Consider the following 57671-nt stretch of genomic DNA (forward strand, 5'->3'; position numbering starts at 1 on the left):
CGTCCTTGTCTCAAACCAGCGCCGACGAAGCCTATTTGGAACGGCAAAATGATCAAGGCATTGTCGCATATTGCATCGCACAGGGTTTTCTTGAGCCCGATTCCGAAGAGTTTTTCCACGTTGGAACAGTGGCAATTTTTGGCGAAGTTGAACCCTCGCCTGAAGCTGAGCTTCATGTCCAAAAGGGACGTGACGGCATTTCCTATCTTCAAGGCGATGAGCAGTCCCTCGAAGACCTTGCTGCCGCAAACGATGTCGATGTGAAAACGGTTTGCGAGCAATACAAATCGCACATAACGCTTGGCCGAATGATGGCGAAAAACAAAGCCGACAAATAACCGACATAGGAATAAAATTCGATGAAAAACCGTTACCTGGCACTTTTCTCGGCAGCCGCTGTGCCGCTCATGATGTTGGCATCGGTTGCTTCTGCGGATGAAGCGCAACAATTGTACAACAACTCGAGAAACCAGCTCGGCCTGATCAAATATTGCGTTGAGCAGGGCCATCTGAACGACGACACAGTCAAGGCTTACCAGAATATTGTAAGCGTTCTGCCCCGCCCTGCCAGCACGACGGAAGGTGACCAGTACGAAGCGGAGGGCGCAAAGGGAAACAGCTTTGACGGCAGCTCCAGCGTTTCCATGGAAGAAATCGCACAGGGAACAGGAATGACAGTTGCAGACCGCTGCGCCTCTTTTGAAGCGCTGACGAAGCAATAGTACTGCCTCGGCTGTAACGAAATGTGTAGAAGTTCTCGACTATAGGCAGCGGGGAGGGGGCTTTCTCTGACGCAATTTTGACGAGATATGGAAAGTGTACAGCATGGTGCAATTATCACCCCTGGATATAGTTTTTATCATTATTCCCATCGTCCTTGCCATACTTGTGACTTGCCTGGTGACTTTTCGGGTGCTGCGCAGGGAATATTATTGGGGTGTGATTGCGCTTGCGGCCATTGCCGTGGTTGCCTTGGTCCTGACTGCATAAGTCGGACCGGCAGTGTAATGTTAACCTTCAGCCCCATTCAGTTCGGCCTAAGATGCTGTTATTACGCTGCTTAAAGGCATGCAATTTATCACCGAGGCGGGGTATGACGCGACGGATCGTATGGGTGTATTCACGTCCAAGCTTCTCCATTCATTCGTGCACCCTTTTGTCGACAACAATGATCGCGCGGTACGACAGCATATCTTCAACCATGCGGAAGCTCAGTGGAAAGCGATGGTACAGCCAAATTGTCTCGGCGAGATCTCTGCGGGGAAAAGATGGCGGTAATAAAACGAGGCGTAAGCTTCAGTCATGCCTCGCTCTCTCAATTCACGATTGAGCCAATGTTCATGTAACAGTGCCTCGATTTTTTATCAAAAATAGTGACTAATCGATAATTCACGAAATAAGAATATTAACCCCATTGCTGCTATGCCACAGAAGGATCAAAGGTAGTAAACAGGGATTGAAGCCAGCTCATCCGTTATAATAGTTTGCGCCATTCTCTGGGAAAATTGTTAGCGTGCGTGTTTTCAAGTCACTGTCCTGCGCCATAGAGCTTCAACCCTGTATTCTCGACAAGAACATGAATGGTTCATCAGGCGGCTGAATTGTGGCGAACCAAGGCCTTCGAAAGGGGCAAGCTGGTACAGCGTCTGCTCAGTGGCTTATGATCGGGGACCAGTAAAGCTATCCATGCAACAATGCCACTGCACCCGACCCGCAAAGCTAAAACATCACCAAAATCAAATTGCCACACGGGTGTCATTCAGACATGACAGCACCGTAAAACGAAGATCCAGGGCACTACACTCTTGTAAGATATTGCCCATATGATCCGCGTTAATCAAGAGCGCCAACCAGAGGCTTTCTATCAATACCGAATATCCGCTGTCTGCCGCAGTTCTTCAACAGTCGCTGTGCCAAAACCGAAGAATTCCAGATAGGCCGGTATCTGCTCAAACAGCATGTCAGTGCCGACTTGATAACGACAGCCTCGGTCTCGCGCAGCCATAAGGAATGGGGTTATTTCTGTTTTCATAACGACTTCGCCTACAAATGTCGTAGGTGCTATGCGCGACACATCCATCGGTAGAGGATCGTCTGCGTTCATTCCAAGGGGAGAAGCATTTACTACAACATCGAAACCTGTTGGGTCGTTTGATCCAGTCCTAACGACCAGTGCAGGATAGGCTTCACATAGCCGGGCTGACAAAGCGTCCTGCAAAGCCGTGTTTTGATCGAACAAAGCTATTTCGGCAACACCGGCTGCGGCAAGCGATGCTGCGATAGCAGATCCTACGCCACCTGATCCAACCACTAGAACCCTGGTTCCGTCGAGCTTCTGCCCTTTGCGTAATACACCCCGGACAAAGCCTTCGCCGTCAAACATATCGGCTTCCAGCTTGCCGTCGTCGGCCAATCGTATAGCGTTCGCCGAACCTGCGACGCGTGCCGTCGTAGAAAGTCGATCCACCATAGCAATAGTTGGCACCTTATGCGGCATTGTAATCAATGCACCATGAATGTTTGACAGGCGAAAAACCAGCGGCAGGAAATTGGCATAGTCCTCGGCCTTGCAGCCCATCGGCACGACAACAGCGTTGATATCATGCTTAGAGAACCATGGATTGTAAATCATTGGCGCCTTAAAGGAATAAGTAGGATAGCCAAGATGAGCAATAAGCCGGGTATTTCCGTCAATCATAACAAGCCTGCTTTAATTTGTTATTGAAAGGGGGTAGCGCCAAGGTAGCTGGCGGCAGCAGTATGTTTAACTGTTGCCCCAACTGAAATGAGCTACACTGACAATAAGTTGAAGGCGCAAAACCTTTGTGGTTTTGCGCGGAGCGTATTTGCCAGTTCAGTGATGAGCCAAAATTTCCCCGAGAAAAGCACGTGTCCGCTCGTGCTGCGGATTGCTGAAAAATGCGTTGGGTTCACCCTCTTCGATGATCGCACCGTCTGCCATGAATATTACTCGGTCTGCTACCTGTCGCGCAAAGCCCATCTCATGGGTAACGCAGATCATCGTCATACCGTCTTGCGCCAAGCCAACCATGGTATCCAGCACCTCCTTGACCATTTCCGGATCAAGTGCTGAGGTCGGTTCATCAAACAGCATGGCTTTTGGCTCCATGCAAAGCGCGCGGGCGATGGCAACTCGCTGCTGCTGACCACCGGAAAGCTGCGCCGGGTATTTGTCGGCCTGATTGCCAATTTTAACCCGATCCAAGTATTTGCGTGCCGTTGCTTCAGCCGCTTCGGAAGATAACTTGCGAACACGCATCGGCGCGAGCATGCAATTCTCCAGAACGGTCTTGTGGGGAAAAAGGTTGAACTGCTGAAAGCACATTCCGACCTCTCGCCGAACCATATCAATCGCCTTTTGGCTATCACTCAGCGCAGTGCCATCCACCGTAATCGTACCAGACTTGATCGTTTCAAGATGGTTGATGCATCGGATCAGTGTCGATTTCCCGGAACCTGAGGGCCCACAAAGGACAATTTTCTCTCCGCGCCTCACATTCAGGTTAATGTTTTTCAGCGCATGGAAACCGCCATACCATTTTTCAACGTTTTCCATGCGGATCAGGATTTCATCCATCAGGCTATCTCCCGATTCAAAGAGTGATACGTCCACCATCGGCGGCGGAACGTTTGACGGCTTCAATTACGCGTAAAGTCTCCAGCCCGTCGCGTCCGGAAACCAAAGGTGCCTCTTCCCCTCTTATAACACGGGCGAACTGGCTAACTTGTCGTGCCAATGGATCCTCCGCCGGAATACCGGGGCGGGTTAGATCAAAGGGCGCATACCAGCTAGGTGTGCCTTGTGCCGTGCGTAGATCAAGTTCTGGCAGAGCGAGCGAACCGTGAGTGCCACCTATCAGATAGCAATGTTCATCCGAGCGTGGATAAGCTGGGTTTTCACCCGTTGTCATTTCCCAACTCCAAGGAGCAATAGTCGTATCGCACACGGATGCCGTCGCCAGAGCGCCGCTGGCGAACTCCAATAAGATTACCGCAGTTTCTTCCACTGCATTGCCACGAATGGCGTTGGATTCTCGTGCGGTGACGGCGCTAACTTCTCCTAGAAGGTAGCGAAGATTATCAACATCATGAATGAGGTTTAGGAATACCGGACCTGCACCTTTTTCGCGACGCCATGCAATGTCGAAATAATCATCCGGCTTAAAAAGCCAGAACATTGCATTCGCAACGACGGGCGTACCAATCGCGCCCGAGTCGATGATTTCTTTAGCCTTTTGCATCAACAGATTGTGACGGCGGTGGTGCCCTGTCAGCAATGCTGTCCCCTTCGCATCAGCCGCAGCTACCAGTTTTTCAGCATCTGCAACATTATCACAAAGCGGCTTTTCGACGAGCACTGGCAGACCGGCTGCAATGCAATCCAGCCCGTTCTGCATATGAACCTGGTTCGGGGTTGCGACGATCACGCCCTCGAGCTCCAAAGCCGCAGCCTCTGAGAGACTTCGTGCCCAGATGGCGTTATATTCTCGCGCTACGGCCTCACCAGCCGACGTTGGGTCGATGACACAGATTAGTTCAGCATCGGCGGATGCCTTAACATGCATAGCATGGCGCTTACCGATCAGTCCCGCACCCATAACGGCCATGCGAACCGGTCTGGTCATTTTGCAACCTCGGAAATCATATTAGCTACGCGGCGCAGCCCAAGTGCGTAACCCTCTGTCCCACAACCCGCAATGACGCCATCAGCACGCAATGAAATATAAGAGTGATGCCGGAAACTTTCACGCTTGTGGACATTTGAAATATGGACCTCAATAACCGGTCCTTCAAAGGTATTCAGCGCGTCAAGGATTGCAACCGATGTATGTGTAAAGGCAGCAGGGTTGATCACAATACCTGCACCATTTTCTCGCGCCTCATGAATCCAGTCGATGATCTGGCCTTCATAGTTGGATTGCAGAAACCGGATGGCAACACCCAGTTCTTTGGCCAGAGCCGCGCAATCAGCTTCGACATCTGCCAAGGTAACATGGCCATAGATATGAGGCTGGCGCTTGCCGAGCAGGTTCAGGTTGGGGCCGTTCAGAATATAGACGGTCTTGGTCATCACGCGTTTCTTTCATGAAATGATTGCATTTCGTGTGGCGGAACAGCAATGCTGTCCCGCCTGAATGCTTTAATTTTCAATTTTGTAGGGAATGCCTTCCATCGCCGCAGGATATTTCGGCGGATCCATATTCATCCACTTGTTGTAGATGGCCTTATATTCATCAGACTGCATGAATTCATCAAGGAAGGCATTAACCGTCTGGTTCCAATCTTTCTCACCCAGTCGTGTGCCCACGCCATTGTAATGTTCAACTAAGAGCAGTTGCACCTTGTAGCGACCTGGTGCTGCATCTTCGAGACGATTAATGTAAAACTGATTGGCACCAACGGCTTCGACCTGACCTGAGAGCAGTGCCTGAATTGTCGCCGCATCATCGTCAAAACGACGGATCTCCGTTCCTGATGGAGCTACTGCGGTCAGCGCCGTATCTTGTGATGCCGCGCGTGGCACACCAAAAACATGGCCTGATAAAGCTTCGGGTGTAGATAAGTCCATATCAACCGGCCCGACTACCGACATCTGATTGGCAGCGTATGGTTGTGAGTATTGGATCGACTTGGCGCGTTCGGCTGTCATGCCCATCGTGGCAAAAAGCGCATCAACCTTATCGGTTGTCAGAGCGGGAATACGGTTTGCCACTGCCAGTGGTACAAACTCGACCTTAACGCCCAGATAATCGGCAAATGCCTTTCCCATATCCGAGTCATAGCCATCAGCCGCGCCCGACGAGTTGATGCAACCCCACGGGCAGTTATCACCTTGGATGCCTATGCGGATTGTTCCGGCGGACTTGGTTTCTTCGACCGAACGCGCCTGAGCGTCTTGCACGAAGAGCGCTGCAAGTGCCATGCCTCCGGCCAACGCCAGATTACGGGATAGTCTGGATTTCAAATGAACAAACATGCGTTCCTCCTTAGTTGATTGTTATTATCCGACACAGTGCAGTTCCTCCGGCACTATGGCGGCTTTCAGGCTCAGCGCGGATCTTGCGCCAACCTCATTTCAAGGCGTCGGCCCCAAAGTGACAGCGGCCAGCACATCAGGAAATACAAGACCCCAATCAGGCCGAAGATAAACAACGGCTGGTATGTCTGGTTCGATACGATCTGCCCGGCGCGTGTTAGTTCAATAAAGCCCACGATAGCTGCCAGAGAGGTGCCTTTAAGCAGTTGCACAAGGAAGCCGACGGTGGCTGGCAATGAAATCTTCAATGCCTGCGGCAAGATGATGTCGAACATCCGTGAACGATAGTGCATGCCAAGTGCATAACATGCTTCTGATTGACCTTTCGGGATCGCCTGGATAGCGCCGCGCCAGATTTCACCCAGAAAAGCGCTGGCATGTGCGGTTAAAGCGATTGCCACTGCCAGCCAGGCGTTCACATTCACCCCAAGGAGCGGCAAGCCGAAGAACACTACGAATAGCTGCATGAGAAGCGGCGTACCCTGAAAAACTGCAATCCATGCGGCTGCGAACCAACGCAGTGCACGATTTTCAGCAACACGTCCCAAGGCGATGATAAGACCAAAAACTATACCTCCGACAAAACCAATGACTGTCAGTGATAAGGTCCATTTCAACCCCAGTGCCAGAAAAGTAATTTCGTTGATACCCAGATGCGGCATGAAGTTTCCCTTCCTTTCAGCGTGTGGGGTAGCTAAAGGCACGACGACCGATGAGAGCCAACAGCGCCATGATCATCCAGGACACCAGCAGATAGATAATCGTTACTGTAAAATAGACTTCGAAACTGCGGAAAGTGTCGCCATCAATGCGTTGAGCAACCTGAGTAAGCTCATAAGCAGAAACCGAAGTGCAAATTGACGTGGTCAGCGTTAGCAATATGAACTGGCTGCAAAGCGAGGGATAGATAGCACGTAGCGCAGGCAGCAAAATGATCGTGCGAAAGATTTCACCCTGATGCAGCCCCAAAGCGAGCCCCGCCTCGGTTTGTCCGCGCGGAATGCTCTCCACACCACCGCGGATAATTTCGATCGCGTAGGCGCCACCGTTCAAGCCAAGCGCTATGATCGCTGTGGTGGTCGGATTTAGGCGCACGCCGGCAAGTGGTAATGCGAAAAAAATGAAGAATATCTGCACCAAAAAAGGTGTATTACGGATGACCTCAACAAAGCACACAACGATCATTGAAGCTATGCGACTGCCTGAACGTCGAATGGCAACTCCAGCTACGCCTATGAAAATGGCAAGTAACATCCCGGCCAATGCAAGACCGAGCGTTGCAAGTGTCCCTTGCAAAAGCTCTGGCCAGCGCTCAAGGATCACGCTGAAATCTAGCGCGTTCATCAATTTCCTCCCAATAACCGTCTGCTCACATGGCGACGGTCTCTGCCCTCGCTTGATGGGGACTTGTTTGCTTCTGTTTTACGACGACCCACTCCTCAGGGGCCACCGCCTTTATAATACTTGCTCCTCAAATACCCATGACACGACGCGCACCACGCTCGAGCGCAGAAAGGTGGTCAGCCGGATTCTGGCCCTGCACCATTGGAACCTCGACAGAAATTCGTGGATTGTGGTTTAATGCCCAAACCATTTCGTTCAACGGCAGTTCTCCTTCACCGGGAACAAAACGACCTTCACGCGCTTCTTGTATTCTGGCTTTGTCATTGTCGGGTTCCCCACCACGAACATCACAAAGCTGCACATGCTGAACCAGCTCTCCCGGAAAAGTTGAAAGCATTTCGACCGTTCCGCCATTGCGAAAGAAATGGAGAGCATCAATCAAAACGCCTGCATTGGGCGCGCCCGAAGCTTTCGCAATATCCAAACTGTCTGTGGCACAACGCACCGGCCGCCAACCCATGTTTTCAATATCTACCGACATGCCAACATCGCCCGCGACAGAACAAAGCGCTGCAAAATTATCGATCAAGCGCGCACGATCACTGTCTTCACCACAAACGCTCAAACGTTTGGCTCCCAGTGCTGCCGCATCCTCCAACACCGGCAATACAGACAGCGGCTGAAAAAAGGCATCCAGAACGACGAATTCAATGTCGAATATTTCCAGTCCGGTGTCATCCAATCGCAGCCGCAACTCCCGAGCGCTATCGCTACCTTGCGGGACAGAATAGCAAGGAGCACCTGGAAAGGCCGGAAACAGCCGCAAACCGACCGATTGAAAACCGGCGCGTGCAGCAACGGACACAAATTCCACTGGCGGCAAATGGATTGCAGAAAAATGCGCTAAACCAAGGAGACGTTGTTCGGGGATCATATTTTCAGCCACTTATTCAATCCCGTGCTCAACTAAATAACGTTGCAGGTTGGTAGCGGTGCGGGACAAATGATCTCTCAATTTTTCGCAGGCAAAATCAGCATCACGTGCCACAGCTGCCTGGGCAATCTCGCTATGCTCCATCATAACATTTCGATCGCCGGAAGTTCGACGCAAAAAAGTTCGCCGATACCGGTCATGCAAATTGAGTAAGGACGAACAAAATCTTATCAGCATTGGCATGCCGCAGCCAGAAATCAGCGTTAAATGAAAATCGCGATGGACAGCCTCCCATGCTTCTAAGGTTTCAGGCCGGCTGGCATCCCGTTCAGTGCGATTGACGACGTGCAAGGCGCGGATCACATCGCTTTCCCATGCCAGGTCGCCACGAACCATCGCCTCTCGTAAAGCATATGTTTCGAACGTGTCACGTAACCGCGCCACCTCCTGAAAATCAGCGATAGAAACAGGCGCGACCCGATATCCGCGGTTGTCCTCAAATATAACCAGCCCGTCTGATGTTAGGCGGGCCAGAGCTTCGCGCAGTGGGCTGAGGCTTACCTGAAGCTGCGCTCTAACGTGATCCAAGTTGATTTTGGAACCTGCCGGCATCTGACCCGAAACAATTGCTTCACGCAATCGAGCAAGTATTTGGCTTGATATTGTATTCTTGACATCATCGCCAGAACCCGCAAGCGCACCGGAGCGATCAACCATCATTAAGTGAGATTCTTGCGGCATAGTTGTTCCAGATTATTTTCTATCGATAGTTTTTAAAATAAACGATTATTTATGTCAATACGAAACGGAGAATCCGTGGTCCATTGCTTATCTATCTGTTTATATTGGCTTAATTTCTTAGAAGTGGCGTTTTAATTCAAGTGGCTATGCAAACGTTGACAAATAATCGATTATTTGACAAAACCCTCCACGCATGAGGGAGGAAAATCATGACCATTCGAAATGAAGCGGATGTCACCACTGCCGTCATTAAGGTGATGGAACAGACAGCAGATCCGCGGCTTCGCGAAATCTTGTTATCTTTAATCAAGCATCTTCATGGGTTTGTCAGAGAAACAAAACTTAGCGAAGACGAGTTCCGTACGGCAACCGCTATCCTGAATGAAATTGGCGCCTTGGCCTCAGATAGTCACAACGAATTCGTACTGATGTCTGGCTCTCTTGGCGTTTCAACCTTGGTTTGCCTTCTCAACAATGGCGAAAATGGGCAAACCGAAACCTCACAATCCCTGCTTGGCCCTTTCTGGCGTCTCAACAGTCCCCGCGTTGAAAACGGCGGCATAATCATCCGCTCCGATACTCCCGGCACACCTCTCGTTGTAAACGGGCGTGTCGTAGACCAAAACGGCAAGCCGATTGCCGGAGCTGAAGTCGATGTATGGCATGCCTCGCCGATCGGTCTTTATGAAAATCAGGATCCTGATCAGGCCGATATGAACCTACGTGGAAAGTTTACGACAGATACGGATGGGCGGTTCTGGTTCACCACCGTTAAAATGGTTGGCTACCCGATCCCTGTGGACGGTGTTGTAGGGCGACTACTTAAAGCGCAGGGCCGCCACCCGTATCGCCCTGCACATCTGCATGCGCTGATCTTCCGTGAAGGATACAAAACCCTGATATCACAGGTTTTCGATCCGTCGTGCCCATGGATTGACAGCGACGTACAGTTTGGCGTCACTCAAGCTTTGACCGGTGATTTTATCAAGCACGATGAGCCAAATCCCGAATATCCAGAACTTGGCGCCCCGTGGCATTCGCTCGACTATACTTATGTCATGGAACCAGGTGAGGCAAAACTGCCACGCGCACCAATCAAATAAGGGGCTCACATGTTGACTGAAGAAGAACGTCTTATTGCTGCCAAAGCCATTCTTGCTGCTGAGAAATCACGCATACCGATGGTACAACCGTCCAAGCAGTGGCCAGAGATGGAGCTTGAAGATGCATATCGCATTCAGGACCTTTGGGCCGAAGCGCGTATCGCCGAAGGCGCCAAGGTGGTTGGCCACAAAATAGGCCTGACGTCGCGTGCAATGCAACTCGCCTCAAAGATGACCGAGCCGGATTACGGCCGAATTCTTGACGATGCTCTGTTCAATGATGGCGCTCAAATACCAACTTCTACCTTCATCAAACCTCGTCTTGAAGTCGAACTGGCTTTTATCATGGGCGAGGATCTGATGGGCGAAGGCACGCGTGTGCATGACGTCTTACGTGCGACCGAATTTGTCGTTCCTGCACTGGAAATAATCGATTATCGTACCGAAGTGCCACGCGCTATCACTGATACCATTGCTGATAATGCAGCTTTTGGGGCAATTGTTCTTGGCGGACGGCCCGTACGTCCAATGGATATCGACCTGCGTTGGGTGGGTGCAACTTTATCACAGAACGGCATTATCGAAGATACCGGTTTGTCGGCGGCAATTATGGGGCATCCTGCCGCTGGAGTTGCATGGTTGGTGAACAAGCTTGCAGCTGTCGGTACTGGTTTGAAAAAGGGTCACATTGTTCTAGGAGGCTCATTCACCCGCCCCGTGGACATCAAAAAAGGTGATGTCATTCAGGCCGATTACGGCAATCTTGGCGCCATTGGCGTCAGCTTTATTTAAGGATGACGCGGTGAAACTTCCTGTCAATCATTTCAAGCAAGCGATAAGTTCGGGTCGAAGTCAAGTCGGCCTGTGGTGCAGTCTGCCGGGTAGTTATGCGGCGGAATGCGTCGCGGGAGCAGGTTATGACTGGTTGCTGTTCGACACTGAGCACAGCCCGGGTGATCCATTAACTGTGTTAGCTCAACTTCAGGCTGTCGCACCTTATTCCACCTCGGCTGTCGTGAGACCTGCAGCGAATGACCCCGTCCTGATAAAACGCTTTCTGGACATTGGAGCGCAGACGCTGCTGATACCTATGGTCAACACCAGGGAGGAAGCCAAAGCTGCCGTGGCAGCAACCCGCTATCCACCACATGGCATTCGCGGCGTTTCTGCCCTGACCCGGGCGACACGCTTTGGACGGGTCGCGGACTATGTTGAGCAAGTCGAAGACGAGCTATGCCTACTGGTGCAAATAGAAACCCGCGAGGCACTCGATTGTATTGAAGAAATTGCAGATGTGGACGGAGTGGACGGTATTTTCATCGGCCCCGCTGACCTAGCCGCGAGTCTGGGCCATGTCGGAAAGCCCGGCCACCCGGAGGTCGTCGAGCGCGTTGAAAACGCTATCTCCCGCATTATTGCAGCTGGAAAACCGGCCGGTATTCTAACCTCCGATCCGTCTTTCGCGGCACGTTGTATCGAGCTTGGCACACTGTTCACCGCAGTCGGCATAGACGCAGGTATCCTTGCCCGCCAAAGTGAAGCTTTACTTAAAGGCTTCAAGTCATGATTCCGGCAGCGGTCTTGACCCAGCTCGCTCCCGTTGGCCATATTCGGTTTGCTGTCAATATGGCCAATGCCAGCATTGTTCGAGAGAACACACCCGGCGAATATATGGGTCCGGCTGCCGAACTGGCAGTACGGCTTTCCACGTTGCTGGGTTTAGAAGTGCGTATTATTCCTTTTGCATCCGGTGGTGCAATTCTCGCGCAAGAAGATGCATGGGATCTGGCTGTTCTAGCAATAGACAGCTCACGTACCCAAATCCGTTATGTTCATGAGATCATGCGTGTCAGCGCAACCTTTGCAGGGCGTGTCCAAGCAATGAGTTGCAGTGATGTGGACAAGGCGGGCATTCGCATTGCCACCGCTCGTGGGGCTGCCTATGAAACTCATTTAACTGGAACTTTGAAACACGCTGACATTATACCCTTCGATACCCCAGCTGCTGCACGTGACGCTATGCTGAATAGCAACTGCGATTTTGTGGCTGGCATACGATCTACATTGGAGAGTAGTCTTGCGGATCATATAGGGATACATCTTCTGGAAGATGATTTTCTCACCATATCGCAAGCACTTGCCATACGCGCTGAACACGAAGATGCAGCGATGTTTCTCGAAAATCTCCTTGCCGCCTCAAAATGATCGTTCAATTATTGAGTTCCTTTTTTCTTTAAAAACTCAGATCGAAATGCATGCCATGCGGCAGCGCTTTCTCGGTTGGATATCGCAAATATGCTGGTAATAATTGTGCGCATATGCTTGGAGTTCAAAAGCCACTTCGCCACGGGATTGAGCAAGGAATAAAGCTTCGCGATAGCGACAAAAAGCATATTTGAAAGGCGACCGCATGTTAACGCTCCGCCAGATAGAAGTGATCCGTGCGATCATGGTGACAGGCACAATCGCTGGCGCTGCAAAACTGCTCAATGTATCAGCGCCCGGTCTTAGCAGGCTGATGAAATATTCCGAAGACTCGCTCGGCATAAGGCTCTTTGATCGCCGCGGCGGACGATATGTGCCTACTCCACAAGCGAGAAACATCTTCGACCTTCTCGATACAGTTCACCGGAAAATCGAAGATCTGCAATCAGCCGTTACTGATCTGAGCAAGGGAAAGGCGCAGGAACTGTGCGTGGCATCGGTACCCAGCATTGCCAATGTCATGATACCACGCACTGTTGCGAAACTTCGTGAGCGCTATCCAGATCTTCATCTTGATCTCGACATTCTTAAGATTGAAGAAGCTGTCGATTATCTGCTCCTGGGGCGCGGAGAAATTGTTGCGATTTCATCGCGGTTCGATCACCCGCTTATTAATTTTGAGCTCCTTACAACGGGACGGCTTTTATGCATCGTGCCGGAAACCAGTCCTCTTGCATCACGCAGCAAGATAGCTCCTTTGGAAATGTCACAATATCCACTCATCGGAATTAACCCCAAAGACCCTTATGGGGCGATCATGGCTGCAATGTTCACCAATGCGGGTGTTGATTACAAAATGAACATTAAAGCGCGATTTGGATCGACAGTATGCAGCCTTGTTGCAGCTGGGCTGGGAATTGCAATAATTGATGAGTTTACGGTGGCGCATGCGGTTGTAAAGGGCCTAAAATGCATTCCAATTGATGCTGAAAGCAACTTTAATACCTATATCGCTTAGGCTCTGTCGCAAAAGGTTCATTTTTTCTGAGCTATTTTACGCTGCGAGGCATCATTGAGTGAGGAGAGCGGGGATGGCGATTGATTTCCAAGGAGCTCATTTCCCCAAAAGTGTGATGCTTTATGCCGTTTTCTTTTACGCCCGATATTCGGTTTCCTATCGTGACCTTGAGGAGATCATGGCTGAGCGGGGTGTCGACATGGACCATGCAACACTGAACCGCTGGGTGGTTCGTTACGCCCCCCAGATCGCGGCTGAAGCACAAAGACGTAAACGGCCAACGCTTGGCTCCTGGCGTGTTGACGAGACCTATATAAAGGTCAAAGGGAAATGGACCTATCTGTATCGGGCTGTTGATCGTGACGGTCAAACGCTCGATTTCATGCTCTCTGAACGGCGAAATCTCGGCGCTGCAAGGCGTTTTTGGAGAAAACCATTGCAAGCAATGGCGTTCCAAACAAAATAATCATTGATAAAAGTGGAGCCAATCCAGCGGGAGCGCAGGCTGTTAACAACATTCTGAAGATCACCGGTTCAAGCAAAATGATTGAAATTCTTCAGGTCAAATATCTCAATAATATTCTTGAACAAGATCATCGGTTCATCAAGCGGGTCACCAAACCGATGATGGGCTTCAAAGCGTTTCACAGCGCATCAGCAACAATCGTGGGCATTGAAGTCGCACATATGATCCGCAAGAAGCAATTTGCAAATGACAATCGCTCGCCATTCGAGCTCTTTGCAGAGCTCGCAGCATAATTGCGGCCAGAGATACGCCCGCCTTTAATCTGATCAAAATTTTGCGACACAGCCATGAACCACCATTCTTCTTTAGGCATTCTAAGTTGGAGACATCTCATTGATGCATCATGCATTGCATCATCATTTCTGCGCATATCTAATGATGATTACATAAACGAAGGATGCATCTTTGGCTTAGAAAGCGCATCAACTGCTGATTGTGCCGACCGCAAGTTTTTGCAATCATTAGCGCAGAAGACGAAGGCAAGCGGCTTTGCAGTTGTTCAGGTTCTATTTTCGAGGATGAAGTCGGATACAGCAGCTTCTAGCTCAAGTTGATTGTGAAGGCACACGCTATGCCTTTATCACAAGACAACTATTTGGAAGCACTGGTCAGCCGCAAGAAATTGCCGATTTGGCAGTTTATCTCGCCGGTGCATGCTACACTACCGGACAAGCACAAAATATCGAGTGTAGCCAAACGATCTGAACTATGCATTGGATGCTTCAGGACGCTATTTCTGTCGAAGAATGAGCAAATTATTCTAAAAAGTTTGGAATATTTTTGCAAGTTTGCGGATAGCGTCCTCAAGTTCCCTTGGTGTGTAGGCTGCAAACCCTAGTAGAAATCCAGCCTCACCTTCATCTTTAGCGTGAAGCGCTGACAACCCTAACAGCTCAACATCACTGCGGCGGGCGGCTTCCAAGAGCGCGCGTTCGGAAATGCTGCCTTTCAAAAGGCATGACATTTGTAGGCCACCCACAGGAACCCGGGGTTCGACAAAATCTGATAGATATTGGCGAACCAATCGGGTCAATATTTCGAGGCGCCGTGCATAGATGCCGCGCATATTGCGGATATAAGCTCCAAAATGTCCGCCTTCTATAAAGCGGGCAAGCGTGTATTGCGCTATGGAGGCTGTGTGACCGTCTAGCAGCGTACGGGCGGTGGTCATGGGTGCTACCAGTGATTGCGGCAAAACGATATAGCCTATGCGCAATCCGGGAAAGAGCGACTTTGTGAAGGTGCCTATGTAAATGGTTCTGTCGTGTAGATCGAGACCTTGCATGCATGCCGTCGGTTTGCCGGCATAATGAAATTCACTGTCGTAATCATCTTCGATTATCCAGCCGCGATGACGTTTAGCCCATTCTATCAAGACAAGTCGACGATCTAATGCCAAAGTCGTACCCGTCGGAAATTGATGTGATGGTGTAAGGAAGACCGCGCGCGCGGGGTTGGAGTCATTAAGAATAGGCTCGATTTTCAGTCCTTGCTGGTCCAGCTGTACTGGCACGCAATTCAGACCTGCCGCATCAAAGGCTTTGCGCGCTCCATAATATGCTGGATCTTCTATATAAACGCGTTCGCCGGGATCAAACAAAATGTTTGCACACAGAGCCAGGGCTTGTTGTGAAGATGTGAGTATCAGTACCCTTTCGGCTGTAGCGCATGCGCCGCGTTCAAGATTGATATAGTCTGCGATGGCTTGACGCAGCGGTTCAACGCCTTGCGGATCTCCATGTAAAAGCGTTTGGGTGCCAATCTCTTTGAGAACTTGCCTTTGCAAACGCTCCCAAAGCGCTAGCGGAAAGTTACGTGTATCTGGGATTCCGTGCGCGAATGGCCTTGGCGTTAATGTCTCACGTACCCCACCGCTTTTAAACATGGCATTGCCGCGCTTGCTCAATTCGGGAGACTGGCTTCTGGGCTTGATATTGCGCCTTGAACCCCGATGACGGGGAGAAAACTCTGTAATCTCCGCAACGAAACTGCCACTGCCGACACGGCGGTCGATGAACCCTTCTGCATGCAGCTGGGCATAAGCAGCTTCTACCGTATCGCGGGACACTCCAAGCGATTTCGAAAGCACTCGTGAGGCCGGAAGTGGTTTGCCTCGGCTAAGCACCCCATCGATAATCAATTGCCGAAGTGCACGTTGTATACGTGCGTGTAAGGGCATTGCTGAATGGGCCGGATGGTTGAGCCAGGCTTTCACCGATTCGAGCTGAGAGTTCTTGAACAAATGGATGGTGCCCCTTGCTGTAATTGGTGGGAGATAACCGGCCATTTGGCAGATAAATGTCGAACGTGTCTATAGCTTGAATATTCCTTCTCGGAGAATCCTGAACATGTCCAGCGCACCAGCGCACACAACCACTCGTATAAATGATATCATTCATCCCGTCGTTGCGGGTCTGATCTCGGTCATTGTGAATTATGGTGGAACATTTATTCTTGTATTTCAGGCAGCAAGAGTTGCCAATCTCAGCCCGGAACTGACAGCATCCTGGGTTTGGTCTATTTCAATTGGAGTGGGCCTTGCCGGCTTGCTGTTGAGTTGGCGTTATCGCGAGCCGATCATTACGGCATGGTCTACGCCTGCTGCAGCATTTCTCGTCACCGCGCTGGCCACGACATCCTATGCGGAAGCAATCGGGGCCTATATGATCTCCGCCATTGCTTTCGTGGTTCTTGGATTGACCGGCTGTTTTGAAAAAGTGATCCGATTGATACCGCCCGGCATAGCCTCGGGCCTGCTTGCAGGCATACTACTTCAATTTGGAATAGGCGCATTCAGCAGTGTGACTGTTGATCCTGTTCTGGTCGGCACGCTGATCATTGCCTATATTTTCCTCAAACGTGTTTCCGCCCGTTATGCAATCATTGGTATATTGATGATCGGTCTGGCTTTCTTGCTTATACAAGGACGTGTTGATCTCTCTGGTCTGGAATTGAAGTTGGCAGCTCCGGTTTTTACCATGCCTGAATTCAGTCTGAATGCCACGCTCAGCATAGCGTTGCCTCTGTTTCTTATTACCCTAACCGGCCAATACATGCCCGGCATGTTGGTGCTGCGCAATGATGGGTTCGAAACCAGTGCCAATCCTATTGTTACCGTAACCGGGTTTGGATCTTTGATCATGGCCCCTTTCGGCTCGCATGCATTCAACATCGCGGCAATTACCGCTGCCATTGCCACGGGACGGGAAGCCCATGAAGATCCTTCGAAGCGCTGGATCGCGGGGGTAGCCGCAGGCTGTTTTTATATTTTGGTCGGAGTTTTTGGTGTAACGCTCGCTGCAGTATTTATGGCGCTTCCGGCAACATTCATTACCACATTGGCTGGTCTTGCTTTGCTTGGAGCCATCGGTGGCAGTCTGGCAAGTGCCGTCGCAGATGCACGGTCTCGCGAAGCCGCGTTGATTACTTTTCTGGCATCGGCTGCGAATATCAGCTTGCTCGGCATTGGTGGAGCATTCTGGGGGCTGGTCATTGGCCTTATCGCCTCTGTCGTACTCAACGGGAAATTTCCCGGCAAACATCACAGCCGCTCATCAACTTGATGGGACGCTTGTCGGGCCTTTATTTCCAACACTGCGGATCACAACTTGAACCTTTGCTTTTCTTGTGCAAGCATTTCGTCGGAGGAGAAATGTCATGGTGTCGGCGCTGTCGCACATCAAAGAGATTGAACGCGTCGCTATGGGCGGCGCGTCTGATCGTGATCGTCCGGTTATTCAATCCTGGCTTCGCTGTCTTAATGATTATCAGCTTAACCCAGCCCGGGCGCAGGAAGCTTATATCGTGCCTGATACGCTGCTGCGTGAACATCGTGAGCAGTCAGAAGAATTGATCCGGATTGGCAGAACCGGCCTTGAAGGCCTTTTCCGGCAGGTTGCCGATCAAAGCTATGTGCTGCTGTTGTCGGATGCGCGCGGCGTCACTGTCGAGTTTATGGGTGATCCGACCTTTGATAACCATCTACGCAAAGCAGGGCTTTATCTCGGGTCGGAATGGTCGGAAGATCGCGCGGGAACCTGCGCAGTGGGTGCCTGCATCGTTTCGGGAAAGCCTGTTATTATTCATCAGGACGATCATTTTGACGCTTCCCATATCGGATTGACCTGCACAGCAGCTCCCATTTTCGATACTTTGGGCGATCTCTCGGCGGTACTCGACATATCGCAATTGCGCTCGCCAACCGCCAAAGCAAGCCAACAGCTCGCATTGCACCTCGTGGCTTCCACAGCGCGTCGAATTGAGCTTGCCAATCTGATGACAAGAGCACGCGAGGACTGGGTTCTGCGTTTGGCAAAATTGCCGGATTTCCTTGATGTCGATCCTGACGCCGCTTTGACCATTAATGGCAGCGGCATGATAACCGGAATGACGCATGGCGGCTTTGGCGCTGTCGCGCGCGGGATGAACCTCAATGCTCTTTCAACAAAGGACTTTATCGGGAAACCGATTTCCAGTGTCTTTGATATTGATATAGATCAGCTTCCCGCACTGATGCGCGGACGCCCCAATGGTGAGCGTTTGCTGCGCGCACGTAATGGTTTAGCGTTATTTGCAAGTGCCATTGCGCCGGTCAGCAGTTTCCGCGCGCCCGCAACCAGCATATCCGTGCGCCTGCCTGCCGCCTTGCGGCAGTTGAGTTTCGGCGACCCAGCCATGGAAATGCTACAGGCACGTGCGGCCAAACTGGCGGATCGGCATATCCCCATTCTCATTAAGGGTGAAACCGGCAGCGGTAAGGAATATCTTGCGCGCGCCATTCATGACAGCAGCGCGAAATCCGGGCCATTCATTGCGGTCAATTGTGCAGCAATTCCGGAACAATTGATCGAATCTGAGTTGTTCGGCTATGTCCCCGGCGCCTTTACCGGAGCCATGCAAAAGGGAAAAATCGGACTTATTGAAGCTGCCAATGGTGGTACGTTGTTTCTGGACGAGATCGGCGATATGCCGCTTGTCCTGCAAAGCCGCCTGCTGCGGGTTCTCTCAGAAAACGAAATTCAGCCGGTCGGTGCATTGAAGCCGAAGCCGGTCAAGTTCCGGCTTTTGTCGGCATCGCATCGCGATCTAGCGGCACTCGCTGCCGAAGGCCGTTTTCGAGAGGATCTGCTTTATCGGCTCAATGCCGCGACGCTGACCTTGCCGCCGCTGCGGCAGAGAGAGGATTTTGGCAACCTGGTCGATCACCTTCTGCGCCGTATCGAAGAAGAAGAGGGAGAGACAATCACGATTGATCGCTCAGCAAAGGCGAAGCTTGCAGCCTATCGCTGGCCCGGAAACCTGCGCGAGTTGGACAATACGTTGCGTGTTGCAGCCGCGATTGCAACAGGTGCAACAATCACCACCGACTGTCTGCCTGATCATTTCCAGACGGATATTTTGCTGGGAAATGACCAACAAACCTTGCGCAGCCAGCTTGATGAATGCGGAAACAATATTTCAGCACTGGCGCGAAAACTCGGTCTCAATCGGTCAACCATCCATCGTCGTCTGAAACAGCGGCATTGATGATGCAACACTTGCAACACCTGTTGCAGAACGCCTGTTGCATCTGTTCAGGCGGCAATTATGCTGCTCAATAAAATCACGAAAAAACAACATGTTACTACTTTAGTTCAAAGTGGCACGCAGCTTGCATTTCCTCTTATGACTCACATGGAGGAAAATATATGCGTGCGTTGCGCTTTTATGCTGCCAAGGATCTACGTGTTGAAGACGTGCCAGCACCGGCTGATGTTGGCCCGGATCAGGTTTTAATCGAAAACCGCTTCTGCGGTATCTGCGGGACCGATCTGCACGAATATGCTTATGGGCCGATTTTTATTCCGACGGAACCGCATCCCTTTACCAAAGCAAGTGGCCCCCAGATCTTGGGCCATGAGTTTGGCGGTGTGGTCAAAGCCGTGGGAACTGATGTCAGTCACGTCAAAATTGGCGACCGTGTGTCGGTTCAGCCGCTCATCATGCCGAGGGCAGGCGACTATTTTGCTGATCGTGGGCTTTATCACTTGAGTACCAGCCTCGCACTGGCGGGCCTGTCATGGCATTCGGGTGGCATGGCTGAACAGGCTTTGCTCAACAGCTATAACGTCCAACCCATCCCCGATGACCTCAGCGACGAAGAGGCAGCTTTGATCGAGCCGACGGCAGTCGCGGTTTATGCCTGCGACCGCGGTGGCGTTACGGCTGGCGACAGTGTGCTAGTTACGGGAGCTGGCCCGATTGGTATTCTTGTGGCCATGGCGGCACGGGCTGCGGGTGCTTCGCAGATATTCCTGTCCGACCTTAATGAAACGCGCTTACAGCTCGCGCGTGAAAAGCTGGGTGATATTCGCACCATTAATCCGAAGTCGGAAAATGTCGGTGATGTGATCCGTGCGGAAACCGAAGGCAATGTCGGCTGCGATGTGGCCATTGAATGCGTCGGTAATGAACATGCCTTGAAGAATTGCACCGATGCCGTTCGCAAGCAGGGCGTCGTGGTGCAGACGGGGCTGCATCCGCATGAAAATCCGCTCAACTGGTTCGATGTCACGTTCAAGGATATCGATATTCGCGGTTCATGGGCCTATCCCACACATTACTGGCCGCGTGTCGCAAGGCTGATTGCGAGCGGACAGATCCCGGCGAAGAAGATCGTTACCAGGACAATCGCGTTGGAGGACGCTGTTGCTGAAGGTTTCGATCGCCTGCTCGACCCGGCGGGCACTCAGCTCAAAATATTGATCGATCTGAAAAGGTAACGCATTTCACTGCCGGGCTTGGGAGAGCCCGGCGTCAACATCTATGGGAGGAAATTGCAATGCTTGAGAAGACACCAAACGTTCGCGTACAGGCCTTTCTCGACAGGTTTGGCGCAGCACTCGAGGCGGGCCGGATCGATGAAGCCGTTTCAATGTTCGCTGATGATTGCTACTGGCGCGATCTGGTCGCCTTCACCTGGAATATCAAAACAGTGGAAGGGCACGATCAGGTGCGTGATATGCTGCAATCACAATTGCAGCTGGTAAAGCCGACAAAATGGCAAGTTGCGCCGGGTGAAGCTGCAACAGAAGCCGAAGGTGTGACCGAAAGCTGGATCTCTTTTGAAACCGAAGTGGCACGCGGTTACGGGCTTATCCGTCTGAAGAGTGGAAAGATATGGACTCTTCTGACCGTCATGTCGGAATTGAAAGGTCACGAGGAAAAATCTGGCTTTACTCGCCCACTGGGGGCAAAGCACGGACAGGATCTTGGCGCGAAAACTTGGAAGGAAGAGCGCGAGGAGGAAGAACGAACACTTGGCTACGAAACACAGCCCTATGTGCTGGTAATCGGTGGCGGGCAGGGCGGTATTGCGCTCGGTGCGCGCCTGCGTCAGCTTGGCGTGCCGACAATTATCGTCGAACGGAACGAGCGTCCGGGCGATTCATGGCGCAAGCGCTACAAGTCGCTCTGCTTGCATGATCCCGTCTGGTACGATCATCTGCCCTACATCGATTTCCCGAAAAACTGGCCTGTTTTTGCACCGAAGGACAAGATTGGAGATTGGCTGGAATTCTACACTAAAGTGATGGAGCTTAATTACTGGACGCGTTCTACGGTCAAGTCTGCGAAATGGAACGAAGACAAGAAAGAATGGTCCGTCGTCATCGACCGGAATGGTGAGGAAGTCACGCTGCGTCCCAAGCAATTGGTTTTTGCGACCGGTATGTCGGGCAAGGCGAATATTCCAAGCGTTAAAGGACAAGACCGTTTCAAAGGAGAGCAGCACCATTCGTCCCGCCATCCGGGACCGGACGGCTACAAGGGCAAGAAGGTCGTTGTCATCGGGTCGAACAATTCGGCGCATGATATCTGCGCAGCACTTTATGAAGCAGGCGTCGATGTGACGATGGTGCAGCGCTCATCCACGCATATTGTGCGTTCAGAGCCCCTTATGAAATATGGGCTTGGCGCGCTCTATTCAGAAGAAGCCTTGCAAAATGGTGTCACCACCGCCAAGGCCGATCTGATCTTCGCGTCACTGCCCTATCGTATCATGCATGAGTTTCAGAAGCCGATCTATGACAAGATCCGCGAGATCGACGCCGATTTCTATGCAGCACTTGAGAAGGCGGGTTTCCAGTTGGATTTCGGTTCCGATGGCTCGGGATTGTTTCTCAAATATCTGCGGCGCGGCTCTGGCTACTACATCGATATTGGCGCTTCCCAGTTCATCATTGACGGCAAGATCAAGCTTGCCTCCGGTCAAATTGACGAGATCACAGACAACAGCGTTAGACTTGCCAATGGTACGGAGTTGCCAGCAGACCTCATCGTCTATGCGACCGGCTATGGTTCCATGAACGGTTGGGTTGAAGATATCATCGACAGGGAAACCGCCGACAAGGTCGGTAAAGTTTGGGGGTTGGGATCAGATACGCCCAAAGACCCAGGACCGTGGGAAGGTGAACAGCGCAACATGTGGAAGCCGACCCAGCAGGATGCACTTTGGTTCCATGGTGGCAATCTGCACCAGTCGCGGCACTATTCGCAGTATCTCGCGCTGCAGCTTAAAGCCCGTATGGAAGGTATAGACACGCCCGTTTATGGCCTTCAAACCGTTCATCACAGACACTAAATAGGACTTTGCGCGCATGTGTAAGTGCGCGCAAACAACCAGTACGATTAGAGCGCGGATCTGATCCAATAAGATCGAAACGCGCTCTAATTGGTCACTAACCTAAACATTCAATGCTAGAGCTTTTGAATTGTTTATATGATCGGACAAAGCCTCTGTTGCCTTATCTGGGTCGCGGGTTTCTATAGCTTCTATGATGCGTAGGTGTTCGAGCATCACGGGTGCCACGCGCCCTTCAATGGTATAGCGTTCCTGATTGATCAGGCGGGTCTTGACTGAATTAACGCGATAAGCGGTAGAGATAATGTTGTTTCCCATAGCGTCGATGAACGTATTGTGCATCTTCCAGTCAATCTGCTGCGCCATCTCCTCTTCGGCCGGGCTCAGGGTTTTTGACTGAGCAAGCGCAAGCATTTCTTCATGTTCGTCACGCAGCGACTTGATAGCAGCGTCGGATGCATTGCGTGTAAAGAGTTGCACGGCCTCTTTTTCCATCACAAGTCGGAACTGAAAAGCTTCGCGGATAAGATTAAGGTCCACATGTGCAATTTGGATCCCGCGCTGTGGCAACGCTGTCAACAAACCCTCGGATTCAAGGCGCGGAATGATTTCCCGGATGGGACCAAGAGGCACACCGGTGCTTTCCACAAGCTGTCGTTGCGACAAAAATTGTCCAGGCAAAAACTCCCGAGCCAACAGTTTGTCGATGATACTGATATAGGCAAGCTCGCGCTGCTTAATAACTTCTTTTCCACCTGCGCGAGGTTGGCCTGGCGGCATCATTTAAAATCCCTAACTTATAACTGATTCATCAGTGAAATAATATTGAGTACTTGGACGGTCAAAATTGCAAGAGTTTGTTGTAAGCGCGGCAGTTTTAACTCGATCCCGCCGCGGCTTCGGAGCTTTGCTTGTGGTTTTAATGAAGGATCTGGCTCAGGAACAGCTTGGTGCGCTCATGCTGCGGATTGTCGAAGAACTCGGCTGGTGAGTTCTGCTCAACAATCTGCCCCTGATCCATGAAGATCACGCGGTTTGCAACCTGACGTGCAAAGCCCATTTCATGCGTTACGCAGATCATCGTCATGCCTTCATCCGCAAGGCTGACCATCGTATCGAGCACTTCCTTGACCATTTCCGGGTCGAGCGCCGATGTCGGCTCATCAAACAGCATCACTTTCGGGCTCATGCAAAGCGCACGGGCAATCGCCACACGCTGCTGCTGCCCACCCGAAAGCTGGCCCGGATATTTGTTGGCCTGCTCTGGAATCTTCACACGCTTCAAATAATGCATGGCGATTTCTTCCGCCTGCTTCTTGGGCATCTTGCGCACCCAGATTGGCGCCAACGTACAGTTTTCCAGAATGGTCAGATGCGGAAACAGGTTGAAGTGCTGAAACACCATGCCGACTTCGCGACGCACTTCATCGATCTTCTTGAGATCATTGGTGAGTTCGATGCCATCAACGATGATCTGGCCCTTCTGGTGTTCTTCCAGACGGTTGATACAGCGGATCATGGTGGATTTGCCGGAACCCGATGGTCCGGCAACGACGATGCGTTCGCCGCGCATGACTTTCAAATTGATGTCGCGCAGAACATGGAACTCACCATACCACTTGTGCATGTTCTTGATCTCGATGGCCACTTCGGTCTTCGAGACTTCGAGTTTTGACCGGTCGATTTCGACACCAAGCTCTGATTGCGGGAGGGCGCTTTGTGCACTCATTTGGACTATTCCCTTTATTCTTATCGTTTATGACCTGTGTCGAGCCGTCGTTCCATGAATATAGAGTATCGCGACATGGCGAAACAGAAAATCCAGAACACGAAGCCCGCAAAGATCAGCCCAGTTACCGGGGTAACAGGCGAAGCCCAGTTTGCATCTGAGAAGTTTAGGCGAACAATCCCGAGCAAGTCGAACATGGCAATAATTGTGACGAGAGACGTGTCTTTGAACAGGCCAATGAAGGTGTTCACGATGCCGGGTATCACCAGCTTCAATGCTTGTGGGAGGACGACCAGTATCATTTTCTGCCAATAGGTCAAACCGAGAGCGTCTGCTCCTTCATATTGGCCTTTTGGCATAGCCTGCAGGCCACCGCGCACAACTTCTGCCATATAGGCTGATGCGAACAGTGAAACGCCGATCAGTGCACGGATAAATTTATCAACCGTGAAACCCTGCGGAAGAAACAGAGGCAGAACCACACTTGCCATGAATAGTACGGCCAGCAAAGGAATGCCACGTACCAGTTCGATAAACGCAGTTGAGAGCATGCGGATTACCGGGAGGGAGGATCTGCGCCCTAATGCGAGCAAGACGCCCAGTGGTAGCGATACAGAAATTCCGACAAAAGAAAGCGTCAGCGTAACCAGCAATCCGCCCCACAGCGAGGTTTCGACATAGGATAGGCCGAACACGCCGCCGATAAGCAAAATAACCGACACGACTGGCAACACCACAAACATAAGTGCTGCATTCAGTGCCTTGTGCCCAACTTTTGAGATTAGCAGAGGGACTAACAGCGCCGTAAAGAGCACAAAAACAGCAATCGGGCGCCAACGCTCGTCCATTGGGTAACGACCAAAAATGAATTGATCCATTTTGGCATTGACGAATGCCCAGCATGCGCCTGACCAGCCATCCGGCTGAATGCCGCCTTGCGCGATTGTCGAACAGGCCTCACGTCCGCTCCCCGACCATGATGCATCGATGAATAGCCATTTTAATGCTGGCGGAAGCAACCATCCGATGAGCAGCAGAGCCAGAACAGTGAAAATGCTGTCCTTGACACTGCCAAACAGGGAGCGCCGCACCCATTCAAATGCGCCGGTGCGAATTCCCGGTGCTGGCAGGGCAGGGTGCATTTCCGTGCGGATGAAATGTGTATCACTCATTTTACCGCTCCTTAAGCGCCACTTTTGTGTTGAACCAGTTCATGAATCCGGAAGCTGCAAGGCTCAGGGATACAAACACGATCGCCCAGATTGTGATGACTTCAATTGCCTGTCCGGTTTGGTTCATGATTGTACCGCCGATAGAAACGATATCGGCATAGCCTACGGCGATGGCGAGTGAGGAATCTTTCATCAGGTTGAGATATTGACTTGTAAGCGGAGGAATGATGATCCGCATGGCCTGTGGAATAACAACGAGACGGGTGGTGAGCGATGGGGAAAGACCCAACGCGTGGGCTGCTTCTGTTTGACCTGCGCTGACGCCGACAATGCCTGATCTGACAATTTCTGCGATGTATGCTGCGGTATAAAAAGACAGTGACAGGAATAGAGATAGAAATTCTGGCCCAATCGTCACGCCGCCTTGAAGGCGAAAGCGCCCCAGTTCAGGCAGTTCGAAAGAAAGCGAACCGCCACTCACGAGCATTGTCAGGGTTGGCAAGACAATCAGCAGTGCAATTGACATCCAGAAAACGGGCAAGCGCTTCCCTGTCGCAGCCTGCCTCTTTCGCGAGAAATATCCAAGCGCGATGCTTGCTATAATAACGATCAGCAGTGCGGCGAAAACCAATGTGCCGGAGCCACCGAATTCCGGCTTCGGAAATGAGATTCCGCGATTGTTGATGAACACAGAGAAAGGGAGCTCAATCGATTGCCGAATTTGGGGCAAGATCGAGATGACGCCGACATACCAGAAAAAGACGATCAAAAGAGGTGGAATATTTCGGAAAATCTCGACATAGACCGTGCAGAGTTTCGCGATAAGCCAATTGTTTGACAAGCGGCCAATGCCGATCATGAAGCCGAGTATGGTCGCTGCAACAATGCCGGTTGCGGCGACAAGCAAGGTGTTGAGAAAACCCACCAGAAGAGCGCGCCCATAGGTTGAGTCGCTCGAAAAGGGGATGAGTGCCTGCGAAATATCAAAACCCGCCCGGCCCTCCAGAAAGCCGAAACCCGATGCGATATTTGCGCGCTGCAAATTTGTGATTGTGTTCGCGACGATCCAGTACCCGCCTGCCAGAAGGCAAATCAGAATTGCTATTTGGAAGAGTTGTCCCCGAAACTTCGGATCGTTTATAGAACGTATTTTTTTGTCTGGACCAACGTCTGTGGTGATGACGTTTTCAGCCATGGATTAGTTCCCCCCGATAGTTAGGCATTTCCTGGTTAACTTTGGCGGAAGGACCCCAAATCTATACCAGGCAGATGTGAGGAAGAGCGCATGAGCGCTCTTCCATGGTTGATGAGGGATCACTTAGCGAACAGGCGGAGCATATTGGATGCCGCCCTTGTTCCAGAGCTGGTTCAGGCCACGCTCAATTTTCAGTGGGCTGTCTTTGCCAAGATTGCGCTCAAAAATCTCGCCGTAATTGCCGACGCTCTTGATAGCATTTTCAGACCAGGAATTTTCGAGGCCGAGATCGGTGCCGATCTTGTTGCCGCTTTCGACACCAAGGAAGCGCTGGATGTCTGGATTGACGGACTGTTTCATCTCTTCGACATTGGCCTGTGTAATGCCGAATTCTTCCGCATTGATCAGCGCATAATGAACCCAGCTGACAATATCAAACCATTGGTCATCACCATGACGAACAACAAGTCCGAGCGGCTCTTTGGAAATGATTTCAGGCAGAACAACATGGTTGTCCGGGTCTTTCAAAGTCAGGCGTAGCGAGTACAGGGCTGATTGATCGGTGGTGTAAACATCACAACGGCCTGCTGCATAAGCGCCGTCGACTTCTTCCTGCTTTTCGAAGACGATTGGTTCATACTTGATGCCATTGGCGCGGAAGTAGTCTGCTACGTTCATTTCGGTCGTGGTGCCGGTTTGCAAGCAAACGGAAGCTCCGTCCAATTCGAGTGCAGACTTTACACCGAGGTCGTTGCGGACCATAAAACCTTGACCATCATAAAAATTGACGGGACGGAAGTTGAAACCGAGCGCCGTATCACGGCTGACTGTCCAGGTCGTCTCACGCGAGAGCAAATCAACTTCGCCCGACTGGAGAGCTGGTGTGCGTTCTTTGGAGGTCAAAGGAACGTATTTCACCTTTGTTGCATCGCCCAGAACTGCTGCCGCTATGGCTTTACAATAATCTACGGAAAAGCCGGACCATTCGCCTTTGTCATTAGGCGCTGCGAAACCAGCCAAACCGCTATTGACGCCGCAATGCAAAACACCACGATTTTTCACATCCGATAGAGTGGATGCTGAAGACATGGACGTTGCAGCAGTCGCAGCAATCATTCCCATTACAGTGCTTAAAAGAACCTTTTTCATTGTTACACCCTGTTTATCTGGCCCAACGAGCCGCTTTAAGTTAAGAAGGTCCGTCAGCAGGCAGCTGAATGCCGCCTGCTGAAAATTTAAAATGTTATTTCTGGAGTTTGTTGACTGCCGCAACCACGCGTTCGCACGCTACGCGCAATGTTTCGGTCGCCACTGCATAAGCAAAGCGAATGTGACCCGGCGTCCCGAAAGCGTCACCGTGAACGACGCCAACATGCGCTTCATCCAGAAGGTATGACGCCACATCGAGATCGCTTGCAATAACCTTGCCGTCTGCGGTCTTCCGCCCAAACAATGCAGAGCAATCGGCGAAAACATAGAACGCACCTTCTGGAGCGTCTGCTTCAAGACCATCCGCGCGGGCGATCATGTCCATTGCAACCGCGCGGCGTTCAGCCAGAATTCTGATCCACTCAGGCATGAAATCATGACCACCATTGAGCGCAGCAACAGCTGCTCCCTGGCTGATGGATGACGGGTGGGCTGTGCTCTGTGATTGCAGCATTTCCATCGCCGAAACGAGCCAGGCAGGTCCGCCCGCATAGCCGAGTCGCCAGCCGGTCATCGAGAAGCCTTTTGAAACGCCGTTGATGGTGAGTGTACGATCAAAAAGAGCAGGTTCTACGGCTGCAGGCGTTGCGAACGTTCCCTGATAGATGACATGTTCATAAATATCATCTGCCATAACGAGAACGTTAGGGTGACGCAGAAGGACATCGGTCAATGCCTTAAGCTCGTCCTTGGAATAAACAGCGCCGGTTGGATTGCTTGGCGAATTTAGAATAACCCAGCGGGTTTTAGGCGTAATCGCCGCTTCCAGTTCTTCCGGTTGCAATATCCAGCGGTTGCTTCGCTTCGTTGCAACAGAAACTGGCACACCACCCGCAAGACGGATCATATCAGGGTATGAAACCCAGTATGGCGCCGGTATAATCACTTCGTCGCCAGCATCCAAAGTGGCAAAGAATGCATTGAAGATCAGCTGCTTGGCGCCAGCGCCAGCAATAACCTGATTGGGCTCGTAAGTCAGACTATTTTCTGTTTTAAACTTATGAATGATTGCAGCTTTAAGAGCTGCCGTACCCGATACCGCAGTGTATTTTGTTTCACCATTGCGAATGGCTTCGATGCCAGCATCTGCAATTGCTTTGGGTGTAGCGAAGTCAAGTTCGCCTTCGCCAAGGTTTACGACGTCGAAACCTGCTGCCCGTAAGGCGCGGACTTTATTGGAAATTTCGGCAGTAGGAGAAGCGCCGATAACACTCATGCGTGGGGCGAGACGTTGGATGGACATGGGATGGTCTTTCAGGAATTCAGTAAGTCTTTTCGCAATTTGCGAAGGTTAAAACCATTAATAGGCGCGCAGTTTTTGGTCGTCCGCTCGGCGCTCGGCCACGTCTTTAATGCCCCTATAGGCCTCCAATGCGCCACGGGCGGCATCGCGAAGAAGCGCAATGTCGTGTGGTCCGGCAATGACGCGATATCCGCGTTCAACGAGATCTGCGACAGAGGCGCCTGCGTTGGGAACGGTCCCCATGATTTTACCCGAACGCAAAATAGCGTCTTCGGCTTTCTTAACGAGCGCACGAACAGCGGGATCGTCGGTTTGTTCGAGCTTGCCGATTGATCCGGCCAGGTCGTTGACGCCGATAAACACGCAATCAAGACCTTCAATGGCACAGATTTCGTCGATCTGTTCGACGGCTGAAGCGGATTCCACCTGACAAATTGTCAAAAGGTTTTCATTGGCCTGATGGATGTAATCTGGAACCAGCCCATAGGTTGATGCGCGAACAACACCTGCCGCATAACCCCGTCGACCATGTGGTGGATAATAGCAAGCTGCAATAGCGGCGCGCGCTTCTTCAACATTTTCCACCGATGGGATCATGACAGACTGGACCCCGGCATCAAGAATGCGCTTCAAATAGACGTGGTCGTTCCAAGGAACACGGACAATCGCGGGAGTGTGCGTGCCTGCAACAGCGCGAAGTTCATCGACGATTGTTGCCGTGTCGCCAACGCCATGCTCATGGTCCAGAAGCAGGAAATCGAAGCCGATATGGCCCAACACTTCCGCAGCGGTAACCGAGCCACCCGCCACCCAGCAGCCGAACGCGACCTCTCCCGCCAGCAGGCGAGCCTTGAGTTGATTAGTCTTAAACATGCATGAGGTCTCCATCAGCTACGCATATCGCCGCCGATGAGACAAGCTCCTCCACAGCTTTAGCCTTCCTTATCAAAGCCTAATAGATGGAGTCAATATGGTTGATGATTAAAAAATAGTTCACTGACATGTTAGTCATGATTGGATAAATGAACTCAGTGAGAGCAACATTGATTATATTCGGCATGACAGGCGTTGTATGCTGTTTCTAGGCTCATGACTTGTTAATTTGATGGAATATGGCGCCTGAAATAATGAGATATGCGAGGAAAGAGGTGAAGAACGGGTTTGCTCCCCCTTCTGAGTGTCTTAACGCACCAGATGGCATCAAAGTAATTTAGGAAAAGGGGCAATCGGATGGTGTGTTTAATCTGAACGGCGATTACCCCAACTATCGCGGTGTGCGTGCTGTTGTTGCGGGTGCCTACGCGTATACCCTTGAAAAGGGTAGTGGCACCGGTCGTGATGGAAACTGGTATCTGCGCAGTGAAGGCAAAGACAAAGAAGGGCGAGCCTGAATATCAGGCCGGTGTTCCTCTCTATGGGAGCTCTGCTGCCGGTATTGCGATGATCAATCGTGGTAGCTTCGCAAGCTTCGGTTCAAGAATGGATCAAGTAGTACCAACACATTTGCCGAGGATGGCCAGTAGAATGCCAACACTGATCGTTTAATTGTTCGCGATCGTTATTTCTGGGCGCGTGTGCATGGTGGTTCGAGCTCTTACAAGCCAAATGGCATTGTAACTGGTCCGACATTTGGAACGAATGACTGGCTATTGCAGACAGGTCTTGATGGCGAGTTTATTAACAACGCATCAGGGTAGCTATTTGCTGGTGTCTGGCTTGATTATACACTTAGCAAGATCCGCAGTTGGTCTGATTACAGTAACGGTGAGGTTAATATAGATGGCTATGGTCTTGATGGTGCTTTGACTTGGTATGGTTCGAATGGTTTCTATCTTGACGGACAGGGCAAAGCGACTTGGTATAAGTCTGACTTTGAATCGGATCGCCTTAGCGATACACTTGCTAGCAGTGTTAAGAGCTTTGGTTATGCCCTCGGCCTTGAAGCCGGGCAGCGTGTTGTAATCAATGATCGTTGGTCAGTAACGCCACAAGCACAGCGCATCTGGTCATCTTTGAAAACTGATAGCTCCCTTGATGTGCTTAATGCTTATGGCGAAACACCGGACAACAACAGCTTGGCGGGACGCACTGGTTTGTCTGCCAATTACAAAACAGCATTGATGGGTATTAACAATACCGAAGCACAGTTCAGCTTGGGTGGTATTGTGAATGTTTATCGCGAGCTGAAGGGTGAAGCTGATTACGTTACAATATCAGCTGCTGATATTCCCTACTGGGATAATTGATAAAACCTGGGGTGAAATGGGCGCAACAGTGAACTATGGATGGGATATCAACAAGTATTCTGTCTAAGGGAAGCTTACCGGCGCAACCAGTCTTGATGGCTTTATAGAAAGTCACCCCCTATCGGGGAATGCTGGCTTCCGGTTCAAGTGGTAAAAATATACGTCGATTGAGAAGTTCACTTTCTTAAGTAAATAAAAATATTCTGAATGAAAATATGGAAGTTCTCTAAAAGGGAATAGGCGTGATGTAATTTGCATATTGTTTTTGAGAAACTTTGAAGTCGTGCAAACCATTTTTTATACATTTAGGAGCGCGGTGAAGAGCATTGCACTTATATGTTGATTGAAGCAAATAGGCTGTCGCTCAAATAATTCTCACCCGGTTCAATAAGGTGATCTAACATATTTCTAAAATTAGGTGTTATTTTACCATTCCAATGGTATAAAAGTTGGATTATACCGAAAGAAGCCTCAGAATATACCTCGATCATTGACTTGAGGTTGGTTATTATTCGCCGCTGTATTCGGTGATCGTTCAGAGGGGGAGGATGCTGTTCAGAAGGCTTTCTTGCATCTGAACGCGTCAGCCATTGATCGTCATCTTGAAGAGCCGGTTGGATACTTTGGTCTAATTATATGAAATCTCGCCATTGATTCAACGCGCCGCGCTGTAGGACGAGGCTTGCATGGGAGAGCATTGTTTTGAAGGTCTTAATTTGAAGTATATCTCGCAGTTTCATTGGCGCTAGATCGCGCCTTGTTTACGAATGGTGAATATTTTCGCAAGAAATTGATATTTGAAAAAGTAGATATTTATTGTTGATTAAAATAGTTTTAATTTTATTTAACGAGATGCGAGAATGCGCATATAGTAGGCACCTCATTGGTTAATCGCGTTACAGGAATAGCCGGATGATACTGAGGTTCTTGATCGATTTAACACGTGGCTAAAAAGCAGCGCGGATAATAAACGTGCATGGGATAATGCACGCAACGCAGCGGCTAAGCGAAGCAACGCCAGAACATCGCAACGCTCACCGGAATACTCGAGCTAGGCAATGACAGTGTGACAGTCCGACAGGCAGCTCAGTTTGCCGCAAGTGATCTATTCCTTAGCGGCTTTGGCTTTTGTCTGTCATAGCTGATGATGTTTAACCGAGTTTGAGTATTTGACTGTCAGCGGATTGGTAAACCGGTAAGGCAGAAACGCGAAATATACATTTAGATGATGGTAGTGTCTCCACCTCGGTGCTAATAGTGCTCTAAAGATTGATTTTGATTCTGAATTTCGGCCTGTTCAGCCCCTATCTGAAGAGGCTTTTTTTTGAAACGGAAACTGATAAAATCGGTCATTGCGGGTTAATGCCGGAGATGTCGATGCAACGGTTCTCGGAACTGTATTTGATGTCAAGATAATGAGCCAAGCTGTGGTTGTTGCAATTAGCCATGGTCGCGTTGCTGTAGATAAGTGCTACGGAAGCCAACAAATTGTGGCTTCGCTTGAGGGTTATGTTGCAAACTTTTCATCGACGATGGCTGTGATATCTCTTGGCTTTTAAGCAACTGAGTATTTTAGATTTTTAAAAGTCGCCATTTTGATAAATTGGTCATTCTGCTGCGTGTTCGATGGCATCTGGTTTATAACCTGAGCCTTCGCAATCTGAAGGAAATGATGACAGAATGTGGCATCAATCTCTATCATTCAACAGTCCATTGTTGGGTCATCTGCTTTAGTCCAAAACTACTTGAACGTTTCAATCGAAAGAAGCGTAGGTCGCGCGCAAATGGAACCTTGACGAAACCTATATCAAAGGCAAGGCAGCGTGGCTGTACTTATATCGTGCCATCGATAGCAATGGCGATACGATTAAGTTCTATTTCAGCAAGGAGCCTGATTTAACAGCTGCCAAGCGCTTGTTCAGCAAGGGACTGGCCCACCACGGCAGGACGGTGCGCATTACCATTGATGGAAGCGAGGCCAACAGAATAGCCAATAATACAATGTGATGCAGAGAGCCGGCTCAGGCAGGCTTGAAAGTCTATTGTCATTCGGTGCAGCAAACATATGAACAATACCATTAGCAGGGTCACCGTGGTATCAAGCAGCGCACATGCTCCATGCTGGGCTTCAAATCAAAGATTACAGCAAGCTTCATGCTCGCCGGTATAGAGCTCATTCACATGATGCGCGAACGACAAGGCATCTTTTCAGCGGCACATGCACTCCATATCAAATAACAGTTTGGAGCAATCGCTGCATAACTGCATCCTGAGTCAAGCCGTGCTCCGTTCAGATTGAATTTTTGCAACGGAACGAAGACAAATAAGCCCGGTGCCATTATGGCACCGGGCTTATTTTCAACATGAGTAGCAGATGGATCAGGCTGGCCGCTCGCTCGCATTTGGGCGCCATTTGATCAACCGTGTTTCAACCACATCAAGAATACTATCAATGATCAAAACGAATATCGCCAAAATCAGAATACCTGCAAACACGCCGACAGCATCGAAGTTACCTTCAGCTTGAGCAATAAGGTAGCCAAGACCCGCTGAAGAGCCGAGATATTCGCCGATAATAGCACCAACCACCGCAAAACCGACAGAAGTGCGCAGCGAAGAAAGTATCCAGCTTGCCGCTGCGGGGAAGTAAACGTGACGCAGGAGATCGGAACGTTTCGCACCAAGAATACGCGCATTTGAAAGCACGACCGGGTTCACTTCACGTACACCTTGCATGGCGTTGAAGAAGGTAACGAAAAACACCAGAGTGACCGCAAGGGCAACCTTGGACCAGAGACCAAGACCCAGCCACAGCACAAAGATAGGTGCAAGAACAACACGCGGAATTGCATTCAAACCCTTGATGAAGGGATCAAGGATGCGCGCTGAGCTACGGCTAAGGCCCAACCACACACCTGCGGCAACGCCGAGAGCGGTTCCAATAAGGTATCCAAGGACGGTTTCAGTTAAAGTGATCGATACATGTCGATAGAAACTTGTATCGGTTACCCACTCCACCACCTGATTGAAAATATTGACCGGTGCCGGGAAGAAGAACACGTCAATAAAACCCAGTGATGTACCAAGCTGCCAGCCACCGAGAATGACAACCAGTAGGCCGACCTGAATGAGACGTTCAGTCATGGCGTTCATAGCTTTTCTCCACTTCGCCGCGCAGCGACGCCCAAATATCACGATAAAGATCCATAAAACGTGGATCGAGCTTAATTTCCGCGACATCGCGCGGGCGGTCGAGGTCGACCGGAAAGCTGTCAATTACGCGGCTGCGGGGGCCAGCAGCTAGGACGACGACGCGATCGCCAAGAGCGATTGCTTCTTCGAGATCATGCGTAATCATAACAACTGCACGGCGCTCTTCCTGCCAGAGCCGCAGAAGCTCGTTTTGCATCAGGTGACGCGTATGGATGTCGAGAGCGGAAAACGGCTCATCCATGAGGATGACTTTTGGGCCTGTGATCAGTGCCTGTGCCATTTGAACGCGCTTACGCTGTCCGCCGGAAAGCTGGTGTGGATATCGGTGCTCGAAGCCTTTCAAGCCAACTTTGGCGAGCCAGTTGAGCGCGCTCTTGCGTCGTTCAGAGGCATTTACACCTTTAAACATCGGACCAAGCTCGACGTTTTCCAACGCTGTTTTCCACGGCAGCAGCGCATCTTGTTGAAACAGATACCCAATGTCGTTGTGAACGCCAGTGACAGCCTTGCCGTCAATTGAAACTTTGCCGTGCGAGGGTCTTAACAATCCGGCTATGGCGTTAAGAATAGTGCTTTTCCCACAGCCAGTCGGGCCGACGATGGCGAGAAACTCGCCATCTGCAACGGTCAGATTGACATTCTCGACGGCAACAAAATTACCGAACGACATGGTCACGGCATCAATTGACACCATTGCTTTCGGGCTGGGACTTGCTGCGACTTCCGGCGCAGATTTGACGACGGCCAATGACATTGCCTCCTCCTTTTAATTCGTAGTCGCGTGCGGAGCTTTTTCTACAAAGCTGTTCGTGAATGTTTTCGAGAGATCGATTTCGGTAGCCGCAACTTTCTTGTTGAAACTGTTCAGAACGACGAGTGGGGTCTTGATATCCTCTTCGTTGAATTTTCCATCAGTAGAGAAAATCGCTTTGGCATTCTGAACGGCCTGAATATACGTATCGCGATCACCCGAGATGAATTCTTTCGGTAGCTTTTCGACAATTTCTTCTGCCGAATGTGTGTTCATCCATTCCAGGGCTTTGACCGTGGCGTTGGTGACTTTTTGAACGGTTTCAGGATTCTTATCGATGTAATTTTGCGTGGCATAAAGGACCGATGTTGGATAGATGCCGCCATAGATTTCCTTGGCACCATCGTCGCTGCGACCATCAATGAGGATCTTGCCAACGCCTTTTGCTTCGATGAACGTCGCGGCCGGATCGTAATTAACCAGCAAATCGATTTTGCCCTGTTCAAGGGCAGCGACAGCAGCGGAACCGGAACCAACGCCGATCAGGGCAACATCATCTGCCGACAAATTGTGGCGTTGCAAATAGTAGCGCACAAAGAAATCTGAAGATGAGCCAGGCGATGTTATGCCGATTTTGGCACCCTTGATCGTTTCTGGTTTTGCGGGATCAAATTTGGAATTGTTTCCGCCCGCGAGAACCAACCCAGAATTGCGTGCCAATACGATAAAGCCGACGACATCCTTGTTTTGCGACTGCATCTGGATAGTATGATCGTAGAAACCGACTGCAATATCTGTGGATCCGGCCACAAGTGCCTGCAACGTCTTGGAACCGCCCGAAGCGAAATTTTCCACCGTGACGTCCAGTCCCTCTTTCTCATAAAGGCCCAGTCCCTGTGCGACAGGAAACGGCAGGTTATTGAGGTTATACGAGCCGACACTGATACGGACCGGCTCGGCTATTGCTGTTCCGGCAAAAGCTACCGTTGCTGCCAGGGCGAGCATAAATTTACGCATGATTTTCCTCCGGTTTAAAATGGTGCCCTCCCGGCATCCAATGGAATTATGCCGCGCAGGCGGCTTTTTTGACAGGCTTTGCAAACACATGACCGTCGAAAAGGCGGCGGGCTGTTCGCAGGATTCCGGCCATCACTTTTCCGTCTCTCTCCTGGAGTTTGACGTCGAGATGACCGCTGGGATGTTCGATCGACAGGACGAGCGGTGGTGTGCGAAGACCGATTAGTTTTGAGGCGACCGTATCGGCGGTTATGCAGGCTGTCGCAATGCCAACCGCGCCAGTGGTGGCAAGTGACGGATGACATTCATGTGGCATGAAATAGCGTACATTGATATCGCCACCGTTTTTGGCCCTGCTGATCAGTACTGGTTTGGGTGTTACCTGATTGGTGACATCGCCCATGCCCATACGTCTGCCAGCTTCGATCCGTACCCGTTCCAGCCTCGTAAGGAGCGCCTCGTTGGCATTGAGCTCGGCGGCGGTCTCGTAACCGCTGACACCGAGATCCTTCGCTTCAATGAGAACCATAGGCATTGCGCAGTCGATGCACGTTACGGCTACGTCTTCAATTATTTCATGCGGTGCACTGGTTGGAAATAGTTTGCCTGTTCTTGCCCCTGCCGCATCCATGAACGTGAGCGCAATTGGTGCGGCCTTTCCTGGCACTCCATCAATGCTGGCATCGCCCAGATATGAGACTTTTCCATCAGGTGTTGGCACTTCCGCTTCTATCAGCTTGCCGGTATTGACGTTATGAATGCGAACGAGCGTCGTTGCACCCTGTGCTTTCATCAACCCCGCTTCAATTGCGAAGGGGCCGACGGCTGCAAGCATGTTGCCACAATTCGGTGCGGTATCGACCAGCTGCTGATCAATACGAACCTGTGCGAAAAGATAGTCAATATCTGCTCCCGGAACGCTGGATGGACCAATGATTGCAACTTTACTGGTGACAGGGTTTCCGCCGCCAATACCGTCGATTTGAAGCGGATGGCCCGATCCCATGATCGAAAGCAGAATCTGATCACGCTCGTCGCGATCCGTTGGAAGATCGGATGCCAGAAAGAATGGGCCTTTCGATGTGCCGCCTCGCATCAACACACAGGGTATGGACATCAGATCGTTCATGCTTGCGCTTTCGCCTCCACTCATGTGTAGTGGGTATCAATCAGTTGATTTATTGCACTTTGTGGCAAACTGATTGATATGTAAAATGCGAAGATTTGGAGTATTGATGCAAAATGAGCATTAATTGTGAAATTCTCGACTTGAGAGCATTCCTCGCAATCGTTGAACTGGAAAGCTTCCACAGGGCTGCTGACACGCTGAACATGTCTCAGCCGGCGCTCAGCAGGCGTATTCAGAAACTGGAAATTGCCATTGGTGCACCGCTGTTGGAGCGTACAACTCGACATGTTTCGCTCACTGCTTTGGGTACGGAACTATTACCCTTGGTGCGACGCATGCTCGAAGAGTTTGACGGGTCACTTTTTTCTGTACGTGACCCTGCTGTGCAGCGAGGTGGTCTTGTTACCATCGCATGCTTGCCCACAGCTGCATTTTACTTCCTGCCGAAAGTCATACGGCAGTTTAATATAGAATATCCCAATATTCGTTTTAGAATTCTTGATCTGCCCGCGACCGACGGATTGCAGGCGGTTGCACGCGGTGAGGTAGAGTTTGGCATCAATATCATGGGAACGGCAGACCCGGACCTCATCTTTGACCGGTTGATAGAAGATCCCTTCGTTCTTGCAGCCAGCAAAGAACACCCACTTGCGGAAAAGTCAGAAGTTGGTTGGGAGGATCTAACACCGTACCATCTTATCACCGTCCATCGCTCAAGTGGTAATCGAACCTTACTGGACGGAGCGCTGGCAAAGTCCAATATTAAACTTCGCTGGTTCTACGAAGTCACCCATCTCTCCACCTCACTTGGTCTGGTTGAAGCTGGGCTTGGCATATCGGTACTGCCACAGATGGCCACACCGCAAGCAGAGCATCCATTTTTGATTACGAGGCCTATTCGCAACCCGGAAATTTCCAGAACCATCGGCGTTGTACGCCGCAGGGGTGGAACACTGTCCCCCGCAGCTGAGCGTTTCCTCAAGATGTTGATGGGCACGTGGGGAAGCTTCTGACGCGTCTTTTTGCAGCGAAAGATACATTACTTTATGAGAATTTTAGCGGCTTCGCCGCCGATGTTCACCTATTGCGCAATATTGTCCACACGGTGCAGGTAATCAAGTTTGAGAAGGCTGAAGCGGATTTACGCAACTTATAAGATCTAGGTCGTAAACTCATAAACTTTGGACTCTAAGTTAGAGTTCGTAATCGCTAATTCTCAGCCAGATGACGTTCAGGTAGAGTTGTCAAATGGATATTTTAGACTGGTTTTCGCACCGGTACGAAGCGCATTGTAACGGGGACTGGGAACACGGCTTCAGTTCGTCGATCAGCACGGTTGACAATCCTGGTTGGTCGCTGTCGATCGATCTCGGCGGGACAGGCTGTGATGGTCGGACACTCGAACGGATCACGCACAATTATGGGCACGAAACCGACTGGTGGACATGCTGGACGGAGAATAACGTGTTTCACGGCGTTGGGGGACCTCTTCACCTTCGATCGGTTCTTGAAGCATTTCGAGACTGGACAATGATCGTCTCGCCATCCCTACAGGACTAGGCCGCACACTCATAAACGTTGTTTGCAAATTGGTCTATTTTGATTCACCGAAGCCTTGATTTGGAGGCTCCTGACGACCCGTCGCCGGTTTTATCTCACCAATTTCGAGTGAGTATTATTTAGTATTTCTTGCCGAATAAACCGCGCGGCGTGCCTCGCGTTCACGACGGCGGGTGATCAACGGCATTCTATGGCGGTTTCGGACAGGCTGTCCCGGATTGATATCGTTCGTATGCCACATGTTACAACCGGTTTACGCGATGGCGCAGGCGGGTCTCTGGGATCATGTTCTAGGCGAGGTTTCCAAATCTTTCGATGGCCATATCGTTATGATCGATAGCTCCTGTGTCCATGTTCATCAACATGCGGCAACGGGCAAAGGGCGATCAAGAGGATGGCTGCATGGGAAGTTCAAGTGGCGTTTTGACCACCAAAATCCATGAAGTTGTCCATGCCGATTGTCGACCGATCTGTTTCGCACTCACAGCCGACCAAGCTTATGATGGCCACATGCGGAACCATTGTTACAGACAATCTCCAAGGGTTCGATCCTGCTTGCCGACGAGGCTTACGATAACAAAACTATACGGGGATTTGCAAAGCAACGCCAGGCATGGGTTAATACTCCGGCTAAGAGCAATCGGAGGGGAAGCTATCCTTTCAGCCAATGGGTTTACCGGCAATGTAATCTTATTGAGCGTTTATTCAGCAAACTCAAACAGTTCAGAGCTATCGCCACCCGTTACCATAAAGACCTGATAAACTTTCTCGCCGCCGTCAAATTGGTAGCAGCAAGAATTTGGATCAGATTGCTATGAGGCCAAGGCCTAGGCAGGTGAATTGTGTGAGATCGATAGTCTCTACTGCATCGTCACTTAATCACAGACACCGATGGTGATAAATTTCAACAGAAATGAGAATTTTGCGACAGAGATTTGTTACCCTCTTTAGAATAAATAATGTTGACTTTTTGTGCAAAGCGACGACGAAGATGTGAGAAAGCACATTAGACCTGTCATTTTGACGAGTAACGAAGCCAAAAATTTTTCTCGCTGTTGAAAATTTAACTATACCAGTCGCGATAGTTTCATCAGATTATAATTGAATCGTGTGTGTTGTTCGATATGATATAGTTATATTTATTACTCCACTGAATTATATCATATATTTGTTAATTATATTGTCTTCTATATATTTTTTTCTAATGGTTAAAAATTTTAATATGAAATATATTTTATTTTCGATGAATTCACTTTTTTGTTTGGAATCAATACTTGTAGGCCGATGCAAGCTCTTAATGTAAATTTTGACAAGTAATCATCACGTGGCTCTGTTTTATGCTCCTGCTATCCAAGTATTCAGAATGAAATTTATAAATGTTAATATGGATTGACTTATATAAAGAATCGCGCAAAAGGTGTGAGAGCGGGGTTCGAGAAGTCGCAGGAGTTTGAGATGTTAAAACTACGGGAGGAGAGCCTTCGCAGGTTGGCGACTAAGCCGGAGTTTGACGTTCTCATTATTGGTGGCGGCGTAAACGGTGTGGCCGTTCAGCGTGAACTCGCACTCAATGGCGTTTCTGCGTTGCTCATCGACCACGGTGATTTTTGCAAAGGAGCAACAGGCGCGTCGTCGCGCATGGCCCATGGCGGTTTGCGTTATCTAGAAAACCGGGAATTCAAGCTTGTTGCGGAGTCCGCGCGGGAGCGTAATTTGCTGTTGAAGTATGCACCACACTTCACAAAGCCATTGGAAATCGTAGTCCCTCTTTCTGGATATGTTCATGGTCTGATGGGGTCGATCCTGCGATTTCTTGGCTTCAAAGCAGCAAATGGTCCGCTCAGTGCAGCAAGCTTGAAAGGAGCGCTTTTTCTTTACGAATTCCTTGGTCGTATTGAAAAAGTGCTGCCAGATCATCGTATGAGTTTGTCGCGTCGTGGTTTTCCGAAAGGAATAGCTGCTCGTTACAAAGCGATTATAAGCTACTTCGATGCACGCATCCGCAACCCGGAATCGCTTGTGATGGAAATGCTCACGGATGCCATGCAAGCTCACGCGGGAACAGTCTGTCTCAATCATGTTGATTGGAACTATGATGTTGATGACAGAGTGTTTGTAAACGATCGGGTTACCGGCCAGATGGCAAGCGTTAAGCCCCGGATAATCGTCAATGCCTCTGGAGCATGGGTTGATGTCGTCAATGGTTTTCTGGGACAGAAAACCCAGTATATCAGACCTGTTAAGGGCGCACATGTACTACTCTGCCATAATGAACTTCATCAGCGGATGGCAGGGCGCGCGTTCTATTTTGATGATGGAACAGGGCGAATGGTTATTTGCTATCCGCTCGATAAAACCATTCTTCTTGGTACAACAGAAATTCAGGTTGCGAGTGCTGACGATAGTTCCATCGCGCCAACTGAAATCAGCTATCTCCTCAACGCCCTCTCCGATCTTTTTGATGATATCGACATTACTCATGAGCATGTTGTTGCTTTGACGACGGGAATTCGGCCTTTGCAGGCTGGAGGTTCTGGCAGCGCCAATCAGGCAAATCGCGATCACCGTATTGCCTATGATGAGCTGAACGCCGGCACACCGCTGTTGTCGTTGATCGGCGGGAAATGGACAACATTCCGTGCGTTTGGCGAGCAGGCCGCAAATCTCATTCTGGAGCGTCTGCATGTCCGACGAACTCTGACAACACGGGAGCGGGTGTATCCAGGTGCAGTCGGATTGTCCGCAGATGAAAACGCAACAAATAAGTTCGCAGCAAGCATAGCGGACAAGTTTGGCTTGTCCCAAAAGCGCGCCGCAGATCTGGTTTCCCGATACGGGGCGATTGCAAGTACTGTTGCCGATTTTTGCAGTGAGGACGTGGATGAAAATCTCGTCACTGTTCCCGATTATAGCAGGCGTGAGCTCCTTTGGCTGGTTGAATTCAGAGCCGCAATGTTTCTCGACGATATTCTGCTTCGACGCACGCAACTCGTTCTGGAGGGGCGTTGCAATCGGGATGTGGTGAAAGAAATCGGGCAGGTGCTCGCGAATATAAGAGGTTTGGATCAGCAATGGGCGGAGGAGGAAATCGCCCGTTGCCTCGCAATGCCAACGATTGTTCCGCGTTAGTTGCGGCTTACACGAAAGGGAGGTGTATCGATGGGAGACCTGTTTCTTGCTATCGATGCTGGAGGGACAGCTGTAAAGGCGGCCGTTTTCGATGCAAGAGGCAAGCTCGTCGCGCTTCGTGCGGTCGATGTCACAACCGTATATCGTGAAAATGGCTGGGTGGAGCGTGAACCAAAGCAGTTCTGGGAAAGTACTGCACAAGCCATCCGGCAGTTGACGTCTACGATCATATCCCCTGAACGTATTGCAGCGATAACCTGCACAGGCTTTGGCAACGGTGTCTTTCTTGTCGATGCAAATGGACACGGAACACGGGATGGAATTGTCTCCGTCGACCATCGTGCTCAGTCGATTGTTGATGCATTTCTTGAAGATGGCACCGCCGCCTTTATGGAAACGTCCACAGGGCATCGTATTTGGGGCGGGCAAACAATCATGCAGCTGATCTGGCTTGCCCGCAATGAACCTGACGTTGTTAAAAAGACCCGTTGGGCGCTGGCATGCAAAGACTATGTCCGGATGCAACTGACTGGTATCGCGGCGACAGATCCGACAGACGCGAGTGGTGGTGGGCTGCTCAATCTCATACGCAATGACTACGACGAAGAGTATTTCAACAAACTCGGAATTTCGTCATTCTTTGGCTGCATGCCGCCTTTGGTGGATAATTCCACTATCGCTGGACGTGTAACGCCTGAGGCCGCCACGCAGACCGGATTGCTTATTGGAACGCCGGTTGTCGCAGGCATGATGGATGTCAGTTCTTGCGTTATCGGATCGGGCGTTATCGACAGCGATGCTCTGACCATGATTGCAGGAACCTGGTCTATCAATGCCGTCGAAACACAACAGGTCATAAACAACGCGCCACCTATCCTGAATATGCTTCATCGAGATCGGACGTGTCGCCTGATCGCAGAAGGCAGCCCCACATCTGCGGGCAATCTAAACTGGTATCTTTCAAGGGCAGCGGGTGGCCTGATCGATATTGATATCGCGAATGCACTTGTCGCAGCAAGTGCAGTGGTTGGACGCCGCTGCCACTTTATGCCTTTCCTGAATGGACCGGCACCGCGTCAGGGAGCCTATATTGGCCTTGGTAGCTCAGATGACCAGGGGTCGATGCTGCGTGCCTTGTTTGAAGGGGTAGCATTCCAACACCGCCGTCATGGCGAGAGCATTATGGAATATGTTGCCCCCCAGAAGCCTGTTGTGATCCGGCTAGCCGGTGGTGCATCGAAAAGTGAAGTCTGGGCGCAGATTTTCGCAGATATTTGCGGCTTGCCCGTTGAGGTTTCTGAAGGTGAAGAGATCGGCGCATTAGGTGCAGCTATTTGCGCCGCTGTTGCCACAGGCTTTTATCCAGATATCGCGGCAGCCACAAAATCCATGTGTCGCATCACGCGAACAGCTTCACCAAAACCTGAACTGTGCGATTTTTATGACGAGCGCTACGACCAGTTTCTGATGCTGGATCAAAAGCTGGCGGGTCTGTTTGCCTAATATTTGGTGTCACTGAGAATTCTTTGGAGGAGGAAAGAGAATGAAACTGAGAATGATTTTGCTGAGTTCCGTCTGCTTGCTGACGACAGCCGGTTTGGCCAGTGCGAATGATGATGCTTGTGTCGGAAAAGTGCCCACTCTCAACGTAATTGGTCAGGGTATGCCCTCGGTTACCGAACTCGATAAATATGTTGGCGAGTTCAATGATAAATGGAAGACAACCGTTAAAATCAATTTGCTGGGCGAAAATGAGCGGCGCGCCAAGGCACGCCTTGATGCTTCAACCGGTGCGGGCGCATATCAGGTACTTTATGTAGACGAGGCCAATACACCTGAATATGCCAGTGCGGGCTGGCTATACCCGCTCGCAGAGGTCTTGCCTGAAGAATATGACATTGCGGATTTCCGTGTGGATCTCGCCAATGTCGCAAGCTATGAGGGTAAACAATATTTCGCCCCGCTTGTCGGTGGCGGCGACATTCTGATCTATCGCAAGGATGTGCTGGAAAAGGCAGGATTGCCCGTACCCAAGACGCTTGATGAACTCGTTGCCGGCGTGAAAGCGGTCAACGATCCTGCAAACAAGCTTTATGGATGGGCTGCGCGTGGTCAGCGTGGCTCAGGCATGAATGTCTGGCGTTGGACACCATTTTTCCGTGGACTGGGCGGTCAATGGCTTGATGGCGATCAGCCTGCGTTCAACTCTGAAATAGGTGTTAAGGCAACCGAACTCTATATCGATCTTCTGAAGTCCGCCCCTCCGGGTGCCGGCACATTCAGCTGGTCTGATGCGGTTGAAGCATTCCGTGGCGGTCAGGTTGCCTATCTGATTGAATCCGATGTCTTTGGACCGTGGATGGAAGTCCCTGATAAGTCGGTTGTTGCGGGTAAGGTGGGTTATGCGCCGCCGCCTGAACCTCTTGGATCTGCGGGTTGGGCACATGGCTTTGCAGTATCCGCAGTCGGTGCAAAGGATGAATGCACGAAGAAAGTCGCTTCGGATTTTGTGGGCTGGGCAACGTCAAAAGACATGGAAGCTCGCCGGTTATCCAACGGGATTGCTTCTGACATAGGTCGGCAGTCGAGCCTGAAAAGCGAAGCATTCAGTAAAGCTGTTCCCAAGGAGTATATCGACGCACTTCTTGCGACAGGTTCGCGTACGCAATTGCTCATTATGGCAAGCCCAGCCTGGCCAGAGATCGGCGATAATCTGGGTCTTGCGCTTGAGGAGCTGTTCACCGGTACCAAGACCGATATTCAGGCGACATTGGATGAAGCAGCCTTCACCGCCGAAGACGCACTACGCCGCGTTAAATAAACAAAGGTCTGACCGGGTGTCTTGAACGGCACCCGGATACGCTTTCAAATTCATGAGCAACGGAATGCATAAACAAAAATTCGTATTCTGGACGCTTGCGCCTGCGTTCAGCATTCTGGGAATTCTAGCCTTCGTTTCGATCGCGGGAGCCATCTATTTTTCGGTGATGGATCGGTCATTACGTTATGCCGATTACGACTTCGTTGGACTTTATAACTACCAACGTCTTCTAGGAGATCGGAGGTTTCTCAATGCGCTCAAGATTTCAGCCGTTTGGGAACTTGTGACGGTGACAGGCACACTGATCGTGGCCATGCTGCTGTCGGTGTTAATTTTTGAAAACATCAAATCATCGCGTAGCCGCAACCTGATCTGCATCGCTTTTCTCGCTCCGGTTTTGCTACCTCGCGTTGCTGCGGCTTTCATCTGGCGTTTCCTTTATTCACCTTCGCTTGGTCTCATCAATTACGTTGCAGACCTGTTAGGTCTGGGGCCAATTGAGTTTCTCGCCAATCCATCGCTTGCTCTTGTGTCCGTTGCCGTTGTCGATATCTGGCAATGGGGGCTGTTTTTCACAGTTATTATGCTCAAGCTGCTCGAAACTTTGCCAAAAGATCCTATTGAAGCGGCGCAGCTTGATAATGCCAAGACGTGGGAAATTCATGCCTATGTGACGCTCCCGATGCTGAAAGCGCCGATCATAAGTCTTGCTTTGGTCAAAGCTGTGGAGTCGTTGCGTTCGTTTGATCTCATTTACGTCATGACCGGAGGTGGTCCGGGAACAGCGACCGAGACACTTGACCTTTACGCGTATCAGGCAGGCATCAATCTTGGTGGACGAGTTTCCTATGCCTCTGCAATGTCCATTCTTCTGCTGCTGATCACAACGGTTGTCTTTACGCTTATCTGGAGAGGTATCCGCAAATGGTCGGTTTGATCCAACGCGTCGTGGCGCGCACTGTTTTGGCGCTTATGATCCTGATCGCACTCATACCAATTTTATGGACAGTGCTTGGCTCGTTTAAGCAGCTCAAAGATATTGTAACGCCGGTGCCGAAGCTGGTTTTCAGCCCGACTTTAGAGAACTTTGGCGTTATCCTGCAAAATCCTTCAATTCGAGACGGGCTTGTTAATTCGGTTTTGGTCGTGGGTGCTTCCGTGCTGCTTGGCGCACTCTTCGGCATACCAGCGGCTTATACGCTGGCGCGTCATGTGAAGCGTAAGAAAGATGATCTGCAGTTCTTTGTCCTGTCACTGCGCTTCATGCCGCCTGTCGCAATCGCGATACCGTTTATTGTTCTGTATCTGGATTCCGGACTTTATGACACTCTAACTGGCCTGATCCTAGTCTACCTTATTTCAACAATATCGACGGTGATCTGGTTGTCGGTGCCAGCCTTTGAGCGCGTGCCCAAAGAGATTGAAGAAGCCGCAGCCATGGAGGGCTGTTCGCCAACGGAAATCTTTCTGAAATTCGCATTGCCGGTCGCTGCGCCATCCCTTTTTGGCGGACTGGTCTTCACTTTTGTTCTCATCTGGAATGAGCTTCTGCTCGCGCTGACGCTAGCTGCCGAGAACTCAACGCTACCCGTCGTTGCTGCTTCCATTACATCGCTCGGTAAGGAAGTTCCATGGGGCGTGATTAACGCCTCGACCGTTATTCTCGTGTTGCCACCGCTGATTTTTATCGGACTTTTGATGGGCTTCATCAATCGCATGGTTTCTACGGGTCGCAAATAGGATACCCATTATGGCAAATATCAAATGCACCCAAATCCGGAAGTCTTACGGAAACACCACCGTAATTTCCAACCTCAATCTCGACATTGATGATCATGAATTCGTTGTGTTTCTGGGCCCATCTGGCTGCGGGAAATCGACAATGCTGCGCATGATTGCAGGGCTGGAGGAAATTTCAGACGGAACTGTCACAATCGGGGGAAAAGATGTTACCCATCTGCCCCCGGGTGAACGTGGTGTTGCGATGGTGTTTCAGTCCTATGCGCTTTATCCGCATATGACCGTATTTGAAAATATTGCTTTTGGTCTCAGGCGGCAGAAGGTCGCCACCGAAGAAATTGATCGCCGTGTGCATCAGGTGTCTGATGTGCTTGGTCTGGCACAGTTGCTTGATCGAAAGCCTAAAAATCTTTCGGGTGGTCAGCAACAACGTGTTGCCATGGCGCGTGCCATGATTAAAACGCCAAAGCTGTTTCTTTTTGATGAGCCGCTTTCAAACCTCGATGCAAAACTGCGTGAAAAGCTGCGAACGGAAATTCGTCGTATGCATCTTGAGTTGAAAACAACAACAATTTTCGTCACGCATGATCAGCTCGAAGCCATGACCATTGCTGATCGTATCGTACTGATGCGTGCTGGCGCTATCGAACAGCAGGGAACGCCTTCCGAAATTTTTGATAGCCCTGCCACACGTTTTGTTGCTGATTTTATTGGCTCACCCGCGATGAATTTCAGAGATTGTTCTGTTCATATAACGGGCGAGACTGCGGAGCTGGTTTCTGGATCAATTCGCCTGAAAGTCCCGGTCAATTCATATACTGGCTTGGTAAATGGACTTCAGGTCGAAGTTGGATTGCGTCCATCGAAAATGGACATTGCAGCTTCCGGAGATGCGAATGTCATGACTGGCAGCGTTGTTCTGGTTGAAAATATGGGAAGTGAGGGACAGGTGATCGTAGACATGGACGGGCAGGAGATGTCGTTTGTTACGAAATCTTTCCGTTCAATTGAAAGCGGTCAGACGGTTCACTTCTCAATTGACGCGGAGAGCATTCATCTTTTCTCGAAAGATGATGGACGTTCTCTCCTGCGTAAAGCTAGCTAATATTTCTGCACACAGATGGATAATAAGACAATGACTACAACACGTTATGACCAGAAGATCGAACGTATCCGGGCGGGTCAATATACCAAAGGCGACTTTCTGATCGCTGACGCGAAGGATGCCGATCTGTCAGGTGGTATTCTCACTGCCGGGGTAAGACGTGATGAGACGGGCAGAGCGATAGGAAATCGGTCCCGTGCTGAATTTCTGGCTGAGATTGAAGCATTGATCGAACAGGATGTCGTAGACATTATGCTCGCATCAACATCCAACATTGAGTATCTCCAGAATAAGAATGCGTTTAAAGGCACAGGCGTAGTCCCGGCATTCCGAGCAAACGACACCACGGATGTATGGGGTGTTATACGTGGCGGTGCTTATCGATCTGCCTTATCTAAACCCTATAGCGGAACAGATCTCTCTAAAGCCCAGGCTGATCTTTGCCTTTATTCAATGACGTTCAATAATGATGCAGAGGCGGATATGGCGACGCTTGAAGCCTATCGCGATTTTAGGCCCCGTGCGCGCGCAGCAGGAAAACGGCATTTTCTGGAAGTGTTCAACCCAAACATCGCAACCGGGTTCACGGCTGCTGAAACCGGTATGTTTGTGAATGATTGTATCGTTCGTGCACTTGCGAGCCTCACCATAGATGAGCGCCCAGAGTTTCTCAAAGTAGCGTATAATGGTGCAGCAGCTCTGGAGGAGTTGGCCGGTCACGATTCATCGGTCGTTGTCGGGGTTCTTGGTGGCGGGGCTGGCACGCATCGTGATACATTTGAGCTTGTCTGGCAGGCCGAAAAATATGGCGCGCGTCTGGCCTTGTTTGGTCGTAAGATCAACTTGGCAGAACACCAGCCGACCTTTATTCGATGGATGCGACTGGTAGCGGATGGAGCTGTAAAGCCCGAGGAAGCAATCCGCGGCTATCACGCTGATATCGCCAAATTGGGCCTTGTAGCGGATCGCTCTCTTGACGATGATATTCGGATCACGGAAGAAGTTCTCATCCCTGCGTCTGAAAAGTAAAGTCAGAATTTAACAATGTATAAATCACAACATCCGTCCAGTAAAATTGTCGCAGAAGTTGCATGGATGTATTATGTGAAAAACCTCAATCAGGGAGAGATTGCAGATATTCTCTCCCTGTCGCGACCGACAGTGATCAGCTATCTCAAGATTGCAAAAGAACGCAATATTGTTTGTATCCAAGTCGCTCCGGAGCATTATCGGTTAAACGATACGTCAGATACTCTGGCGCAGAAATATAACCTTAAAAGCGTGCATGTCGTGCCGGATGAAGGCCTTGAGGGTGAGATGCTGTCGCGTCGCGTCTGTGAAGTAGCCGCGCAGTATCTGCCATTTTTCCTGAAAAAAGGAGACAGTCTCGGTGTGTCCTGGGGGCAGACGATTTCGTTTGTCTCAGAGTATGTACCGCATTGGCCGGTCGAAAATCTGACTGTGCGCCAGTTGATTGGATCGATTGCTAATCCGCTTTTGAGCACTTCAGAAAGCTGCACCACCGAAATAGCACGCCGGCTTGAAGCCTATTGTGTCAATCTGAATGCTCCAGCAGTTTGCTCCAGTGCATCATTGGCGTTGGCCTTAAAAGCCGAACCTATCATTAAAGAGCAACTCGACGCTCTGCAAACTTGCAATAAGTCGATTTTCTCGCTCAGTCCATGTACTCCTGATACGCACGTGGTGCAGTTCAAGATTGCGAATGTCGATGACATCGAAGTCTATCGCAGAAAAGGAGCGGTGGGTATTATTGCAGGTCGCTTCATCGATGCAAACGGACAACCAGTGATTGGCGAACTCGACGAGCGGATTATCGGAGCTGATCATGCGTTGTTAAAAAAAATGGAGGGTCTACTGGTTGTTAGCGGCAGTTTTAAACTGGATGCCACCTTAGCCGCTCTTCGGGGTGGCTTTGCGGACCATTTGGTTATCGATCAGAAAACAGCTCGTGAGCTTTGTGCATAAAGTTTCTTATAGTAGATTCATTACTAGCCATTTATGATATATTCTGCCGCCGGTGGAGAAAATCACTTCTTAACGTGGTTTTCATTCAAGGCTTCTATATGCAGACAACCTTGGGTGAACGGATGGGATTGACCGATGAGAAATAGGGATTGATGGGCCTGCTTCCGCCTATTGCCCTGTTTAAGATAACCGAAGACGTTTTTCGGGTATGAAATGAACGGCGCGCACATGAGTGTAAAGGCGGATTCGACCTTATGAATGCGGCAAGTGGACGACTCTATCCCATTTTATTTCTGTCGAGATATATCACCGTCGGTTTGTGTTTGAGAGAGGCAGCAACGGAGGCTGTTGATTTCAAGGGTGCTTATTTCCCCTAATAGTCTCATACTTTAGGCTACTTTGGCACAACGACATAAATAGCCTGCACTTGGCTCATGCCGTGTCGACAAGATCTATCAAGGGCTCATTCAAGCAAAATAATCCGAATTCTGTGGGTTAGATACCTCAAAAATATTCTGGAACAGGACCGCCGCTTCATCAGGAAAATTACTAAGCTAATCTTGGGCTTCGAAGTCTTTCATTTAGCGCCAGCTAGTATTACAGGTACCGGAGCTACGCATATGATCCGCAAAAATCAATTTGCAAATGACAGCTGCTCGCCATTCGAAGCTTTTGCGGAGTTTGCAGCATAACTGCGTCAACACATAAGCCCACATTGAACCTACAAAAACTGTAACAGACCCTTTAATTCATCGGATGAAGGAGGGACGGGGCTAGGTCTTGTGCGATTTGGCGAACAAAGCTTACTTGTTCATCAGCTGCCGATCTATTAAATAAAAACGATAACGAGCTAATCGAGTAAATTATTCTCCCAATACATCCGATTATGTTCTTCATTGAAGATATAAGCCAACGGGCTTTGCGTTTCTCTACACGAGAAATTATTTATGTAAATATCATATGCTGATATCCCATGAACGGTTAAACTTTTAGCGGCCGGAAACTTGATGAGATTGTTATATTATCAAACACATGTAACTAATATGCCATTAGGTTGATATTAGTTTATGAAACATATGATGGTCTTAAAATGCATGTCGAATGGTGCGGATTTTTCATGCATTTCTAAAATAGAGTCCCCCAAATTCCTATCACTGTGAAATAGCTCTTTGAATGAGTTCGGGATTCGACGCCGTACTAAAAAAATATCGAATTTATTATTGTTTTCAGGTTAAAGGTTCTCGAACGTGGATGATAGGAGATTCATATTCACAATATTCTCCTCTATTTAGGGTAATTACATGGCAATATAAAAATTAGAATTATTACTATATCAAGTAACTATGTAAGGGTGTTTGATTTTTATCATTAGATGTATTTCGAGGCATTCCTGTGCGAGGATTGCCCCGATTAAAAGCGGTTAAAATAATTTAGTCTGATTTTGGCTTCTACTCACTATCATAGAATATCCATGCTTATGGTCTTTTTATTTTAAAGATATTGCCGCCTATGTTGCGTTCGATCTCGGTAATTGCGGCTTGTGCACGAACAGAGTTGCCAGCGTCATCAAGGGGAGGGGAAAAGGCTGCAATCGCAAGCTTTCCCGGGATTACAGCCACAAGACCACCTCCAACCCCGCTTTTAGCTGGCAGTCCAACCGTGTAAGCCCAATCACCTGATGAGGTATATAGCCCTTCCATCATCATTTCCGCTAACAGTGGGGGGACATGCTTTTCCTGAACCACCCGTTCTTTTGTCACAGGGTTTATGCCACCGGCTGCAAGTGTTGCCCCCATGGTCGCCAAGTCAACGCAATCAACAAGTGTCGAACATTGGCGTGTGTAAACATCTACTGCCCGCATCGGATCGCTGTAGCAAGTGTTCGCACTGTAAAGCAGCCATGCTATCGCTCTATTGTGAAAATTGGTGTCCTGCTCAGAGCGGTTCACCTCGTTGCTCAGCTCAATAGAACTTCCGGCAAATCGACTTTGCATGTTGAGAATATTTTTCCAGCAACTCTCAGCATCGTCACCTGGCACGAGGCTGGCTGCGGCTATCGCGCCCGCATTGACGAGAGGTGACAATGGTTTTCCATCATGGAGCTCTAGTGCTTGAACAGAGTTGAAAGGGAGGCCAGTCGGGCTGTCGCCAAGCTTTTCTTTAACGGCTTCCGCACCGATATTTTCCATTACAAGAGCAAGTGTAAAAACCTTCGAAATGGATTCAAGCGCGAATTTATAGTCTGTGTTGCCACGTTTAAAGCATTGCCCGTCCACCGTAACTGCAGCAATTCCAAACAGGTCGCTGGGTACTTTCGCCAGAAACGGAATGTAATCAGCATTCTTTCCACCAGAAGAAGCCATGCCAGCTTTGTAGCCCGCATCAATTGCATCAATTATTTCTTGCGTCATTGTCCACCTCACAAAATAATAGTTAAAGAAAATATTAAGTTAACAACTAAATCAACAGATATTTTTTTATTTAACTCTAATAAGAGTTGCCTAGGGCGGAATTAAACTAGGTCAATGGCATTATATTAAAAAATATACACTTGACATATCACCTTTACTGCAACGTAAGTTAGCATGCGGTTATAGATGGGCTTGATTGCGTCTCTGACGCATTGGGAGATTTTAGAATGACAACAAGATCTATCAAAGCAAAGTACAATGGCCTTGATGATGTGTATGCATCGCTGGAGCTTTCAGCTTGTCTGCCAAAGACAAAGTTCCCAGATGAAGAACGCGACCCGCGTAATGTTTTTGCGGCTGTACGCGATGAACTTATGCTTGATGGCAACTCTCGCCAAAACCTGGCGACGTTCTGTCAGACATGGGTTGATGACGAAATTCGCCAGCTAATGGATTTGTCGATCGACAAGAACATGATCGACAAGGACGAATATCCGCAGACGGCAGAAATTGAATCGCGCTGCGTACATATGATTGCTGATCTGTGGAATTCACCTGACGCTGCAAATACTCTAGGCTGCTCGACCACCGGCTCATCAGAGGCTGCAATGCTTGGCGGTTTGGCGCTCAAATGGCAGTGGCGCAAAAAACGGGCAGCGGCTGGAAAAGATACCAGCAAGCCAAATTTGATTTGCGGACCGGTACAGATTTGTTGGCATAAATTCGCCCGTTACTTCGATGTGGAACTGCGCGAGATTCCGCTGGAAGGTGATCGCTTGATCATGAGCCCGGAGGAGGTTCTCAAGCGGGTTGACGAAAACACCATCGGCGTGGTGCCGACAATGGGTGTGACATTTACGTGCCAATATGAGCCGGTTAAGGCCGTCCATGATGCACTCGACAAATTACAGAAAGAAACCGGCCTCGACATACCCATGCATGTGGATGGAGCGAGCGGTGGTTTTCTTGCCCCATTCTGCGCATCGGAAATTGAGTGGGATTTCCGCCTCCCGCGCGTGAAATCGATCAATGCATCGGGTCATAAGTTTGGTTTGGCCCCATTGGGTGCCGGATGGGTCGTATGGCGCGAAGCCTCCGATCTTCCGGAAGAGCTTATTTTCAATGTGAACTATCTTGGTGGTGATATGCCAACATTCGCGTTGAATTTCTCCCGCCCTGGCGGTCAGATCATCGCGCAGTACTATAACTTCTTGCGTTTGGGACGCGACGGTTACGCCAAGATCCATAATGCCTGCTATCAAACTGCCCAGTATCTCGCTGCTGAAATCGGCAAGATCGGTCCGTTCGAAATCATCTTCGACGGCGATAGTCAGAAGGGCATCCCGGCTTTGGCGTGGAAGCTGAAGAAGGATCAAGCTATTGGCGGATACACGCTTTACGATCTTGCTGATCGGCTCAGAAGCCGCGGTTGGCAGGTCCCAGCCTATTCAATGCCGGCTGATCGGGAAGACCTGGTCGTGCAGCGGATTCTCGTTCGTCACGGCGTCAGCCGCGACCTTGCAAGCCTGCTGATTGATGACATCAAACGGTCTCTCGATTATTTCAGCAAACACCCCGTCAGCCAACCTTTGTCGTCGGAAGAGGCTGGCGGTTTCCATCACTGATAATAGAAAGCCTGCTGAATAATTTTGGCAGGCTTCTCTTGTGGATTTCTAAACATGCGCCAACCATGACGCATGTTTATGAATTCGGTGAAGGTGAGAGCCGCTTTTCTACACTTTCAGACGCAAAAATTGAACGGCCTGCGGACACCTTACAGCTAATCGCTCACTCGTGTGCAACGTGCTCTTGGAATGATGTGAAGCCACATTATTCGGGCGCTTCCCTTTGGGAGAAATGCTATGGCGAATGTAAAGACGGCCACTCCGGCTAAACAATTATCGATGATAGGCTTTTTTGCCATTACCGCATCCATGGTGATGGCGGTTTACGAATATCCGACCTTCGCGACCTCTGGGTTCAGTCTGGTATTTTTCCTGCTGCTGGGTGGGATTCTCTGGTTTATCCCGGTTGGCCTTTGCGCTGCCGAAATGGCAACTGTTGAAGGATGGGAAGAAGGCGGTGTATTCGCCTGGGTTTCCAATACGCTCGGTGAAAGATGGGGCTTTGCCGCAATCTCGTTTTGCTATCTTGAGATTGCTATAGGCTTTCTGCCGATGCTCTATTTCGTGCTTGGCGCGCTTTCGTATATTCTAAGCTGGCCTACGCTCAATCACGATCCTGTCACAAAGACGATAGCGGCACTTGTGATCCTCTGGGTACTTGCCTTCACGCAGCTTGGCGGAACCAAATATACAGCAATCATCGCAAAGCTTGGTTTCTTTGCTGGAATTCTGTTGCCAGCACTTATTCTTGCAGCACTTGCAATCAGCTATCTTGCGAGCGGCGCACCACTGCAAATTGAAATGTCTGCTCAGACATTTTTCCCCGACTTTACACAAATCGGAACTCTTGTGGTCTTCGTGGCCTTTATTTTGAGCTACATGGGCGTAGAAGCATCCGCAACCCATGTCAATGAGATGGAAAATCCCGGTCGAGATTATCCGATTGCGATCATCATGTTAATGATCGCTGCCATTGTTCTAAGCTCAATTGGTGGTCTCTCGGTGGCTGCGACTATTCCATCCAATGAGATCAATCTGTCATCGGGTGTCGTACAGACTTTTAACGCATTGGTCGGCCATTTTGGCCCGGGATTTGAATGGACCGTTCGCATTATTGCTGCTCTTCTTTTGCTCGGCGTTCTTGCAGAAATAGCTGCATGGATTGTTGGACCGTCCCGCGGCATGTTGGTAACAGCGCAGAAGGGAATTCTACCAGCGACCTTCGCAAAGGTGAATAAAAATGGAGTACCGGTTGCGCTTGTTTTCGCTCAGCTGTTTTTGACTTCTGTTGCGATTATTGTACTCACCAATACTGCTGGCGGCAGCAATATGTCTTTCCTCATTGCTCTCGCTCTGACTGTAGTTATCTATCTGTGCACTTATTTCCTTCTGTTCTGGGGCTATATTCACCTTATTCTGAAGCAGCCTGAACTCAAGCGAACCTTCCGTGTTCCCGGCAATAATGGCTTCAAAATCGGCGTTGCTTTGGTTGGCTTCCTTGTCTCTATCATGGCATTCTTTGTGTCGTTTTACCCGCCGACCTCCATTGGAGGAGAAACAGCCGACGAAACCTATGTGACACTGCTCGTCGTATGCTTCCTCGTTGTTCTGGTGATCCCGTTTATTGTTTATGCCTTACACGACAAGCGCGGCAAGAAAACGAATGTCACTCTAATACCAATCAAACTGCATAACGCACCGGAAGGACATTTTTTCATGCATCCGCGTGCCCGCTCGCCACATCACGTCATTGTGGATGATGGGACGTCGCAACCCACGAAATCCGGCCTCTAATTCATTTTTCAACAAAGATCAGGGCGTTTTCTCCGTCTGTCTCAACAGAAACGCCCTTTTCCACCTCCCCAATTTCTCGTCTCAAAAGGCAAATTTTAATGAAAATCTCTACGAAGAAGCCGGGTAATAACTCTTCCATTCTTGGAAAATCTTTGGCTACTCCGGCAATGCGGTCCGATCAGTGGCTAACTGTCCTCTCTGAAGGACGTTTTTGGGTGAACGGCGACGATAGCCGCATTGAAGCAATCCGACAGGTCCTTGACGGCCTTGAAACTATTGAGCGTTTCTTTGCCTATCCCGGTGACTCCGTGCTGAGCAAACTTCATGCTCGTTTGAACGATGGCGACGCGCGCGGCTTTTTGCGTGCAGCGCAGAACATCTCAACGAGCATCATTTCTCAGAAATATATGGCAGATATTTCTGCTTGGGATAACTGGGATGCAGACGATAGCCAGCCAGCCGAACGGCTTCCACAAGCTATCAATCACATCGAGAAAAAGCCCTATTTTGAAGTGCTTTCAGTCGTGCCACACATAACGTCACGCTGGCAGCACATCGCACGTGAGGCTCGTTCTATCCGTCGCCCTGAAGACGAGTTCATTTATGAAACCGTCGTTACCGGCAACGCAGAAGACGCACTGACCGCGATTCTGATCAATCCTTCAATCGCTTCGGTTGTTCTCTATGAAGGTTTTGCGGCGAAAGCCGCCGAGACGAACCCTCTGATTACTGCGATTTCAGAAGTCATCGATCTAGCCGAAATCAAGGATGATAGCCGTTTGGCGCTCCGTACGGCGCGAGCTATCAAGAAGATTCGCCCCGAGCTCGACATTTACCTCCTCAGCGACCGTGAGATCGAACATCTTGCGGGCGATCCTGATAACCAGATATTCAGCCGGCTATTCTACCAAGTTGAAGAGCCGCTTGAATTGCATCTTTCAATCCTTGAAGGTGTCCATAAGCGGTATCAAACGCCATTCTTCGATAATCTCAAGCATTATGCAGCGCGACCGATTGCAACTTTCCATGCGCTGCCTATTGCGCGCGGAAAGGCTGTATTCAAGTCAAACTGGATACGCGATATGGGCGAATTTTACGGTCCGAACCTGTTTCTTGCAGAAAGCTCGGCAACCACGGGTGGTCTCGACAGCTTGCTGGAGCCTACCGGGAATATCAAGGAAGCACAGGAACTGGCAGCCCGCGCTTTCGGCGCAGATCATGTATTCTTCGTCACCAATGGCACGTCAACCAGCAACAAGATGGTCCTGCAGGCGCTGCTAGCGCCGGGTGATATTGTAATCATCGACCGCAATTGTCACAAGTCGCATCACTACGGTTGCGTGCTTGCCGGTGCGCAACCTTATTATGTGGAGGCATTCCCGCTCACCGAATATTCGATGTATGGCGCGGTCTCCATACATACGATCAAGCAGGCGCTGCTGACACTTCGTGCTGAAGGACAGCTTGATCGTGTGAAAATGATCGACCTGACAAACTGTACATTTGACGGTCATGTCTACAATACGCGCCGCGTCATGGAGGAATGTCTGGCTATCAAGCCTGACCTCATTTTCCTCTGGGATGAAGCCTGGTTTGGCTTTGCTCACTGGTCGCCTTTCCTGCGCCAGAGGACTGCAATGGGCGCTGCCCAGACCTTGGAAGATTACCTTGCAACATCAGAAGCAAAGCAGGCCTGGCAAAACCAGCAAAAAGAACTGGGTGAAAGCCCATCTGACGACGTGCTGCTCAGCACACGCCTGATCCCGGATCCGGACGCAGTCCGTTTACGCGTCTATCAGACCAATTCGATCCACAAGTCCATGTCAGCCCTGCGCCAGGGGTCGGTGGTTTTGGTGCGTGATGTCGAATTCAATGATGTAGAAGCACAGTTCCACGAGGCGGTCTTCACCCATGCATCGACCAGCCCGAACTTGCAGATCATTGCCAGTCTCGATGTTGCACGTCGCCAAATGGAGCTCGAAGGCTATGGTTTGGTGTCAAATGCACTTCAAATTGCGTTGGAAATTCGCAAGCAGATCAACGGCCA

Annotated in this window: 46 protein-coding genes and 6 pseudogenes (2 of these 52 running past the window's edge); 30 read left to right on the plus strand and 22 right to left on the minus strand. The window is 50.1% G+C overall.

All coding sequences use genetic code 11. The features are described 5' to 3' along the window. Together H5024_RS19095 and H5024_RS19100 are read left to right on the plus strand one after the other, a co-directional pair. Nucleotides 1-338: the 3' portion of a hypothetical protein gene (locus H5024_RS19095; protein ID WP_247875394.1), read on the plus strand. 64 nt of this gene lie to the left of the window's left edge; only the last 338 of its 402 coding nucleotides appear in the window; its start codon lies off the left edge, out of view; it ends in the stop codon at nt 336-338. A 21-nt stretch (nt 339-359) separates the two neighbouring features. Then, nucleotides 360-722: a hypothetical protein gene (locus tag H5024_RS19100; protein WP_187548801.1), complete on the plus strand. Its 363-nt coding sequence runs from the start codon at nt 360-362 to the stop codon at nt 720-722. A 1142-nt stretch (nt 723-1864) separates the two neighbouring features. Here the strand turns inward: H5024_RS19100 and H5024_RS19105 are convergent. The 9 genes from H5024_RS19105 to H5024_RS19145 all read right to left on the minus strand — a co-directional run bounded on the left by H5024_RS19105 (nt 1865) and on the right by H5024_RS19145 (nt 9077). Next, the gene (locus tag H5024_RS19105; protein ID WP_187548802.1) at nt 1865-2698 is read right to left on the minus strand and encodes a ThiF family adenylyltransferase; all 834 of its coding nucleotides are present in this window, start codon (nt 2696-2698) and stop codon (nt 1865-1867) included. A 156-nt stretch (nt 2699-2854) separates the two neighbouring features. Then, nucleotides 2855-3598: an amino acid ABC transporter ATP-binding protein gene (locus H5024_RS19110; protein WP_282186089.1), complete on the minus strand. Its 744-nt coding sequence runs from the start codon at nt 3596-3598 to the stop codon at nt 2855-2857. Nucleotides 3599-3614: 16 nt separating this feature from the next. Beyond that, nucleotides 3615-4646, minus strand: a complete 1032-nt coding sequence (locus H5024_RS19115) for a Gfo/Idh/MocA family oxidoreductase (RefSeq protein WP_187548803.1) — start codon at nt 4644-4646, stop codon at nt 3615-3617. After that, nucleotides 4643-5092, minus strand: a complete 450-nt coding sequence (aroQ, locus tag H5024_RS19120) for a type II 3-dehydroquinate dehydratase (RefSeq protein WP_187548804.1) — start codon at nt 5090-5092, stop codon at nt 4643-4645. The genes H5024_RS19115 and aroQ overlap by 4 nt, the downstream gene beginning before the upstream one ends. A gap of 69 nt (nt 5093-5161) precedes the next feature. Next, nucleotides 5162-5944 (minus strand): transporter substrate-binding domain-containing protein, encoded by a 783-nt coding sequence (locus H5024_RS19125; protein WP_348770730.1) that lies wholly within the window; start codon nt 5942-5944, stop codon nt 5162-5164. Nucleotides 5945-6069: 125 nt separating this feature from the next. Continuing rightward, complete coding sequence (locus H5024_RS19130) at nt 6070-6720, minus strand: amino acid ABC transporter permease (protein WP_187548806.1); 651 nt, start codon at nt 6718-6720, stop codon at nt 6070-6072. Between the two features lie 16 nt (nt 6721-6736). Beyond that, nucleotides 6737-7405, minus strand: coding sequence for an amino acid ABC transporter permease (locus H5024_RS19135; RefSeq protein ID WP_210309770.1), 669 nt, complete (start codon nt 7403-7405; stop codon nt 6737-6739). Between the two features lie 124 nt (nt 7406-7529). Continuing rightward, a complete protein-coding gene (locus H5024_RS19140; protein WP_348770723.1) occupies nt 7530-8348 on the minus strand; it encodes a sugar phosphate isomerase/epimerase family protein in 819 nt (272 codons plus the stop codon). Beyond that, nucleotides 8349-9077, minus strand: coding sequence for a GntR family transcriptional regulator (locus H5024_RS19145; RefSeq protein ID WP_187548808.1), 729 nt, complete (start codon nt 9075-9077; stop codon nt 8349-8351). A 209-nt stretch (nt 9078-9286) separates the two neighbouring features. On the opposite strand from H5024_RS19145, the gene H5024_RS19150 reads away from it, so the two are divergent. From H5024_RS19150 to H5024_RS19175, 6 genes and pseudogenes are all read left to right on the plus strand, one after another. Continuing rightward, nucleotides 9287-10180, plus strand: coding sequence for a dioxygenase (locus H5024_RS19150; protein WP_187548809.1), 894 nt, complete (start codon nt 9287-9289; stop codon nt 10178-10180). Nucleotides 10181-10189: 9 nt separating this feature from the next. Further along, the gene (locus tag H5024_RS19155) at nt 10190-10972 is read left to right on the plus strand and encodes a fumarylacetoacetate hydrolase family protein (protein WP_187548810.1); all 783 of its coding nucleotides are present in this window, start codon (nt 10190-10192) and stop codon (nt 10970-10972) included. 10 nt (nt 10973-10982) lie between these two features. Further along, nucleotides 10983-11747, plus strand: coding sequence for a 4-hydroxy-2-oxoheptanedioate aldolase (gene hpaI / locus H5024_RS19160; RefSeq protein ID WP_187548811.1), 765 nt, complete (start codon nt 10983-10985; stop codon nt 11745-11747). A gap of 14 nt (nt 11748-11761) precedes the next feature. Continuing rightward, on the plus strand, nt 11762-12385 hold the full coding sequence (locus H5024_RS19165; protein ID WP_187548812.1) for a transporter substrate-binding domain-containing protein: 624 nt from the start codon (nt 11762-11764) through the stop codon (nt 12383-12385). A 205-nt stretch (nt 12386-12590) separates the two neighbouring features. After that, nucleotides 12591-13403 carry a LysR family transcriptional regulator gene (locus H5024_RS19170; protein WP_187548813.1) on the plus strand — a complete coding sequence of 271 codons (813 nt, stop codon included), beginning with the start codon at nt 12591-12593 and terminating at the stop codon, nt 13401-13403. A gap of 73 nt (nt 13404-13476) precedes the next feature. Then, nucleotides 13477-14162 (plus strand): annotated as a pseudogene (locus tag H5024_RS19175) (IS6 family transposase). Nucleotides 14163-14689: 527 nt separating this feature from the next. Here the strand turns inward: H5024_RS19175 and H5024_RS19180 are convergent. After that, nucleotides 14690-16171, minus strand: a complete 1482-nt coding sequence (locus tag H5024_RS19180; protein WP_187548815.1) for a PLP-dependent aminotransferase family protein — start codon at nt 16169-16171, stop codon at nt 14690-14692. 106 nt (nt 16172-16277) lie between these two features. On the opposite strand from H5024_RS19180, the gene H5024_RS19185 reads away from it, so the two are divergent. From H5024_RS19185 to H5024_RS19200, 4 genes are all read left to right on the plus strand, one after another. Continuing rightward, nucleotides 16278-17492: a benzoate/H(+) symporter BenE family transporter gene (locus H5024_RS19185; protein ID WP_187548816.1), complete on the plus strand. Its 1215-nt coding sequence runs from the start codon at nt 16278-16280 to the stop codon at nt 17490-17492. Nucleotides 17493-17586: 94 nt separating this feature from the next. Beyond that, nucleotides 17587-19455 carry a sigma-54-dependent Fis family transcriptional regulator gene (locus H5024_RS19190; RefSeq protein ID WP_187548817.1) on the plus strand — a complete coding sequence of 623 codons (1869 nt, stop codon included), beginning with the start codon at nt 17587-17589 and terminating at the stop codon, nt 19453-19455. Nucleotides 19456-19616: 161 nt separating this feature from the next. Further along, nucleotides 19617-20690, plus strand: coding sequence for a 2,3-butanediol dehydrogenase (locus H5024_RS19195; protein WP_187548818.1), 1074 nt, complete (start codon nt 19617-19619; stop codon nt 20688-20690). Between the two features lie 59 nt (nt 20691-20749). Then, nucleotides 20750-22549 carry an NAD(P)/FAD-dependent oxidoreductase gene (locus H5024_RS19200; protein ID WP_187548819.1) on the plus strand — a complete coding sequence of 600 codons (1800 nt, stop codon included), beginning with the start codon at nt 20750-20752 and terminating at the stop codon, nt 22547-22549. Between the two features lie 102 nt (nt 22550-22651). On the opposite strand, the gene H5024_RS19205 is transcribed toward H5024_RS19200, so the two are convergent. From H5024_RS19205 to H5024_RS19235, 7 genes are all read right to left on the minus strand, one after another. Then, nucleotides 22652-23332 (minus strand): GntR family transcriptional regulator, encoded by a 681-nt coding sequence (locus H5024_RS19205; protein WP_247875395.1) that lies wholly within the window; start codon nt 23330-23332, stop codon nt 22652-22654. Between the two features lie 136 nt (nt 23333-23468). Continuing rightward, nucleotides 23469-24278 carry an amino acid ABC transporter ATP-binding protein gene (locus tag H5024_RS19210; RefSeq protein ID WP_187545516.1) on the minus strand — a complete coding sequence of 270 codons (810 nt, stop codon included), beginning with the start codon at nt 24276-24278 and terminating at the stop codon, nt 23469-23471. Nucleotides 24279-24298: 20 nt separating this feature from the next. After that, nucleotides 24299-25420, minus strand: coding sequence for an amino acid ABC transporter permease (locus tag H5024_RS19215; protein WP_247875425.1), 1122 nt, complete (start codon nt 25418-25420; stop codon nt 24299-24301). Nucleotides 25421-25451: 31 nt separating this feature from the next. Then, the gene (locus H5024_RS19220) at nt 25452-26645 is read right to left on the minus strand and encodes an amino acid ABC transporter permease (protein ID WP_187548821.1); all 1194 of its coding nucleotides are present in this window, start codon (nt 26643-26645) and stop codon (nt 25452-25454) included. A 123-nt stretch (nt 26646-26768) separates the two neighbouring features. After that, nucleotides 26769-27794, minus strand: coding sequence for an amino acid ABC transporter substrate-binding protein (locus H5024_RS19225; protein WP_187548822.1), 1026 nt, complete (start codon nt 27792-27794; stop codon nt 26769-26771). 94 nt (nt 27795-27888) lie between these two features. Continuing rightward, entirely contained in the window at nt 27889-29097 is a 1209-nt protein-coding gene (locus tag H5024_RS19230; RefSeq protein WP_187548823.1) for a pyridoxal phosphate-dependent aminotransferase, read from the minus strand. Nucleotides 29098-29154: 57 nt separating this feature from the next. Further along, nucleotides 29155-29970 carry an aldolase/citrate lyase family protein gene (locus H5024_RS19235; RefSeq protein ID WP_187548824.1) on the minus strand — a complete coding sequence of 272 codons (816 nt, stop codon included), beginning with the start codon at nt 29968-29970 and terminating at the stop codon, nt 29155-29157. Nucleotides 29971-30329: 359 nt separating this feature from the next. Here H5024_RS19235 and H5024_RS19240 point away from each other — a divergent pair. The 3 pseudogenes from H5024_RS19240 to H5024_RS19250 all read left to right on the plus strand — a co-directional run. Continuing rightward, nucleotides 30330-30488: pseudogene (locus H5024_RS19240) on the plus strand (autotransporter outer membrane beta-barrel domain-containing protein); the annotation flags it as partial. 318 nt (nt 30489-30806) lie between these two features. Continuing rightward, nucleotides 30807-31343 (plus strand): annotated as a pseudogene (locus H5024_RS19245) (autotransporter outer membrane beta-barrel domain-containing protein); the annotation flags it as partial. A 1576-nt stretch (nt 31344-32919) separates the two neighbouring features. After that, nucleotides 32920-33581 (plus strand): annotated as a pseudogene (locus tag H5024_RS19250) (IS6 family transposase). A 141-nt stretch (nt 33582-33722) separates the two neighbouring features. On the opposite strand, the gene H5024_RS19255 reads toward H5024_RS19250, so the two are convergent. The 4 genes from H5024_RS19255 to H5024_RS19270 are packed head-to-tail and all read right to left on the minus strand — an operon-like array spanning nt 33723 to nt 37453. Then, the gene (locus tag H5024_RS19255; protein WP_187548826.1) at nt 33723-34496 is read right to left on the minus strand and encodes an ABC transporter permease; all 774 of its coding nucleotides are present in this window, start codon (nt 34494-34496) and stop codon (nt 33723-33725) included. Beyond that, on the minus strand, nt 34480-35310 hold the full coding sequence (locus H5024_RS19260; protein ID WP_187548827.1) for an ABC transporter ATP-binding protein: 831 nt from the start codon (nt 35308-35310) through the stop codon (nt 34480-34482). The genes H5024_RS19255 and H5024_RS19260 overlap by 17 nt, the downstream gene beginning before the upstream one ends. 12 nt (nt 35311-35322) lie before the next feature. Continuing rightward, entirely contained in the window at nt 35323-36324 is a 1002-nt protein-coding gene (locus H5024_RS19265) for an ABC transporter substrate-binding protein (protein WP_187548828.1), read from the minus strand. Nucleotides 36325-36370: 46 nt separating this feature from the next. Next, nucleotides 36371-37453, minus strand: coding sequence for a 4-oxalomesaconate tautomerase (locus H5024_RS19270; RefSeq protein WP_187548829.1), 1083 nt, complete (start codon nt 37451-37453; stop codon nt 36371-36373). A gap of 113 nt (nt 37454-37566) precedes the next feature. On the opposite strand from H5024_RS19270, the gene H5024_RS19275 reads away from it, so the two are divergent. The 12 genes and pseudogenes from H5024_RS19275 to H5024_RS21395 form a co-directional block, all read left to right on the plus strand. Continuing rightward, nucleotides 37567-38466, plus strand: a complete 900-nt coding sequence (locus H5024_RS19275) for a LysR family transcriptional regulator (protein ID WP_187548830.1) — start codon at nt 37567-37569, stop codon at nt 38464-38466. Nucleotides 38467-38701: 235 nt separating this feature from the next. Then, nucleotides 38702-39013: an Imm53 family immunity protein gene (locus H5024_RS19280; protein ID WP_187548831.1), complete on the plus strand. Its 312-nt coding sequence runs from the start codon at nt 38702-38704 to the stop codon at nt 39011-39013. Nucleotides 39014-39083: 70 nt separating this feature from the next. Beyond that, nucleotides 39084-39831 (plus strand): annotated as a pseudogene (locus H5024_RS19285) (IS5 family transposase). A gap of 637 nt (nt 39832-40468) precedes the next feature. Further along, entirely contained in the window at nt 40469-42142 is a 1674-nt protein-coding gene (locus H5024_RS19290) for a glycerol-3-phosphate dehydrogenase/oxidase (RefSeq protein ID WP_187548832.1), read from the plus strand. Between the two features lie 30 nt (nt 42143-42172). Next, nucleotides 42173-43645, plus strand: a complete 1473-nt coding sequence (locus tag H5024_RS19295) for an FGGY-family carbohydrate kinase (RefSeq protein ID WP_187548833.1) — start codon at nt 42173-42175, stop codon at nt 43643-43645. Between the two features lie 40 nt (nt 43646-43685). Next, entirely contained in the window at nt 43686-44963 is a 1278-nt protein-coding gene (locus H5024_RS19300; RefSeq protein ID WP_247875396.1) for a sugar ABC transporter substrate-binding protein, read from the plus strand. A gap of 64 nt (nt 44964-45027) precedes the next feature. After that, a complete protein-coding gene (locus tag H5024_RS19305; protein WP_187548834.1) occupies nt 45028-45900 on the plus strand; it encodes a sugar ABC transporter permease in 873 nt (290 codons plus the stop codon). Further along, entirely contained in the window at nt 45888-46703 is an 816-nt protein-coding gene (locus H5024_RS19310; RefSeq protein WP_187548835.1) for a carbohydrate ABC transporter permease, read from the plus strand. The genes H5024_RS19305 and H5024_RS19310 overlap by 13 nt, the downstream gene beginning before the upstream one ends. Before the next feature lie 10 nt (nt 46704-46713). Then, entirely contained in the window at nt 46714-47808 is a 1095-nt protein-coding gene (locus H5024_RS19315) for an ABC transporter ATP-binding protein (protein ID WP_187548836.1), read from the plus strand. 30 nt (nt 47809-47838) lie between these two features. Beyond that, on the plus strand, nt 47839-48837 hold the full coding sequence (locus H5024_RS19320) for a hypothetical protein (protein ID WP_187548837.1): 999 nt from the start codon (nt 47839-47841) through the stop codon (nt 48835-48837). 15 nt (nt 48838-48852) lie between these two features. Then, nucleotides 48853-49794 (plus strand): sugar-binding transcriptional regulator, encoded by a 942-nt coding sequence (locus H5024_RS19325; RefSeq protein ID WP_187548838.1) that lies wholly within the window; start codon nt 48853-48855, stop codon nt 49792-49794. Nucleotides 49795-50261: 467 nt separating this feature from the next. Next, a pseudogene (locus tag H5024_RS21395) lies at nt 50262-50486 on the plus strand (IS6 family transposase); the annotation flags it as partial. 783 nt (nt 50487-51269) lie between these two features. Here the strand turns inward: H5024_RS21395 and glsA are convergent. Continuing rightward, complete coding sequence (glsA, locus tag H5024_RS19330; RefSeq protein WP_187548839.1) at nt 51270-52205, minus strand: glutaminase A; 936 nt, start codon at nt 52203-52205, stop codon at nt 51270-51272. A gap of 227 nt (nt 52206-52432) precedes the next feature. On the opposite strand from glsA, the gene H5024_RS19335 reads away from it, so the two are divergent. From H5024_RS19335 to H5024_RS19345, 3 genes are all read left to right on the plus strand, one after another. Beyond that, a complete protein-coding gene (locus H5024_RS19335) occupies nt 52433-53830 on the plus strand; it encodes a glutamate decarboxylase (protein WP_187548840.1) in 1398 nt (465 codons plus the stop codon). 237 nt (nt 53831-54067) lie between these two features. Continuing rightward, a complete protein-coding gene (gene gadC / locus H5024_RS19340) occupies nt 54068-55624 on the plus strand; it encodes a glutamate:gamma-aminobutyrate antiporter (protein WP_187548841.1) in 1557 nt (518 codons plus the stop codon). Nucleotides 55625-55722: 98 nt separating this feature from the next. Beyond that, nucleotides 55723-57671 carry the 5' portion of an aminotransferase class I/II-fold pyridoxal phosphate-dependent enzyme gene (locus tag H5024_RS19345; RefSeq protein WP_348770724.1) on the plus strand. The gene runs 763 nt beyond the window's last position, so only the first 1949 of its 2712 coding nucleotides appear in the window; the start codon lies at nt 55723-55725; the stop codon falls past the right edge of the window.

Source organism: Ochrobactrum sp. Marseille-Q0166 (assembly GCF_014397025.1).
GTDB lineage: Bacteria > Pseudomonadota > Alphaproteobacteria > Rhizobiales > Rhizobiaceae > Brucella.

Coding starts and splice junctions, on each gene's coding strand:
- H5024_RS19100 (WP_187548801.1), top strand. CDS start 360: ATGAAAAACCGTTACCTGGCACTTTTCTCGGCAGCCGCTGTGCCGCTC.
- H5024_RS19105 (WP_187548802.1), bottom strand. CDS start 2,698: ATGATTGACGGAAATACCCGGCTTATTGCTCATCTTGGCTATCCTACT.
- H5024_RS19110 (WP_282186089.1), bottom strand. CDS start 3,598: ATGGATGAAATCCTGATCCGCATGGAAAACGTTGAAAAATGGTATGGC.
- H5024_RS19115 (WP_187548803.1), bottom strand. CDS start 4,646: ATGACCAGACCGGTTCGCATGGCCGTTATGGGTGCGGGACTGATCGGT.
- aroQ (WP_187548804.1), bottom strand. CDS start 5,092: ATGACCAAGACCGTCTATATTCTGAACGGCCCCAACCTGAACCTGCTC.
- H5024_RS19125 (WP_348770730.1), bottom strand. CDS start 5,944: ATGGCACTTGCAGCGCTCTTCGTGCAAGACGCTCAGGCGCGTTCGGTC.
- H5024_RS19130 (WP_187548806.1), bottom strand. CDS start 6,720: ATGCCGCATCTGGGTATCAACGAAATTACTTTTCTGGCACTGGGGTTG.
- H5024_RS19145 (WP_187548808.1), bottom strand. CDS start 9,077: ATGCCGCAAGAATCTCACTTAATGATGGTTGATCGCTCCGGTGCGCTT.
- H5024_RS19150 (WP_187548809.1), top strand. CDS start 9,287: ATGACCATTCGAAATGAAGCGGATGTCACCACTGCCGTCATTAAGGTG.
- H5024_RS19155 (WP_187548810.1), top strand. CDS start 10,190: ATGTTGACTGAAGAAGAACGTCTTATTGCTGCCAAAGCCATTCTTGCT.
- H5024_RS19170 (WP_187548813.1), top strand. CDS start 12,591: ATGTTAACGCTCCGCCAGATAGAAGTGATCCGTGCGATCATGGTGACA.
- H5024_RS19185 (WP_187548816.1), top strand. CDS start 16,278: ATGTCCAGCGCACCAGCGCACACAACCACTCGTATAAATGATATCATT.
- H5024_RS19190 (WP_187548817.1), top strand. CDS start 17,587: ATGGTGTCGGCGCTGTCGCACATCAAAGAGATTGAACGCGTCGCTATG.
- H5024_RS19195 (WP_187548818.1), top strand. CDS start 19,617: ATGCGTGCGTTGCGCTTTTATGCTGCCAAGGATCTACGTGTTGAAGAC.
- H5024_RS19200 (WP_187548819.1), top strand. CDS start 20,750: ATGCTTGAGAAGACACCAAACGTTCGCGTACAGGCCTTTCTCGACAGG.
- H5024_RS19205 (WP_247875395.1), bottom strand. CDS start 23,332: ATGATGCCGCCAGGCCAACCTCGCGCAGGTGGAAAAGAAGTTATTAAG.
- H5024_RS19210 (WP_187545516.1), bottom strand. CDS start 24,278: ATGAGTGCACAAAGCGCCCTCCCGCAATCAGAGCTTGGTGTCGAAATC.
- H5024_RS19215 (WP_247875425.1), bottom strand. CDS start 25,420: ATGCACCCTGCCCTGCCAGCACCGGGAATTCGCACCGGCGCATTTGAA.
- H5024_RS19220 (WP_187548821.1), bottom strand. CDS start 26,645: ATGGCTGAAAACGTCATCACCACAGACGTTGGTCCAGACAAAAAAATA.
- H5024_RS19225 (WP_187548822.1), bottom strand. CDS start 27,794: ATGAAAAAGGTTCTTTTAAGCACTGTAATGGGAATGATTGCTGCGACT.
- H5024_RS19230 (WP_187548823.1), bottom strand. CDS start 29,097: ATGTCCATCCAACGTCTCGCCCCACGCATGAGTGTTATCGGCGCTTCT.
- H5024_RS19235 (WP_187548824.1), bottom strand. CDS start 29,970: ATGTTTAAGACTAATCAACTCAAGGCTCGCCTGCTGGCGGGAGAGGTC.
- H5024_RS19255 (WP_187548826.1), bottom strand. CDS start 34,496: ATGAACGCCATGACTGAACGTCTCATTCAGGTCGGCCTACTGGTTGTC.
- H5024_RS19260 (WP_187548827.1), bottom strand. CDS start 35,310: ATGTCATTGGCCGTCGTCAAATCTGCGCCGGAAGTCGCAGCAAGTCCC.
- H5024_RS19265 (WP_187548828.1), bottom strand. CDS start 36,324: ATGCGTAAATTTATGCTCGCCCTGGCAGCAACGGTAGCTTTTGCCGGA.
- H5024_RS19270 (WP_187548829.1), bottom strand. CDS start 37,453: ATGAACGATCTGATGTCCATACCCTGTGTGTTGATGCGAGGCGGCACA.
- H5024_RS19275 (WP_187548830.1), top strand. CDS start 37,567: ATGAGCATTAATTGTGAAATTCTCGACTTGAGAGCATTCCTCGCAATC.
- H5024_RS19280 (WP_187548831.1), top strand. CDS start 38,702: ATGGATATTTTAGACTGGTTTTCGCACCGGTACGAAGCGCATTGTAAC.
- H5024_RS19290 (WP_187548832.1), top strand. CDS start 40,469: ATGTTAAAACTACGGGAGGAGAGCCTTCGCAGGTTGGCGACTAAGCCG.
- H5024_RS19295 (WP_187548833.1), top strand. CDS start 42,173: ATGGGAGACCTGTTTCTTGCTATCGATGCTGGAGGGACAGCTGTAAAG.
- H5024_RS19300 (WP_247875396.1), top strand. CDS start 43,686: ATGAAACTGAGAATGATTTTGCTGAGTTCCGTCTGCTTGCTGACGACA.
- H5024_RS19305 (WP_187548834.1), top strand. CDS start 45,028: ATGCATAAACAAAAATTCGTATTCTGGACGCTTGCGCCTGCGTTCAGC.
- H5024_RS19310 (WP_187548835.1), top strand. CDS start 45,888: ATGGTCGGTTTGATCCAACGCGTCGTGGCGCGCACTGTTTTGGCGCTT.
- H5024_RS19315 (WP_187548836.1), top strand. CDS start 46,714: ATGGCAAATATCAAATGCACCCAAATCCGGAAGTCTTACGGAAACACC.
- H5024_RS19320 (WP_187548837.1), top strand. CDS start 47,839: ATGACTACAACACGTTATGACCAGAAGATCGAACGTATCCGGGCGGGT.
- H5024_RS19325 (WP_187548838.1), top strand. CDS start 48,853: ATGTATAAATCACAACATCCGTCCAGTAAAATTGTCGCAGAAGTTGCA.
- glsA (WP_187548839.1), bottom strand. CDS start 52,205: ATGACGCAAGAAATAATTGATGCAATTGATGCGGGCTACAAAGCTGGC.
- H5024_RS19335 (WP_187548840.1), top strand. CDS start 52,433: ATGACAACAAGATCTATCAAAGCAAAGTACAATGGCCTTGATGATGTG.
- gadC (WP_187548841.1), top strand. CDS start 54,068: ATGGCGAATGTAAAGACGGCCACTCCGGCTAAACAATTATCGATGATA.